The 54,957-nt window shown below is 69.1% G+C and carries 58 protein-coding genes and 3 tRNA genes (2 of these 61 running past the window's edge); 35 read left to right on the top strand and 26 right to left on the bottom strand.

Translation table 11 applies throughout. From position 1 onward, the window contains the following. The 10 genes from ACFY1H_RS10920 to ACFY1H_RS10875 form a co-directional block, all read left to right on the top strand. On the top strand, positions 1 to 827 hold the 3' portion of the coding sequence (locus ACFY1H_RS10920; protein ID WP_386946096.1) for a sigma-70 family RNA polymerase sigma factor. It extends 34 nt beyond the left edge of the window; 827 of the gene's 861 nt are visible here — the last part of the coding sequence; the start codon falls outside the window, past its left edge; the stop codon is at positions 825 to 827. A gap of 65 nt (positions 828 to 892) precedes the next feature. After that, positions 893 to 1,099, top strand: a complete 207-nt coding sequence (locus ACFY1H_RS10915) for a hypothetical protein (RefSeq protein ID WP_386946094.1) — start codon at positions 893 to 895, stop codon at positions 1,097 to 1,099. 194 nt (positions 1,100 to 1,293) lie between these two features. Next, complete coding sequence (locus ACFY1H_RS10910; protein ID WP_386946092.1) at positions 1,294 to 2,730, top strand: DUF3987 domain-containing protein; 1,437 nt, start codon at positions 1,294 to 1,296, stop codon at positions 2,728 to 2,730. 702 nt (positions 2,731 to 3,432) lie between these two features. Next, positions 3,433 to 3,651, top strand: a complete 219-nt coding sequence (locus ACFY1H_RS10905) for a hypothetical protein (RefSeq protein WP_386946090.1) — start codon at positions 3,433 to 3,435, stop codon at positions 3,649 to 3,651. Positions 3,652 to 3,890: 239 nt separating this feature from the next. Continuing rightward, positions 3,891 to 4,163 (top strand): hypothetical protein, encoded by a 273-nt coding sequence (locus tag ACFY1H_RS10900; RefSeq protein WP_386946088.1) that lies wholly within the window; start codon positions 3,891 to 3,893, stop codon positions 4,161 to 4,163. Between the two features lie 230 nt (positions 4,164 to 4,393). Beyond that, positions 4,394 to 4,669, top strand: a complete 276-nt coding sequence (locus tag ACFY1H_RS10895) for a hypothetical protein (protein WP_386946086.1) — start codon at positions 4,394 to 4,396, stop codon at positions 4,667 to 4,669. A gap of 4 nt (positions 4,670 to 4,673) precedes the next feature. Continuing rightward, on the top strand, positions 4,674 to 4,889 hold the full coding sequence (locus tag ACFY1H_RS10890) for an excisionase family DNA-binding protein (RefSeq protein WP_386946084.1): 216 nt from the start codon (positions 4,674 to 4,676) through the stop codon (positions 4,887 to 4,889). Positions 4,890 to 4,904: 15 nt separating this feature from the next. Further along, positions 4,905 to 6,272, top strand: coding sequence for a tyrosine-type recombinase/integrase (locus tag ACFY1H_RS10885; protein WP_386946082.1), 1,368 nt, complete (start codon positions 4,905 to 4,907; stop codon positions 6,270 to 6,272). Positions 6,273 to 6,596: 324 nt separating this feature from the next. Beyond that, positions 6,597 to 7,127 (top strand): hypothetical protein, encoded by a 531-nt coding sequence (locus ACFY1H_RS10880; protein ID WP_386946080.1) that lies wholly within the window; start codon positions 6,597 to 6,599, stop codon positions 7,125 to 7,127. Between the two features lie 40 nt (positions 7,128 to 7,167). Then, positions 7,168 to 7,722 carry an HD domain-containing protein gene (locus tag ACFY1H_RS10875; RefSeq protein WP_386946078.1) on the top strand — a complete coding sequence of 185 codons (555 nt, stop codon included), beginning with the start codon at positions 7,168 to 7,170 and terminating at the stop codon, positions 7,720 to 7,722. On the opposite strand, the gene ACFY1H_RS10870 is transcribed toward ACFY1H_RS10875, so the two are convergent. The 3 genes from ACFY1H_RS10870 to ACFY1H_RS10860 all read right to left on the bottom strand — a co-directional run bounded on the left by ACFY1H_RS10870 (position 7,710) and on the right by ACFY1H_RS10860 (position 9,409). Beyond that, positions 7,710 to 8,186: an NUDIX hydrolase gene (locus tag ACFY1H_RS10870; RefSeq protein ID WP_386946077.1), complete on the bottom strand. Its 477-nt coding sequence runs from the start codon at positions 8,184 to 8,186 to the stop codon at positions 7,710 to 7,712. The two genes, ACFY1H_RS10875 and ACFY1H_RS10870, sit on opposite strands and share 13 nt — an antisense overlap. Next, positions 8,183 to 8,932 (bottom strand): helix-turn-helix domain-containing protein, encoded by a 750-nt coding sequence (locus ACFY1H_RS10865; RefSeq protein WP_386946076.1) that lies wholly within the window; start codon positions 8,930 to 8,932, stop codon positions 8,183 to 8,185. Before ACFY1H_RS10865 ends, ACFY1H_RS10870 begins: the two co-directional genes overlap by 4 nt. Before the next feature lie 150 nt (positions 8,933 to 9,082). Then, positions 9,083 to 9,409, bottom strand: a complete 327-nt coding sequence (locus ACFY1H_RS10860; RefSeq protein ID WP_386946074.1) for a winged helix-turn-helix domain-containing protein — start codon at positions 9,407 to 9,409, stop codon at positions 9,083 to 9,085. A gap of 118 nt (positions 9,410 to 9,527) precedes the next feature. On the opposite strand from ACFY1H_RS10860, the gene ACFY1H_RS10855 reads away from it, so the two are divergent. The 13 genes from ACFY1H_RS10855 to ACFY1H_RS10795 all read left to right on the top strand — a co-directional run bounded on the left by ACFY1H_RS10855 (position 9,528) and on the right by ACFY1H_RS10795 (position 20,055). Beyond that, complete coding sequence (locus ACFY1H_RS10855; protein ID WP_386946072.1) at positions 9,528 to 9,818, top strand: hypothetical protein; 291 nt, start codon at positions 9,528 to 9,530, stop codon at positions 9,816 to 9,818. A gap of 94 nt (positions 9,819 to 9,912) precedes the next feature. Further along, positions 9,913 to 10,377 carry a Pycsar system effector family protein gene (locus tag ACFY1H_RS10850; RefSeq protein WP_386946070.1) on the top strand — a complete coding sequence of 155 codons (465 nt, stop codon included), beginning with the start codon at positions 9,913 to 9,915 and terminating at the stop codon, positions 10,375 to 10,377. A 131-nt stretch (positions 10,378 to 10,508) separates the two neighbouring features. Further along, the gene (locus ACFY1H_RS10845) at positions 10,509 to 10,760 is read left to right on the top strand and encodes a hypothetical protein (protein ID WP_386946068.1); all 252 of its coding nucleotides are present in this window, start codon (positions 10,509 to 10,511) and stop codon (positions 10,758 to 10,760) included. Beyond that, positions 10,757 to 11,191 (top strand): SsgA family sporulation/cell division regulator, encoded by a 435-nt coding sequence (locus tag ACFY1H_RS10840; protein WP_386946067.1) that lies wholly within the window; start codon positions 10,757 to 10,759, stop codon positions 11,189 to 11,191. The genes ACFY1H_RS10845 and ACFY1H_RS10840 overlap by 4 nt, the downstream gene beginning before the upstream one ends. Continuing rightward, the gene (locus tag ACFY1H_RS10835) at positions 11,191 to 11,745 is read left to right on the top strand and encodes an RRQRL motif-containing zinc-binding protein (protein WP_386946065.1); all 555 of its coding nucleotides are present in this window, start codon (positions 11,191 to 11,193) and stop codon (positions 11,743 to 11,745) included. The genes ACFY1H_RS10840 and ACFY1H_RS10835 overlap by 1 nt, the downstream gene beginning before the upstream one ends. A 1-nt stretch (position 11,746) precedes the next feature. Next, positions 11,747 to 12,061 (top strand): hypothetical protein, encoded by a 315-nt coding sequence (locus ACFY1H_RS10830; protein WP_386946063.1) that lies wholly within the window; start codon positions 11,747 to 11,749, stop codon positions 12,059 to 12,061. Next, complete coding sequence (locus tag ACFY1H_RS10825; protein WP_386946061.1) at positions 12,061 to 12,264, top strand: hypothetical protein; 204 nt, start codon at positions 12,061 to 12,063, stop codon at positions 12,262 to 12,264. Before ACFY1H_RS10830 ends, ACFY1H_RS10825 begins: the two co-directional genes overlap by 1 nt. Then, complete coding sequence (locus tag ACFY1H_RS10820) at positions 12,264 to 13,223, top strand: hypothetical protein (RefSeq protein ID WP_386946059.1); 960 nt, start codon at positions 12,264 to 12,266, stop codon at positions 13,221 to 13,223. The genes ACFY1H_RS10825 and ACFY1H_RS10820 overlap by 1 nt, the downstream gene beginning before the upstream one ends. After that, complete coding sequence (locus ACFY1H_RS10815; protein WP_386946057.1) at positions 13,223 to 15,607, top strand: FtsK/SpoIIIE domain-containing protein; 2,385 nt, start codon at positions 13,223 to 13,225, stop codon at positions 15,605 to 15,607. The genes ACFY1H_RS10820 and ACFY1H_RS10815 overlap by 1 nt, the downstream gene beginning before the upstream one ends. Positions 15,608 to 15,851: 244 nt before the next feature. After that, on the top strand, positions 15,852 to 16,784 hold the full coding sequence (locus ACFY1H_RS10810; protein WP_386946056.1) for a bifunctional DNA primase/polymerase: 933 nt from the start codon (positions 15,852 to 15,854) through the stop codon (positions 16,782 to 16,784). A gap of 120 nt (positions 16,785 to 16,904) precedes the next feature. Continuing rightward, a complete protein-coding gene (locus ACFY1H_RS10805; protein ID WP_386946054.1) occupies positions 16,905 to 18,230 on the top strand; it encodes a DUF3987 domain-containing protein in 1,326 nt (441 codons plus the stop codon). Positions 18,231 to 18,417: 187 nt separating this feature from the next. Next, the gene (locus ACFY1H_RS10800; RefSeq protein WP_386946053.1) at positions 18,418 to 18,720 is read left to right on the top strand and encodes a helix-turn-helix domain-containing protein; all 303 of its coding nucleotides are present in this window, start codon (positions 18,418 to 18,420) and stop codon (positions 18,718 to 18,720) included. Between the two features lie 12 nt (positions 18,721 to 18,732). Continuing rightward, a complete protein-coding gene (locus ACFY1H_RS10795) occupies positions 18,733 to 20,055 on the top strand; it encodes a tyrosine-type recombinase/integrase (protein ID WP_386946051.1) in 1,323 nt (440 codons plus the stop codon). Positions 20,056 to 20,144: 89 nt separating this feature from the next. Here the strand turns inward: ACFY1H_RS10795 and ACFY1H_RS10790 are convergent. The 4 genes from ACFY1H_RS10790 to ACFY1H_RS10775 form a co-directional block, all read right to left on the bottom strand. Further along, positions 20,145 to 20,218, bottom strand: a tRNA-Phe gene (locus ACFY1H_RS10790). Between the two features lie 31 nt (positions 20,219 to 20,249). Then, positions 20,250 to 20,323: transfer RNA gene (locus tag ACFY1H_RS10785), tRNA-Asp, on the bottom strand. Positions 20,324 to 20,345: 22 nt separating this feature from the next. Beyond that, a tRNA-Glu gene (locus ACFY1H_RS10780) sits at positions 20,346 to 20,418 on the bottom strand. A 293-nt stretch (positions 20,419 to 20,711) separates the two neighbouring features. Continuing rightward, positions 20,712 to 20,966 (bottom strand): hypothetical protein, encoded by a 255-nt coding sequence (locus tag ACFY1H_RS10775; RefSeq protein ID WP_386946049.1) that lies wholly within the window; start codon positions 20,964 to 20,966, stop codon positions 20,712 to 20,714. A 485-nt stretch (positions 20,967 to 21,451) separates the two neighbouring features. Between ACFY1H_RS10775 and ACFY1H_RS10770 the strand changes: the two genes are divergently transcribed. Then, positions 21,452 to 21,871 (top strand): hypothetical protein, encoded by a 420-nt coding sequence (locus ACFY1H_RS10770; RefSeq protein ID WP_364044635.1) that lies wholly within the window; start codon positions 21,452 to 21,454, stop codon positions 21,869 to 21,871. 198 nt (positions 21,872 to 22,069) lie between these two features. Here the strand turns inward: ACFY1H_RS10770 and ACFY1H_RS10765 are convergent, their stop codons facing one another. Continuing rightward, entirely contained in the window at positions 22,070 to 22,273 is a 204-nt protein-coding gene (locus ACFY1H_RS10765; protein WP_020669570.1) for a cold-shock protein, read from the bottom strand. A gap of 464 nt (positions 22,274 to 22,737) precedes the next feature. Here ACFY1H_RS10765 and ACFY1H_RS10760 point away from each other — a divergent pair, with 464 nt between their 5' ends. The 4 genes from ACFY1H_RS10760 to ACFY1H_RS10745 all read left to right on the top strand — a co-directional run bounded on the left by ACFY1H_RS10760 (position 22,738) and on the right by ACFY1H_RS10745 (position 26,219). After that, the gene (locus ACFY1H_RS10760) at positions 22,738 to 23,931 is read left to right on the top strand and encodes an Ig-like domain-containing protein (protein ID WP_386946859.1); all 1,194 of its coding nucleotides are present in this window, start codon (positions 22,738 to 22,740) and stop codon (positions 23,929 to 23,931) included. Positions 23,932 to 24,469: 538 nt separating this feature from the next. Continuing rightward, positions 24,470 to 24,784 carry a hypothetical protein gene (locus tag ACFY1H_RS10755; protein ID WP_386946047.1) on the top strand — a complete coding sequence of 105 codons (315 nt, stop codon included), beginning with the start codon at positions 24,470 to 24,472 and terminating at the stop codon, positions 24,782 to 24,784. 8 nt (positions 24,785 to 24,792) lie between these two features. Beyond that, on the top strand, positions 24,793 to 25,338 hold the full coding sequence (locus ACFY1H_RS10750) for a SigE family RNA polymerase sigma factor (RefSeq protein WP_386946045.1): 546 nt from the start codon (positions 24,793 to 24,795) through the stop codon (positions 25,336 to 25,338). A gap of 38 nt (positions 25,339 to 25,376) precedes the next feature. Further along, entirely contained in the window at positions 25,377 to 26,219 is an 843-nt protein-coding gene (locus tag ACFY1H_RS10745) for a hypothetical protein (protein WP_386946043.1), read from the top strand. 1,423 nt (positions 26,220 to 27,642) lie between these two features. Here ACFY1H_RS10745 and ACFY1H_RS10740 read toward each other — a convergent pair. Beyond that, on the bottom strand, positions 27,643 to 29,001 hold the full coding sequence (locus tag ACFY1H_RS10740) for an MFS transporter (protein WP_366577646.1): 1,359 nt from the start codon (positions 28,999 to 29,001) through the stop codon (positions 27,643 to 27,645). Positions 29,002 to 29,203: 202 nt separating this feature from the next. Between ACFY1H_RS10740 and ACFY1H_RS10735 the strand changes: the two genes are divergently transcribed. Next, positions 29,204 to 29,797, top strand: a complete 594-nt coding sequence (locus tag ACFY1H_RS10735; RefSeq protein WP_366577644.1) for a PaaI family thioesterase — start codon at positions 29,204 to 29,206, stop codon at positions 29,795 to 29,797. Here ACFY1H_RS10735 and ACFY1H_RS10730 read toward each other — a convergent pair. Then, entirely contained in the window at positions 29,787 to 30,506 is a 720-nt protein-coding gene (locus tag ACFY1H_RS10730) for a helix-turn-helix domain-containing protein (protein WP_386946041.1), read from the bottom strand. The two genes, ACFY1H_RS10735 and ACFY1H_RS10730, sit on opposite strands and share 11 nt — an antisense overlap. Before the next feature lie 217 nt (positions 30,507 to 30,723). Here ACFY1H_RS10730 and ACFY1H_RS10725 point away from each other — a divergent pair, with 217 nt between their 5' ends. Beyond that, complete coding sequence (locus ACFY1H_RS10725) at positions 30,724 to 31,386, top strand: DUF4097 family beta strand repeat-containing protein (RefSeq protein WP_386946040.1); 663 nt, start codon at positions 30,724 to 30,726, stop codon at positions 31,384 to 31,386. 526 nt (positions 31,387 to 31,912) lie between these two features. On the opposite strand, the gene ACFY1H_RS10720 is transcribed toward ACFY1H_RS10725, so the two are convergent. From ACFY1H_RS10720 to ACFY1H_RS10675, 10 genes are all read right to left on the bottom strand, one after another. After that, on the bottom strand, positions 31,913 to 34,234 hold the full coding sequence (locus tag ACFY1H_RS10720) for a tetratricopeptide repeat protein (protein ID WP_366577916.1): 2,322 nt from the start codon (positions 34,232 to 34,234) through the stop codon (positions 31,913 to 31,915). A 1,425-nt stretch (positions 34,235 to 35,659) separates the two neighbouring features. Further along, positions 35,660 to 36,628: a glutamate ABC transporter substrate-binding protein gene (locus ACFY1H_RS10715; RefSeq protein ID WP_366577638.1), complete on the bottom strand. Its 969-nt coding sequence runs from the start codon at positions 36,626 to 36,628 to the stop codon at positions 35,660 to 35,662. Positions 36,629 to 36,707: 79 nt separating this feature from the next. Then, on the bottom strand, positions 36,708 to 38,120 hold the full coding sequence (locus ACFY1H_RS10710) for a hypothetical protein (protein ID WP_366577636.1): 1,413 nt from the start codon (positions 38,118 to 38,120) through the stop codon (positions 36,708 to 36,710). Positions 38,121 to 38,215: 95 nt separating this feature from the next. After that, entirely contained in the window at positions 38,216 to 38,473 is a 258-nt protein-coding gene (locus ACFY1H_RS10705) for a DUF397 domain-containing protein (protein WP_386946038.1), read from the bottom strand. Continuing rightward, entirely contained in the window at positions 38,470 to 39,333 is an 864-nt protein-coding gene (locus ACFY1H_RS10700) for a helix-turn-helix domain-containing protein (protein WP_386946036.1), read from the bottom strand. Before ACFY1H_RS10700 ends, ACFY1H_RS10705 begins: the two co-directional genes overlap by 4 nt. A 108-nt stretch (positions 39,334 to 39,441) precedes the next feature. Next, on the bottom strand, positions 39,442 to 40,674 hold the full coding sequence (locus tag ACFY1H_RS10695; protein WP_366577630.1) for a GAF domain-containing protein: 1,233 nt from the start codon (positions 40,672 to 40,674) through the stop codon (positions 39,442 to 39,444). Positions 40,675 to 40,870: 196 nt separating this feature from the next. Next, positions 40,871 to 42,013 (bottom strand): acetoin dehydrogenase dihydrolipoyllysine-residue acetyltransferase subunit, encoded by a 1,143-nt coding sequence (locus ACFY1H_RS10690; protein ID WP_386946033.1) that lies wholly within the window; start codon positions 42,011 to 42,013, stop codon positions 40,871 to 40,873. Then, positions 42,013 to 43,026: an alpha-ketoacid dehydrogenase subunit beta gene (locus ACFY1H_RS10685; RefSeq protein ID WP_366577627.1), complete on the bottom strand. Its 1,014-nt coding sequence runs from the start codon at positions 43,024 to 43,026 to the stop codon at positions 42,013 to 42,015. Before ACFY1H_RS10685 ends, ACFY1H_RS10690 begins: the two co-directional genes overlap by 1 nt. A gap of 14 nt (positions 43,027 to 43,040) precedes the next feature. Continuing rightward, entirely contained in the window at positions 43,041 to 43,997 is a 957-nt protein-coding gene (locus tag ACFY1H_RS10680; protein WP_366577625.1) for a thiamine pyrophosphate-dependent dehydrogenase E1 component subunit alpha, read from the bottom strand. Further along, positions 43,994 to 45,031: an NAD(+)/NADH kinase gene (locus ACFY1H_RS10675; protein WP_366577623.1), complete on the bottom strand. Its 1,038-nt coding sequence runs from the start codon at positions 45,029 to 45,031 to the stop codon at positions 43,994 to 43,996. Before ACFY1H_RS10675 ends, ACFY1H_RS10680 begins: the two co-directional genes overlap by 4 nt. A gap of 254 nt (positions 45,032 to 45,285) precedes the next feature. On the opposite strand from ACFY1H_RS10675, the gene ACFY1H_RS10670 reads away from it, so the two are divergent. Then, positions 45,286 to 46,137, top strand: coding sequence for an LLM class flavin-dependent oxidoreductase (locus tag ACFY1H_RS10670; protein ID WP_386946030.1), 852 nt, complete (start codon positions 45,286 to 45,288; stop codon positions 46,135 to 46,137). An 18-nt stretch (positions 46,138 to 46,155) separates the two neighbouring features. On the opposite strand, the gene ACFY1H_RS10665 is transcribed toward ACFY1H_RS10670, so the two are convergent. The 4 genes from ACFY1H_RS10665 to ACFY1H_RS10650 form a co-directional block, all read right to left on the bottom strand. Further along, the gene (locus ACFY1H_RS10665; protein ID WP_366577617.1) at positions 46,156 to 46,377 is read right to left on the bottom strand and encodes a heavy-metal-associated domain-containing protein; all 222 of its coding nucleotides are present in this window, start codon (positions 46,375 to 46,377) and stop codon (positions 46,156 to 46,158) included. 238 nt (positions 46,378 to 46,615) lie between these two features. Next, positions 46,616 to 46,819, bottom strand: a complete 204-nt coding sequence (locus ACFY1H_RS10660; RefSeq protein WP_086855961.1) for a cold-shock protein — start codon at positions 46,817 to 46,819, stop codon at positions 46,616 to 46,618. A 225-nt stretch (positions 46,820 to 47,044) separates the two neighbouring features. Further along, positions 47,045 to 47,275: a hypothetical protein gene (locus ACFY1H_RS10655; protein WP_220247900.1), complete on the bottom strand. Its 231-nt coding sequence runs from the start codon at positions 47,273 to 47,275 to the stop codon at positions 47,045 to 47,047. A gap of 288 nt (positions 47,276 to 47,563) precedes the next feature. After that, positions 47,564 to 49,213 carry a thiamine pyrophosphate-binding protein gene (locus ACFY1H_RS10650; RefSeq protein WP_386946027.1) on the bottom strand — a complete coding sequence of 550 codons (1,650 nt, stop codon included), beginning with the start codon at positions 49,211 to 49,213 and terminating at the stop codon, positions 47,564 to 47,566. Between the two features lie 129 nt (positions 49,214 to 49,342). On the opposite strand from ACFY1H_RS10650, the gene ACFY1H_RS10645 reads away from it, so the two are divergent. From ACFY1H_RS10645 to ACFY1H_RS10630, 4 genes are all read left to right on the top strand, one after another. Next, positions 49,343 to 50,623: a hydroxyacid-oxoacid transhydrogenase gene (locus tag ACFY1H_RS10645; RefSeq protein WP_386946857.1), complete on the top strand. Its 1,281-nt coding sequence runs from the start codon at positions 49,343 to 49,345 to the stop codon at positions 50,621 to 50,623. Next, positions 50,617 to 51,030 (top strand): thioesterase family protein, encoded by a 414-nt coding sequence (locus ACFY1H_RS10640; RefSeq protein WP_366577613.1) that lies wholly within the window; start codon positions 50,617 to 50,619, stop codon positions 51,028 to 51,030. Before ACFY1H_RS10645 ends, ACFY1H_RS10640 begins: the two co-directional genes overlap by 7 nt. Before the next feature lie 100 nt (positions 51,031 to 51,130). Further along, on the top strand, positions 51,131 to 51,754 hold the full coding sequence (locus ACFY1H_RS10635; RefSeq protein WP_366577611.1) for an isochorismatase family cysteine hydrolase: 624 nt from the start codon (positions 51,131 to 51,133) through the stop codon (positions 51,752 to 51,754). A gap of 217 nt (positions 51,755 to 51,971) precedes the next feature. Continuing rightward, the gene (locus ACFY1H_RS10630; protein WP_366577609.1) at positions 51,972 to 53,186 is read left to right on the top strand and encodes a cytochrome P450; all 1,215 of its coding nucleotides are present in this window, start codon (positions 51,972 to 51,974) and stop codon (positions 53,184 to 53,186) included. Here the strand turns inward: ACFY1H_RS10630 and ACFY1H_RS10625 are convergent, their stop codons facing one another. Both ACFY1H_RS10625 and ACFY1H_RS10620 read right to left on the bottom strand, forming a co-directional pair. Further along, positions 53,187 to 54,437 carry a cytochrome P450 gene (locus ACFY1H_RS10625; RefSeq protein ID WP_366577607.1) on the bottom strand — a complete coding sequence of 417 codons (1,251 nt, stop codon included), beginning with the start codon at positions 54,435 to 54,437 and terminating at the stop codon, positions 53,187 to 53,189. Continuing rightward, positions 54,434 to 54,957, bottom strand: the 3' portion of a protein-coding gene (locus tag ACFY1H_RS10620; protein ID WP_366577912.1) for an ATP/GTP-binding protein. 7 nt of this gene lie beyond the right edge of the window; 524 of the gene's 531 nt are visible here — the last part of the coding sequence; its start codon lies off the right edge, out of view; its stop codon occupies positions 54,434 to 54,436. The genes ACFY1H_RS10625 and ACFY1H_RS10620 overlap by 4 nt, the downstream gene beginning before the upstream one ends.

Here is a 54,957-nt window from a genome sequence, read left to right as displayed (position 1 = left end):
GACAGGAAGACCTCGACGACACCGAAGTGCAGACCCTGGTGCTGTCGGCCCAGACCGGAGACTCGCAGGCGTTCGGCGAGCTGTACCGGCTCTACTACCGGCGCCTGCTCCTGTGGATGCGCTCGAACGCCCCGGACGCGAGCTACGCCGAGGACCTCGTTCAGGAGCTGTTCGCGTGGCTGCTGACCGAAATCGTGGAATACCAGCCCCGTGAGGGCGGCTGCTTCCGGGCGTGGCTCTACGGGCAGGCCAAGATCGTGATGCGTCGTCACCTGTGGGAGCAGGGCGGGCAGCAGCGAGCCGCTGAGGTCGAAGCTGACCGCATCCTGCGGGGCCAGGACGAACACGAGTGCGAGATCGAGCTGTCGCCGGAGGTGGCGGCCGCCCTCGACAGCCTTTCCCCGGTTCGGCGGCGCGACGTCGAGCTGCACCACCTGGAGGGGCTGCCCTACGAGACCGTGGGCGCGGTGACCGGACGCCGCGCGGATACGGCCAAGACCAGCTGCGTCCTGGGAGTGCGGCAGCTGCGTCCGCGGCTTGCAGAGCTGGCGCCCACCCGACGTCGCCAGCCGCCCGAGGGCGCCACCGTGTTCACCCTGAAAGAGGCTGCCGCCCGCTTCGGTGTGCCGTACCGGACCCTCTGGGGCGCGAGCCGTGAGCACCGTTTCCCGACGTACTGGATCGGCAGGCAGCTGTTCGTCACCGCCGACGATCTGGCCGCCTACCTGACCAGCGCGCAGCCCGGCCGGCGTGCAACCGCCAACGCGGCCGTGCCCGCGCCGCGCGACGGCTCGGCCACCCTGCCCGACCGCACATGTGCCGCGTGACCGCCCAAACCTGCTCGGTTCTTGCCGAACTCGCCACTCACTCGATCCCGAGGAGGGATACCGCGATGCCCCAGCGCGCCCCCAAGCCCACCGACGACCCGGCCGGCCGGGAGATGGAGATGGCCGTGGCCGTCCTGACCGACGGCGTCGGCCGCTACTACCTGCCCGTGTTCGTCGCCGGTCCGGACGGCGGCGCGGACTACGTCGGCCTGGCCGTCTACGACGAACTCGAAGCCGCGATGCGCGACAGCGGAGCCACCCCCGACGCCTGACCGGCGCCACGCCCGACCCCGAAGCGCCAGCCGGGGTCCAGACCCCACCGGACCGGGACCGGACCGGACTCGGACCCGGTCACCCCGGCCCACGACCCAGCCCGACCCGAGTACACGGCCCGGGACCAGCACGAGTACACCGTCCCGCCCTGGACTCACGAACGGTCCGGGCACACGACAGCGGAGGTTCACCAGTGACCCAGCCAGACGCCTTCGGGCGGCACCTGCGGGCCGTCACGAACACCCCCGGCGACGCCGTTCACGAACACCCCGCCTCGGCCGAGTCCGCACCCGAGTCCGCCGTCACCGAGTCCGATGTGGCGGAGGCGGAAGCGTTCACGGTCTCCGAGATCAACCGGTCCCGTGCCGCACTCCCGGCAATCGATCCTGCCGTGTTCGACTGCTACCTCGGGGGCCTGGTCGAGTCTGTGGCCGACTACACCGAGGGCGACCCGGTGAACGTCCTGGCGTCTCTGCTGTGCGTTGCCGGGGTCCACCTCGGGCAGGGTCCGCACGTCCGCGCTGGGGACGACCTGCACCCGTTGCTGGTGTGGCCGCTGGTGATCGGGCGGACCAACTCCGGCCGCAAGGGCGCCGGGTGGTCCAGCGCGAAACGCCTGGCCATCGCCGCCGCACCGGACTTCATGGTCACCAACCTGCGGTCCGGGCTCACCTCCGGCGAGGGCCTGGCCCAGATGTTCACCGACGACCCGACCGAGTCGAGCGAGGACGACGACCCGGCCGCGCGGGGTAAGCGCCGCGCGGGTGGCCGGCTGCCGCCCGGGGACCGGCGGTTGGTGGTGTTCGAGGCGGAGTGGGCGGGGGTGATGGAGCGGATGAAGCGTGACGGCAACAGCCTCTCCGCCACGCTGCGCGCGGCGTGGGAGGGCGGGGACCTCTCGACCCTCGCCGTGACCGCGCGGGTGGCTCCGGAGTCGCACGTCGGCATCCTCGGGCACATCACCCCGGACGAGTTCCGCGCCAAGGTCAGTGCGTCGGACCTGGCCGGGGGCACCTACAACCGGTTCCTGCCGGTCATGGTGTCCCGCACCCGGTTCTTGCCCGGTGGGCAGGGCGCGCCCGACACGCTGGTGAAGGGCATCGGCGCTCAGCTGGCCGAGCGGCTGGAGCAGGGCGGGAAGCTCGGGGCGATCGGGTTCACCACCGCGGGCAACGAGCTGTGGCGGCGGCTCTACGTCGAGTTCGGCACCGACACCGGCGACGCTCCGGCCGTGGAGCAGTTCATCTCCCGCGCCGCGCCGTACTGCCTGCGCATCGCGGCGATCCACACCGCGCTCGACGGGGCCACGGCGATCGACACCCGGCACCTGGTCTCCGCCGCCGCGCTCGTGCGCTACTCGATCGCGTCGGCACGCACCGCGCTGAGCAACGACCAGGCCGCCGCGAAGCTGCTGGCCTGGATCGCCGAAGCCGGGGCGACCGGGCGGACCCGGGACGACATCCGGGTCGGCTTCTGTCACAAGCACAAGGGCGCGACCGAGGAAGCGCGCCGGAACCTGGCCACCCTGATCGAGGCCGGGCGGGTGATCGTCGACAAGCGCCCATCCGCCAGCGGGAAGGGACGCGCTACCGAAGTCGTCACCGCCGTGCAAGTCCCGCGCGACGGCTGACCCCCGCGCGGTTAGCGCGGTAGCGCGGTAACTCGCTGACCAGCACAAACGTTGGCGCGGTTTCCGCATTACCGCGCACCGAGCGCGGTAATGCCAGGAAAGGCCACCGCAAAACCGCAGGTCAGGCAATTACCGCGCTACCGCGCTAACCGCGCACACCCCAATACCGCGCACCACCCACCCACCGACCGCGAGGGGAGCACCGACCACATGCCCAGACACCGCGAAAACCGCCCGAATCCGGGCTCCACGCGCCCGCATTCCCCCGCTCCCCTCACTCCCCTCCCCGCACAAACCCGCAGGCCATCGCAGGGGAACCGACGAGGGGAACCGAGGAAGCAGATCCTTCCCGACCGTCCCGCTTCCCCCACCGTTTCCCCCGCCCGCTCACCCACGCTGACCGAGGCCACCATGACCGCGCTCGCACCCGGTGTCCATCAGCGTGAGCACGCACGGCAACCGAGAAAGTTCGCGGTACCGCACGGCCGAATGAGTCGGCCCGGCCCTCGCTAACACCCGCGAAACCGGGGTCCGGACGCGGCCTCCCGGGGTCGACTCATCCGGCTCATTCGCTTCATCCCAGCTCATTCCCGCTGGTCAAGACCCGGATAAGGCAACTCATCCGCCGAATGAGACAGCTCATTCGCAATCGCAAAACTCATCCGCCGACTCATCCCCAACTCATTCGCCCCGGAGGCACCCATGTCCGCGTTCGACGTCCTCGACCAGTACGGCCCAGCCAAGCTGCTCGGCTTCCTGCTCGCCGTCACCGCGTTCCTGACGCTGCACCTCGCGCGGCTCCCCCTCGTCGCCCTCGCCTGGCTCCTGCACCAAGCCATGTGCGGCATCGACCACCTGCTGTCCACCCGCATCACCCCCGCCGGCCACTCCCGACCCCGCCCCGCCGGAGCCCCGACCTGACCGCAACGCGCAGTGGATCCGGCAGTGGAACGGCGCGACGCGAGTGGATCCCCACTCGACGACCCACTGACCCGACCCACTGCGCGCCACCAGCGCAGATGACCGCCCAGTGGATCAGTGGATCGACCCGACACGGCCCCGCACGCGGCCCCCAGAGCACGCCTCCCGGCTCGACCCCTCATCCACTCACTGCCCCCGACGACCCCGCCGGACCGCAACGACAGGAAGGAGCTCCGCCCATGTTCAGCGCGTCGGCCGCCGCCCGGATCACCTACTCGAGCGCGGCCCGGCTCCGGCAGCTGGCCGGCCACGCCATCGACCAGATCGACCGCTGCGCACTCACCCTCGCAGCCGTCGCCGACACCACCACCGACACCGCGAAGCACGAGGGACCCGGACAGGGAACCGCCGCGAGGCGAGGGAATTCTCCCTACCCGACTCCCTCAGCGGCCTCCCTACTGCTGAGCTGCGCAGACATGCCCAGGAAGTCGGCCAGGGAGCCTAGGGAATGAAGGGAATCCGGCCCGTTCGGACCCCGAATTCGCGGGTTGGCGACTCTCGCACCGACTCCCTCCCTCGCCCCGCTGTTCCAGCCGTCCTCAGCGGGAGCGCCAGGCGCTAGCCCTGGACCCCCTCCTGCCAGCTTCCGACCCAGCCACCTCGCCAACGGCTGGCAGGAGGGGGACGGCCTCACCGGGCAAGCCGTCCGCCCCGGCACAACTCGCACAGAAAGGCACCACCGATGACCGCTCGCCTGTACCGCTTCCCGAGCCTCGCCACCGCCGACACCGTGGCCGGCCACCCCGACGACGCGCCCTACAGCGGCCCCGTCCCGACGTTCGACCCGGATGCGACCGCCTACACCGTCGACCAAGCCGCGTACCTGATCAGCCTCTCCGTCGACCTCACCCGCGGCTATGTCGAAGACGGCACCATCCCCGCGATCCGCACCGCGAGCGGCTGGGAGGTCCCCCGCAACCGGTTCACCGACTGGATCAACAACCTGCCCGAAGCCTGAGCACTTGGAGACCACTGTGGACACCGCAACAACGAAGCCGCGCGAACTCCTGAGCGTCGAAGCCGCAGCGGAGCAGCTGTCTATTGGCCGAACCACCATGTTCGCACTGATCAAGGCTGGACAGGTCGCCACCGTTCGTGTCGGCCGACGTCGCCTCGTACCCAAGAGCGCACTGATCACGTACGTCGAACAGCTTTCCGCCGCCGCCAAAGCAGCCTGAGATTAGGAGAAGTCCATGCCACGCAAAAAGCGCCCAGAGGGAACGCGTGCGCCGAATGGTGCCAGCTCGATCTACCTCGGCAAAGACGGGAAATGGCACGGCCGCGTAACCATGGGAATCCGCGACGACGGCACGCCGGACCGACGACACGTCGAACGCAAAACCGAGGCTGAGGTTATCGAGGCCGTCCGCACGCTCGAAAAGCAACGCGATTCGGGCAAGGTCAAGAAGGCTGGTCGCTCGTGGACAGTTGAGAAGTGGCTTACCCACTGGCTCGACAACATCGCGCTTCCGTCGGTCCGCTACAAGGCCGGAAACGCGTACCGCACCGCCGTGAACAAGCACCTCATTCCGAATCTCGGTGCACACCGCGTCGACAAGATCGAGCCCGAGCACTTCGAAAAGCTGTACGCGAAGATGCTCAAGTCCGGGCTCAAATCGGCGACGGCGCACCAGGTGCACCGCACCGCACGGACCGCGTTCGGCGAGGCCCTTCGCCGCGGGCACATCACCGGCAATCCGGTGGAGCTGGCGAAGCCGCCGCGCGTTGAAGAACACGAGATCGAGCCGTTCGAGGCGAACGAGATCGGCCGGCTCCTGGTGACCGCGCTTACGCGGCGAAATGGAACCCGGTTCGTACTCGCACTCGCGCTTGGCACTCGGCAGGGTGAAACCATCGGGCTGAAATGGTCGCGGCTCGATCGGGAGTACCGGGCCCTGCGGATCGCGAAGCAATTGCAGCGCCAGACATGGCAGCACGGGTGCCACAACCCGCACAAGTGCGGCGCGAAATACCACAAGGTGAAGTCCTGCCCCGAGGACTGCAAACGGCACCACCGGAAGCCGTGCCCGCCGCCGTGCCCGCCAGACTGCGTGAGCCACGCCCGGTGGTGTCCGCAGCGGCACGGCGGCGGCCTGGTCGAGGTCGACGTCAAGTCGTCGGCCGGCCGCCGGGGCATCGTGCTGCCGGACCGGCTCTACGACCTCCTGATGGCACACGAGGAACGACAGGCCAAGGAGCGGGAGCACGCCGGATCCGAGTGGCACGGGGGCGAGTGGATGTTCACCCAGCCGAACGGGAAGCCGCTCGACCCGCGCCGGGACCTTGACGAGTGGAAGGCGCTGCTCGAAGAGGCGGGCGTACGGGAGGCCCGGCTGCACGACGCACGGCACACCGCGGCCACCGTGCTGCTCGTGCTCGGGGTGCCGGAGCGAGCCGTGATGGAGTTCATGGGCTGGTCGAACAGCACCATGGCGAAGCGGTACCAGCACATGACGGGCGGGCTCCGCCGGGACATTGCGGACCAGCTGAACGAGTTCCTGTGGAAGCCCGAACACAAGGCCAAGGGCAAGGGACGGAAGGGGCGCAAGAAGAGCGATTGAGACGGAGACTGAGACGGAGCGCGCGCAAAACAGCCCCCACCGAACTCGGTGGGGGCTGTTTTGGCTGATCAGAACGGTGGCCAGGGCCGGGGTCGAACCGGCGACCTTCCGCTTTTCAGGTCTCGGGTAGCTCGTTCACGGCGGTCCGTCAGGGCCATCCATGCAGTTCAGGGCGGTCCCGCGGACTACTGCGAACCAGCTCGGCCGAGGGTGAATGGAACCCCTCTTGGGCACCTGCGGGCACCTCAGCCGATCGTGCGACACGGAGGCGACGCGGCTCTGAGCTGGCGCACTGGGTGCCCTTGGAGGGGAAGGATGAAGCACATGACCGTAGCCGCCTTTGTAGTCTCGATCGTCGCTCTGCTTGTAGCCGGCCTTAGCGTCTTCTACACCAAGCAGCAGGCGGCGGCCGCCACGAAGACCGCCCAACTCGAAGCCGCGCGGCGCCACGACGAGGAACAGCCGGCACTCACCGATGGCGAGGTTCAGCCGAAGAACCAGGGAGGCTGGTACCGACTCCACTTCCGCATCCTGCACTCCCCAGCCCTGGCCAGGGTCGAGGCCGAAATCGTCGACACGCGCGGCGTGTCCTTTCGACAGGGAGTCGACGGCGTGCCTCCCCGCAGAGAAGGGCGCGCGCTAGACGCATTCTACGTGCCCGAATTTAACCGAGTCGCAAACAAAGAAAGCCTCGGTACAGGCGATGCCTTGTACTGGGTTCTAGAATTTGAAGAAGAACGAGATAAGATCATTCACATTCGGCTGACGTGCCACGCCATCGACGGCCGAAAATGGACAATTCATCGCCAAGTTGCATCACCAAGGAAGCCGCCCAGGATGACTTATGTAGAATAGCGAATCAACGTTGCCGCCCCCAGGAAGGTACAGTCAGAAAATGTCTACACTAGTCGAGGGCGCTGCGCAGCTAGCGGAGCAACTCGTTAGCCCACTCGGGCGTCGTTGGACTCACGTTCAGGCTGTAGCGACACGCGCACTCGAACTGACGGGCGCCGTCAGGCCAGAGCAGAGCGAGACGCTAGTGGCCGCCGCCTGGCTGCACGATATTGGCTATGCACCTGAAATCGGCCTGACTAAGTTCCACCCCTTAGACGGCGCACGTTACCTCAAGCGCCTTGACTGGCCAGACGAGATCGTGAATCTAGTTGCACACCATTCGGGCGCCCGCTTCGAAGCAGCCGAACGCGGAATGTCCGCGGAGTTGAGTGAATTCCCGTTTGACGATAGTCCGACCTTAGACGCCTTAGTTACCGCAGACCTGACGACCGGCCCTGATGGCCAGCGCCTTAGCTACGATGAGCGGATCGCTGAAATTCTTAGGCGGTACCCAGTTGACGACCCGGTGCACCGCACTTGGCTGAAAGCCGGACCAATCCTAAAAGATTCTGTGCGGCGAACCGAGAAACGACTTACCGAGCCTCAACCCAGGTAGGGAGCAGTCCGCGTACTGTCCAACGCATGAGAAATCCTCAGTCGCATGGACGGGTGGATGTTCAAGCTATCTAGTTCTGCGGGATTCACCCAACGCACCGCCTTAGTCTCGGTGCCATCCTCCCGCGGCCGGCCGCCAGTCCACCGCCCTTCAAAGCAGAGCGAGAACTGTTGCCGAACCTCGCCGTCGTCGTACGCCATGACGTGGTTCGGGTCGGTGTACGTCCCGATCAGGCGGACTACCTCGACGTCCAAGCCGGTCTCTTCCCGGACCTCGCGGACCGCGGTGTCCGTTATACGCTCCCCTGCGTCATGACCGCCGCCCGGCAACGCCCACAGGTCATTGTCGATCTTGTGGATGAGCAGAATCCGGCCCGCTCCGTCGCGAATCGCCACCGTCACCGACGGAACCACGCTGTTCGCGGCTGGGGCGTTCGGGTCGTTGAGGTAGTCGATTCGACTCACGCGCTCTCCTGAGGCTTCTCGGGGACGCCGGCGGACCAGGTCCGCTCGAACGACTTCATGTAGTGCTGCCACATCTGGCCGCTCGGCTGTCGCCGAAGGTGCATCACCGGGCTCTGACCAGCGAGGGCACCGAACGCATGTCCGTTGACCAGTAGGTCATCGTCGAAGCGGTAGAGCGAGTTGTACAGGATCTCACCGTGCGTCCTGACCTCGACTCCGTCAAGGTCAGCCACGTCCGCGAGGTACCGCCGCATGAGCTGAATGCGTCCCTCCAGGCCGCCCGGAGTCCCCTCTTCGATCGCGCGCTGCTTGACGGCCGACGTCGTCTCATCGCCGACCAGCAGACGGAACCGGACACCGGCCGCGGCTTTCGCGCGAACCAGCGGGACGAAGTTGTACTGCTCCACGAGGAAGGCGCCGGAGAAGACCAGGACGTCCATGCTTTCCCGGACACCGTTGAGCAGAGCTTCCCAACCCGCGCCCGTGATGGCAGACCGGGACGGATACAGGTGCACAAGCTCAGATTCCGTCGCTGCGGGACGGGTGTCCGACGCGAGCGACGGCCAGATGTCCTCTTCTCGCCCCCCAAGTACCGCGAGGATCTTGTGTCGGGTGCCGCGGTGGGGCACCCGTTCGTTGCTGATCCACCGGCCTGCCGTCTTCGGGTCGACCCCCACTCGTTCGGCAAGGTCATCCACGGTGAGGTTGGCGGCCAACATGGCGGTTCGGAGCCGGTCGTTAGCCATGCCGCCCCCTCCCTTGCGGGACGTTTCCGGACGTTTCGTGAGGACGTTTCAGGGCGCGGGGACGTCCACAAAGATCCTTGGAAGTGCGGTACTCGCGTCCCCTGACCTGCGGTTTCCTTAGGACATGACAGCGCACCGGAACACCAGCCCTCAACGCTCCCCCACCAACTTCTCCAAGGCGTCGACCCGCTTGCGCAGCTCGGCAAGCTCGCCGGCCATCGCCGTCAGAGGGTCGACCGCCTTACCTGGCACCTCGTTGACGAAGACGCCAACGGACGGCGTCGCCGTAAGCCACTTCTCGTCCTGCAGCAGCCGCAACGCCTTCTGCGCTGTACCTAGCGCAACGTCGTACTTGTCTGCCAGGACTCGGTTGCCGGGGAGCTTGTCCCCCGGCTTCAGGACACCCCGCCGGATGTCCGCCCGGATCTGTTCGGCCACTCGCTCGTAGGTAGCCATTGCTGCCGCGCTGCCGTCCATAGGGCGAGTCTAGCCAGACTGACTCAAACCGACATACATCACTCGAACGACGTAGTGCCAACTGACTCATACCGATCTAGATTGATCTGTGTCAGTTGAGCAACTCGGAAGGACCCCAATGAACTCCGCACGAATCACCAACCGCGTCATCCAGGCCGCCGTTGACGGCGTTCCCGCTGGTCAGGGCTTCTACCCGGACGGCTTGGACGAGTCTGCCATTGACGCGCTGCTCGCCGAGCTGGACCAGGAGCTGACCGCCGCGACGACCGTCGCCGAAGTCCGCACCCGGCACGCGTTCATCGACGCGCAGCACGCCCACCGCACCCGCCGGCGCACCGACCGCGCGGCGCTGCGAGTGCTGCCGGTCCGGCTGGACACCACCACCGCGACCCGAGGGGAGGCGGCGTGAGCGGGCAAAACGACTCCGGCGCCTGGCACCGCGAGCTGCAGCGCCAGCAGGAAGAGATCCAGCGCAAGCAGCGCGAAGCCCAGGGAGCGAACCGATGACCTACGCCGACGCGATGCCTCACGTCCACGTCGCTCACGAACAGGCCCGTTCGGAGCTGGGTAAGGCGGATACGAAGGTGACCACGCTGCTCGGGCTGGTCGGCCTGGCCTTCTCCGGCGTGGTAGCCCTGACCACCCGGCAGACGTCGCCGGCCGCGACGGTCGGGCTGTGGCTGGCCGCCGCGCCGATCTTCGCCGCGGTGCTGGTCCTGCTCTCCGCGGTCCGACCCCGGCTCACGCAGTTCCCCACGCCGGGTTCCTGGCTGGACGCCGCCTACAACGGCCCGGCCGCGCTGCTGGAAGCCGGGAGCGTCCCCGTCACCGCGACGCTGGCCGTCGACACCGCCCACCTCGGTGGGATCGCGGTCCGCAAGTACCGGCAGATCTCCACCGCGATGGCGCTACTGGTCGTCGGGCTGTCGCTGCTGGCCGTCGCGCTGCTGCTGGCGGCGCTGACATGACCGCCCCTCCCAGCATCCCCGCCGTATCCGCCGTTTCTGACCCCAGCCTGGGCGGCTCGAACCGCCAAGAACGCTCCGACCAGGCCGGGACTCCCCACCACCACGCAGGTAGCAACTCGGAGAGGTTTCCCATGGTAGGCACCACCACCGCGCTCAGCGCGGGACAGTACAAGGACATCACCACCCTGCTCGCGCAGCAGCCCATCCGCGGCGCGAACTACGGCACCGACGCGGAATACACCGCCGCCCGCGTGGCGTGGCTGTTCGCGATGGCCGACGCCCTGGACGACGCGTGCCTCACCGACGACGCGCAGGACGTCCGCGAATCCGCCCTCACGCTGGTCCGTGAGTCGGTCGAGCTGGTCTCCGGCGGTGCGGCATGACCGCCCGCACGACGCTGCGCCGGCGCCTGACGGCGGGAACGGTGATCTGCCCGGCCGGCGGCCCGGCCCTAGACGGCGGCCACCGCACGGTCACCGTCACCTACCGGGTGTCGGACCCGTTCGCGGTGGAGCTGGACGTGCCGGACGGCCCGATCTCGGTGGTGTGGCTGCTCTCCCGGGATCTGCTGGCCGATGGGCTGAACGCGCCGGCCGGGATCGGGGACATCGAGGTGACCCCGGCGACGAAGGACGACGCGGTCACCTGGGTGACGCTGCACGACCCCCAGAGCACGGGGAGCTGCAACCTCGCGTTCAAGCGCGCCGAGCTGGAACGGTTCCTGGACGAGTCGGACGCGATGGTGCCGGCCGGCACCGAAGCGACCCGGATCAACTGGGACCGCGAACTCGCGCTGTTGGCGGGTGATCGGTGATGGCCCGCAAGTTCCCCTGGGTCCTCGCGCCCGTGGCGTGGTCCCCGGATCTCGAGTTCACCCGCGGCCGGGTGGACGGGCTGCCGCTGCTGTCCTACGGCATCGCCCCGCGCGGCAAGCTCGCCACTCGTCGGCAGCTCCGGCGCATGGGGTTGCGGCCCGGCGGAGCGGACCCGGTGGCGGTGCTGTACTTCCGCTGCCACCGCGCCGGCAAGCTCGTCTACGCCAACCTCTACCTCATCGCGTCGGCCAAGCCGGTCCGCCCGATGACCCCGGCCCGCGCCGCCGCGCTGGACAAGGCGATGGCCGCCCGCCGGACCTGCCGCGAGTGCGGCGAACTCGGATGGACGGAACTCCCCAAGCCGCACCGCACGTGCGACGCCTGTCTCTACTCCGCCGGGCTCGCCCCGGACTCGCACCTGCACGAGTACGTGACCGGCGAACCCGTCGTGTCGCCGACCGACCTTCCCGTCCGCTCTGCCGGGCTGGCTCCGGTGATCCCGCTTCCCGCAGGGCGCTGTGCGCGTGTCGACTACCCGAAGGTGGTGACCTGAGATGGCTCCGCAGACCCTGTACGTCCTCGGTGGACTCGCGCTGATCGGCGCGTTCTCCGTGTGGCGCGCCGGCCGCAAGTCGGCGACCAAGTCCCTGCGCGGTGTCCGCGAGGTCACCCGCATGACCGCCAACCTGGTCCGGCTGGTGCTGTGCACCGCGGTCATCGCGTTCGTCCAGTGGCTGCTGATCGTCAAGGTGCAGAACACCACGGCCACGTGGATCACGCTCATCGTCCCGGCCCTGCTCGCCGCGAACACGATCGTGCGGCTGATGGCCATCACCGAGATCGTCACTCACCACGGGGGGCGTCGCTGATGTTCGGCAAGAAGAAGTCCGAAGAGGACGCCGCCGCGGCGGCCACCGTCCACGTGCTGCTGTCGGGCATGAAGCCCGAACACCGCCAGGGCGTGCTCTCCCAGCTCAACGACCAGGAGCGCCGGCAGGTCCTCAACGCGGAGCTGGAAGGCCGCAAGGACCAGTGGGAGCGCAAGCACGGCACCGAATGGGGGCAGAGCTGATGACCAGCACCGAACTCGCGCCGGCCGACGCCCGGCACCAGCCACTGACGGAAGCGGACAAGCTCGCCCAGGACGCCCAGAACGCCGCGCAGGTCCGGCGGCTGGCCAACCACCCGGACGTGGTGGCCCTGCGAGTGGAGAAGGTCCGCACGCAGATCGACGCGGTGATCTGGCTCGGGATCTTCCTCGGGCTGGCCTTCACCATGGTCAACGTCCAGTCCTTCGCCGCCGCCGGCGCACCCGCCTGGTCCGCCGGGTGGGTCGCCGGGTGGCTGCTGGACCCGATGGTCTCGCTGGTCCTGGTCGCGGTGCTGCGGGCGGAGCAGATCACCGCCCGCTACCGGGTGCTGGACGGGATGCAGTGGGCGCACCGCACCAAGTGGTTCGCGTTCCTGGCCACCTACGTCATGAACACCTGGAAGTCCTGGACCCACTTGGACGTCGCCGGGGTCGTCTTGCACTCGGTGCCGCCGGTGCTGGTGTTCCTCGCCGCGGAGACCGCGCCGGTGCTGCGGGACAAGCTCACCGAAGCGGTCATGGCCGCCGCCGGCACCGCGTTCACGGGACAGGCGGGTACGGCGGGGGACACCGCACGCACCCCCGTACCCGCCCCCATGTCGGCACCCGCGGCGACCGGCGATACCGAGACAGCCCCCGCCCTCACCTCACCCGCCCCGGCGACGACGAAGACGCCGGCCCGACGACGTCCGGCCACCCGCAAGGCCGCGGCGAAGCCGGCCCGCAAGCTCCGGGCGGACTACCTCGCCGAAGCTCGCGCGGCGTGGGCGCCGGGGATCGAGATCACCCCGGCATGGGTGCGCAGCGTGTGCCCGGACATCTCCCGCGGCACGAGCAAGAACGTCGCCGACGACCTGACCACCGAGACCACCACCCGCCCGGCCGTCGCGCCGGCGCCCGCCGACCAGCCCACCACCGCGCCCGAAAGGGAGGCCGCCTGATGTCCACCACCGCCGACCACGCACCCGACGCCGTGAACGCCACCAACCCCGAAGGGCTCCCTTCCGTGAACACCACCCCGAACCCGTCCACGAACACCACCACCGACCAGGCCGTGAACACCGACCCCGCCACCGCCGTGAACGCCCACGACACCGCGGCCACCGACACCGCCGTAACCCGCTCCGGCGCCGTCGTCCCGGTCCGCCCGGACACCGCCCGCACCACCGACCAGATCCCGGCCCAGGACCGCACCGATACCGCCCCCGACGTCGTCGACGGCATGGTGGTCGAGGGCGTCATCGTCGACGACGAGGACCCGGCCGCCCGGGTCAACCCGCTGCTGGTCGACCAGCCGGACCCGAAGGCCGCGCCGTCGTGGTGGGCCGGGGCGCGCGAGGCCAAGACCCGGGAGGTGATCCCCGGGTGGGCGCGCTCGCGCAACGAGTTGCTGTCGCGGGCGAAGTGGCTGGCCGGCTACGCCGGACACACCTGCGCCTACCACGCCGTCCGCACCCCGCGCTACGTCGGCGTGCTGGTCCTGCACTCCCCGCGCGGCCTGGCGCGGATCGTCGTGAACACCCACCGCTGGGTGTTCGACGCAGAGGCCAAGCCGCTGCGCACGAACGCCGTCGCGGCGGGCAACACCGAGGAGTACCGCAAGCTCGCGGAGCTGCGCACGGAACGGGTCCGCAAGCGCTCCACCGCCGTGTTCCTCGCCTTCCTGGTCCTGGTGGCCGGGCTCTACCTGTTCGTGGGCGCGGTGACCGGGTGGGGCTGGTACCTCGCTGCCGGCACGGCCACCGCGGCGCTGCTGGGCACCGCCGGCGGCCGGGCCGACAAGCCGATCGTGTCCCGCGCGGTCATCGCCGCGCGGGTGCCGAAGCTGACCTCCGACGTGGTCCTGAACGCGCTCGGGTCGCTCGGCATCGCCAAGATCGACCAGACCATCGCGGGGAAGGGCGAGAAGATCCACTTCCCCGCGCCGATCGTGCGCGACGGGGACGGGTGGCGCGCCGAGGTCGAACTCCCGTACGGCGTCACCGTGGACATGGTCATGGAACGCCGGGACAAGCTGGCCTCCGGCCTGCGCCGACCGCTCGGGTGCGTCTGGCCCGAACCGGTCTCCGACGAACACCCCGGGCGGCTGGTGATCTGGGTCGGGGACAAGCCGCTGAACAAGCAGAAGGCCCCGACGTGGCCGCTCGCCAAGCGCGGCCGGGTGAACCTGTTCGAGCCGATCCCGTTCGGCACCGACCAGCGCGGCCGCCCGGTGGTCCTGACCATGATGTTCGTCGCGATGCTGATCGGCGCGATGCCGCGCATGGGCAAGACGTTCGCGCTGCGCATCCTGGTCCTCGCCGCCGCGCTGGACCCGATGGCGGAGCTGCTGCTGTTCGAGCTCAAGGGCACCGGTGACCTGGGCATGTGCAAGCCGGTCGCGCACCGCTACGCCTCCGGCGCGGACAACGCCACGCTGGAAGAGGTGATGGACGGGCTGCGGTACCTGGTCAAGGAGATGGACCGCCGCGCCAAGGTGCTCTCCCGCATCGCCGAGTCCGACCCGAAGCTGTGCCCGGAGAACAAGGTCACCCCGCACCTGTCGAGCACCCGTGACCTGGGACTTCACCCCATCTTCGCGGTGATCGACGAGTGCCAGGAGCTGTTCTCCCACGAGGAATTCAAGGAGGAGGCCAACAAGCTCGCCGAGGCCATCACCAAGCGCGGCCCGGCGATGGGGCTGATGCTGGTCCTCGCCACGCAGCGCCCGGACGCGTCCAGCTTGCCGAAGGGTATCTCCGCCAACGCCGGCCTGCGGTTCTGCCTGCGAGTGATGGCACAGCCCGAAAACGACATGATCCTCGGGACCGGCGCGTACAAGCGCGGCATCAACGCGGCGCTGTTCTCGTTCAACGACAAGGGAATCGGCTACCTCGCCGGCGAGAGCGACGACCCGAAGATCACCCGCACCTACCTGATCGACGGCCCGGCCGCCGAAGGGATCGTGGAACGCGCTCGCGTTGCCCGCGAAGCCGCCGGCACCATCACCGGTTACGCCGCCGGACAGGTCGACCAGGCAGGCGAGGACACGAAGGCCGGGCACGTGCTGATCCTGGACGTGGCCGCGGTGCTCAAGCCCGGGGAGAAGAAGGTGTGGTCCGAGTCCATCGTGGACCGGCTCGCCGCGCTCCGCCCCGAGGTCTACGGCGCGTGGGGCACGCTGGACGGCCGCGGCAAGGCCAACCAGCTCGCCACCAGCCTCGCCCCGTGGGGTGTCGAGACGATCCAGGTCTACGGCAAGGACGAGACCGGCAAGGCCGCCAACCGGCGCGGCGTCAACCGCGTGGACGTGTTCGCCGCGGTCGACAAGCACAACCAGAACTAGCACGCACAGTAACCGGCGCGGGGGCTAGCGTCGATCACCGGCCTAGCGTCACCCGATGCTAGATCTAGCATCCCCGCTAGCACCCCGCGCCACCTCTGACCAGCACCCTAGCGACCTAGCGCCCACCTGCGGAAACACCCTCCAAGCCCCGAAACCCCGGGACCGCCACACCTCCGGACTTCTAGGGCTAGGTCCCGCGCACCCTAAGGCCGTCACCCAAAGTGACTGACGTCAGGACTTGCCCTTGAGCACGCACACCGCCACCACCGCCGTATCCGCCCGGCCCGTAACCGACCCGGAAGGACTGTCCACTGTGGAACGCAACGACTTGCTGGAATGGGCGCTCTACCTCGCCGGGATGGGGTGGCCGATCTTCCCGCTCGCCCCTGGCACGAAGAACCGCCCGATGGTCAAGGACTGGGAGAACCGCGCACACCGCGACACCGACCGCATCCGCCGCTGCTGGGAGTCCGGCCGGTTCAACATCGCCGTGGCGACCGGCCCGGCACGGCTGGTCGTCGTCGACACCGACGTCCCCGACGAGGGCAAGCCCGGCCCGGACGGCTGGAGCGCACTCACGGCGTTGGCCGCCGAACGGGGCGGCCCGCTGCCGGCGACCTACACCGTGACCACGCCGTCCGGTGGCCGCCACCTGTACTACCTCGCCCCGGCCGGCACCACGCTGCGCAACTCGCAGGGCAAGGTGGCGGCCAATGTGGACGTCCGGGCAGGCGGCGGATACGCAGCAGGACCGGGGTCGGTCACCGAGGAAGGCGCGTATGAACTCGCCGACGACACCGACCCGGTCGAGTTGCCGGGGTGGTTAGTCCAGGCCGCGGCCGAACGTCCGTCTACGGCCAACTCAGCGCCCGTCCAGATCCGCTCCACCGCCCCCACCCGCTACGGGTCCGCGGCACTCGCCGGGGAGTGCGAACGCGTCCGTGCGGCCGGGCCAGACACCCACAACGCCGTCCTGTCGGCTGCGGCCTACACCATCGGCCGCAAGGTCGGAGCCGAGCTGATCGACCACACCACCGCCCGCGCTGCGCTGATCGAGGCGGCCGGGCACATGGTCACCGCCGGATGCGACTGCACCGACCGCGAGATCACCCGCGTCGTCGACGCCGGCCTGACCGCCGGCATCCGCAACCCCGTCGCCCGTCGCCGAGCCGCGTGATGACCACGCCGACCACCGCGGCCTGACCCCGCCCGCCCATCGGAAGGAACCACGCCGATGACCAGCCCCGCCCGGCCCCTGCGGTCGGTCCCGCCCCACCCCGCCACCGCAGGAGGTGACATGCCCGCGACCGCCACCCTGACCGACACCGAGGAACGCGCCCGCGCGCAGGTCGCCCACGCCCGCAAGGCATTGCCCGGTCTGGACTCCGCCGTCTATGACACCTACCTCGGGTGGATCACCCACCAGATCGCCCCGACGACGGAGGCGGACCCGATCGGCATCCTCGCCTCCCTGCTCTGCGCGGCGGGTGTCCACTTGGGACGGTCTCCGCACGTGCGGGCCGGGGACGATTCGCACCCACTGTTGGTGTGGCCGCTGATCGTCGGCCGCACCGGGGGCGGCCGGAAGGGGGCCGGGTGGGGCTCGGCACGGCGGGTGCTCACCGCCGCGGACGCGGAGTTCATGACGGTCAACGTCCGCTCCGGACTCACCTCCGGGGAAGGGCTTGCCGCGATGTTCGCCGCCGACGAGGACGGCCCCGACGACGACGGCAAGCGCGCACCCGGCGCGCTCCCGCCGGGGGACAAGCGGCTGTTGGTGTTCGAGGCGGAGTGGGCCGGGGTCATGCAGCGCATGAAGCGCGAGGGCAACTCGCTGTCTGCCACCCTGCGCAACGCGTGGGACGGCGGGGACCTGTCCACCCTCGCCGTGTCCGCCCGCATCGCCAAGGACACCCACGTCGGCATCCTCGGGCACATCACCCCGAAGGAGTTCCGCGCCAAGGTGTCCGCCTCCGACCTCGCCGGCGGCACCTACAACCGGTTCCTGCCCATCGCCGTCGCGCAGTGCCAGTTCCTGCCCTTCTCCCAGGGCGCGGACCCGAACCTGATCGAACGGCTCGGCTCCGAGCTACGCGAGCGACTGATGACCGGCGCGACGTTCGGCACGCTCGGGTTCACCGACGACGCGGTGGAGCTGTGGCGGCGGCTCTACATCGAACTCGGGGGCGACCACGGCGACGCCGAAGGCGGACCGGTGGAAGAGTTCTCCTCCCGGGCGGCCCCGAACTGCCTGCGCATCGCCGGCATCCACGCGGCGCTCGACGGCACGTCGACGATCGGGGTGGCGCACCTGACCGCCGCGGCCGCGCTGGTCCGCTACTCCATCGCCTCTGCCCGCGCCGTCTTCACCGACACTTCCGCCCTGGCGAAGCTCGCCGCGTGGATCGGCGCGGCCGGGGCCGACGGGCGGACGAGGAAGGCGATTACGGCGGAGTACTTCCGCGGCAACACCCCGGCCGCCGAGGTCACCACGCTGCTGGACCAGCTCAGGGCGGCCGGGCAGATCACCGTCACCACGCGCCCATCGGCCAGTGGCCGGGGCCGTCCGAGCGAGGTCTACACCGCCCGCGCCCCCGACAACTCGACGAACCAAACGAACTAACGAACAAACTCGCTGACCAGCACAAACGCCGACTACCGGACTTCATTAGTTCGTACCGAACGAACTAAGTCTCCGAAGAAACCCCAGGTCAGGCACTTACTTCGTTCCTTCGTTTCCTACGTACCAAGGAGGACCCCGTGCGCATCGCCACCACCCACCGCACCGCAGCACGAAGGGCTCACCACCAATGGCTACCGCCAACGACATCGCCCAACTCGCCGCCGGCCTCGCCCAGCTCGCCGAACGCCTCGCCACGCAGCACGTCGCCGACGCGCGGCCGGCGCCCCGGCCGCTGCCGCCGCGGGTTCTGCTGACCGTTGAAGAGGCCGGGGAACGGCTCGGCATCGGCCGCACCACCGCCTACAGCCTGGTCCGCTCCGGCGAGCTGGAATCCGTCCGCATCGGCCGGCTCCGCCGCATCTCCGTATCCGCCATCGACGCGTTCGCCGCCCGCCTGGTCGCCGGCGACACCACGCAAAAAGCCGCCTAGGAGGAAATTCAAGTGGCACGCAGCAAGCGCCCCGAAGGTACGCGCAATCCGAACGGCGAAGGGAGCTTCTACTACAGCGAATATGACGGCTACTGGCATGCGAAGGTCACCGTTGGAGTTCTCGACAACGGCAAGCCGGATCGTCGTCACGTGAAGCGCCGCGACGAAACGGAAGCTCGCGAGGAATATCGAGCCTTGCTCAACGAGCGCGACAACGGCACTGTCCGAAAGAAGGGCAGGAAGTGGAAGGTAGACGCCTGGCTCATTCACTGGGTTGAGAACATCGCGCCGCTCACCGCGCGGTACAAGACGGTTGTGGGCTACAAGACGGCCGTTTACAAGCACCTCGTGCCCGGCGTCGGCGCGCACTGGCTTCGCCAGATCGAGCCCGACCACTTCGAGAAGCTGTACGCGAAGATGCTGGAAGCGAAGCTCAAGCCCGCCACCGTGCACCAGGTCCACCGGACGGCCAGGACCGCGTTCGGGGAAGCAGAACGGCGCGGCATTGTGTTCCGCAACGTCGTCCGGCTCGCACGTGCCCCGCGCGTCGAGGAAGAAGAAATTGAGCCTTTGGATTTAGAGGACGTCCAGAACGTCATCACGGCAGCGCTGAAAAGGCCGAACGGCGTTAGGTACGTCATCGCTTTGGCTCTCGGCGCGCGGCAGGGGGAATCGCTCGGGTTCAAGTGGACCGCTCTGGATAAGAAGCGGAAGACGCTGCGCGTTCGGAAGGCGATTCAGCGGCAGAAGTGGAAGCACGGATGCGACGACTTCAATGCGTGCGGAGCGAAGTACCACAAGACCAAACCGTGTAAGGAGCCCTGCGCGAAGCACACGCGCCCGTGCCCGCCACCGTGCCCGCCCGATTGCGTGGAACACGCGCGAATGTGTCCTCAGCGGCACGGTGGCGGACTCGTCGAGGTCGACGTGAAGTCGCGCGCCGGCCGCCGAACGTGGACGCTTCCTGACGAGCTGTTCGGCCTGATCGAGCGCCACGAAGAGCAGCAGCAGCGCGCCCGGGAGCACGCGGGCAGCGAGTGGCAGGAAGGCGGGTGGATGTTCACTCAGCCCACGGGCAACCCGATCGATCCGAGGGCCGACTACGGCACCTGGTGCGAGCTGCTCGCCGAAGCGAAGGTGCGGCCGGCGCGACTGCATGACGCACGCCACACCGCGGCCACAGTGCTGCTGCTGCTCGGTGTAGACCCTCGCGTCGTCATGCAGATGATGGGCTGGTCCACGGAGAGCATGAAGAAGCGCTACCAGCACGTGACGGAGGCTCTTCGCCAAGACGTCGCCGGGCAGCTCAACGAGTACTTCTGGAAGGCCGCGTGAGGCACCTACTGGGCACCTCTTTGGGCACCTGACGCACGAAACAGCCCCCGTCCGAGTGGGGCGGGGGCTGTTTTGGCTGATCAGAACGGTGGCCAGGGCCGGGGTCGAACCGGCGACCTTCCGCTTTTCAGGCGGACGCTCGTACCAACTGAGCTACCTGGCCGGGAACGCCGGCTAGCAGCCGAACGATCTTGCGACCCTGACGGGACTCGAACCCGCGACCTTCGCCGTGACAGGGCGACGCGCTAACCAACTGCGCCACAGGGCCTTGCTGGTACTACGGTACTGCGTACTCCCAACGGGATTCGAACCCGCGTTGCCGCCTTGAAAGGGCGGAGTCCTAGGCCACTGAACGATGGGAGCCCAGCCGGTTTCGGCGAACCGACCGACCGCGCTCTCAGGTTCCCCCGGGAGCGATTACAAGCATAGGGCACGCCCCCACCGCCTCACACCGGGGGGTGACTAACTCTCCGGCAAGCTCATGACCTGCGACAACAGTGATCCTCCGCGCCGGCGGGGCGAGCCGGCCGGCCGTCGCCCCCAACCGGGCATCGATCAACCCGGAGACACCCAAGACACCTCGAGATCCGTCAACAAGTCACACGACAGCCCACACCGAGCCACCGCACGACCCGAACCCCGGCCGACGGCAGACCTCAGCGCTGAACCGGCGCCTGTCCGCCCTCCTCGAGATCGAGGCCGAGCATCTCCAACAGCTGGGCGCAGTCCTCGACCCCCAGTGCGCCGTTGGCGACGGCAAGGCGGGCGCGCCGCACTTGGTCATCGGAGACGCGTTGGCCGTCGGTGGCCCCGCGTTGCGCCGGCACGCCGCCGCCGGTCAGCGACGTGCTTCCGCCATCGGCACCTTCGTACCGAAGGAGGAACTGTCGAACTTCCACAGACCCGCTCATGGCCCCTCCGCCCGGTTCTGAACAACTGGCCGCGAGGCTAACCAGAGGAAAGCGCCACAGGCAGCCCCCCGGAGAGTGAACCTGGGAACACTCTCCGCACAACCCTGCGCAATCGCCGGACACATTCACAAGATCGTGAATGTGAACCGGAGTGTGGATTTCTCACGGGTTCCACTCGCCCAAGCCCGGAACTCGTGCAACAATCGATGGTGCTGACACACCCCCGGTCAGCGCCTGTGGAGATCCCCTCCGACCCCCGCGTTCCTCCCCCTGGCGCGGGGGTCTCTCCATTTCTGCACTTTTACGTGTCGACCTGCTGAAACCCGCCTTGTGCAACGCGTGAACAGCACATCCACAGACGGTCATTGAACAGCGTTTACCGCTGGGCTGTTCAGGTGATCGAATAGGCTCAATGAGCGACCGAATTGCTTGTGTCGTGTCTCACAGTCGTTTGTTTGCCGAGACCCAACCGTTATCGTGTCCGGGTGCCTCTTCCCTCACTCGGCCGCCTCGGCAGCCGTACGAACCTCAAGGCCGTCTCGTCCGGACGGCACCGCAACGCCGCCAAGCCGGCGGGCGAAGAAGTCGTCGAGGACAAGGAGCTCACCAGCTACCTCGCGGCTCTCGCTCCGGACTCCGACCCCGAAAGCACCGGGACCGGCAAGCGCTTCGGCGAAGCGCAGGTCTACCAGCTGCGCATGAACCTCATCGCGAGCCAGCAGCTCAAGGAGATCGCCAACGAGCGCGACATCTCCCCGCAGGCGCTGGCGATGGAGTGGATCCTGGAGCGCCTCTCCTGGGAGGGCCAGGCTGCGTCGGCGCAGGATCGCCGGCACTCCGACGCCATGACCGACGAGTTCAGCTTCCCCCAGGGTTCCTTCGACGAACCGCTTCTCCCCCGCTGACCGAAGCGCGACGAACGCAGCCGAGAAAGCCCCCGGTGCACCAGCGCCGGGGGCTTTTCCGTGACCGGAAGTCACGCTGCGTCAGGGAAACCACGCTGTGTCAACAAAACGGTGTCACACAACAACAAAAAGAAACTCCCGGCGAGCGACTCGCCGGGAGTTCCTTACTCAGGCCTGAGAAAACGCGTTGGGCCTGTCTCAGATCGGGCGGACCTTCTGGGCCTGGGGGCCCTTCTGGCCCTGGCCGACCTCGAACTCCACTCGCTGGTTCTCCTCGAGGGTGCGGAAGCCGCGCCCGTCGATCTCCGAGTAGTGCACGAACACGTCACCCTCACCGCCATCCTGAGCGATGAAGCCGAAGCCCTTCTCCGCGTTGAACCACTTCACAGTGCCTTGCGCCACCGCTGTACTCCTCGTAACAGATCCGCTTCGAATGCCACCGAAGCGGCACCCCGGCCGTCCCGGGCGGTTCCAACGAGTCGAGCGAAGAGCTGTCGGGCCCCACGGCTCGCGTCAGAAGTTCCGCGAGTGTGAAGCCACGAACACGCAAAACGACGGCCTGCTCAGCAGCCTACCGGGATCTGGCCAAATCTGAAGCCCGTGATCTCGCGGATCGGTTCACAGACTCGCACGTCACCGGAACGTCGTATCGCCGCCTACGCAGCGCTGTCAGTGGTGCCGGTTACGCTGATCGAGCACGGCGCGCCGGACATCACCGTGCACGTCCCGGAGTCGTCTGGACCCCGTACGTGAGCATGATGAGAGTCGGTGTGACATTGGTCACTATTCGATCGATCAACGTTCGGGCTCTTCGGGACGTCTGGGTGGTTGGGGTTGTCCAGGGGAGATTGGGGATCGGTGTGACTATCCGAAACTTCGCGCGCCGGAGAGCGGGCATCGCGGTTCTGGGGGTCGTCGCCGCGCTCGCGCTCGGTGCGTGCAGCAGCGATCCGGCCACCGTGAGCGCCAGCGGCAACACGGGCGGGGGCCCGACGAAGGCCGCGCCGGTCGCCAAGCCTGCCAGCATCACGCTCGCGCCCGCGGCGAACGCCAAGGACGTGGCGCCGGGTGATCCGGTGAAGGTGAGCGTCGCGGACGGCACGATCGACTCCGTCACGCTGACGAACCCGGACGGCAAGCAGGTGCAGGGCCAGCCGTCGGCGGACAAGACGAGCTGGTCCACGACCGAGGACCTGGGCTACAGCAAGACGTACACCTGGTCCGGCCAGGCGACCGGCAGCGACGGCAAGCAGGTGCAGATCAGCGGCGCCTTCACCACCGTGAAGCCGCGCCGGCAGATGGCGGGCAGCCTGAACGTCGGCGACGGCCAGACGTACGGCATCGCGATGCCGATCGCGCTGACGTTCCCGAGCGCCGTGAAGGACAAGGCGTCGGTGGAGAAGGCGCTGTCGGTGGAGACCACGCCGAAGACCGAGGGCTCGTGGGCCTGGCTCAACGGCGACACCTCCGTGCACTGGCGGCCGAAGGAGTACTTCGCGCCGGGCACCGAGGTGAAGGTGAACGCGAACATCTACGGCGTGCCCATGGGCGGCGGCACGTACGGGCGCCAGGACCTCTCCGCGAGCTTCAAGATCGGGCGCTCGCAGATCGTCAAGGGCAACACCACGCAGCACCGCATGCAGGTCATCCGCGACGGCAAGCAGGTGATGGACTTCCCGGTCAGCTACGGCCTCGACTCCGACCCGGGCCGCGTCACCCACAGCGGCGTGCACGTGGTCATGTCGAAGCACGCGACCTACTCGATGAGCAACCCGCGCTACGGCTACACCGACGTCAACGTCCCGTGGGCCGTCCGCATCTCCAACAACGGCGAGTTCATCCACGGCCTCGCGGGCTCCATCTGGGCACAGGGCAAGAAGAACATCTCGCACGGCTGCCTCAACCTGTCGCCCGCCAACGCGAAGATCTACTACGACAGCGTCCTGCCGGGCGACCCGGTGGAGATCACCGGCAGCACCCAGACCCTGACATCGAAGGACGGCGACTACAGCGACTGGACGTACGACTGGGCTTCGTGGAGCAAGTTGTCGGCAGTGTGAGTTTTCGCGGTTTTCGGTGAACGGCCGGGGGTTGGTGCCTCCGGCCGTTTGTCGTTGGTGGGGTCGTTCTGGGGAGGCGCAAGCGTTTGCGATCAGGGCGCGGTTGAGTTGCGGACCTTGTGACCGGGTGAGGAACTGGGCCCGAGTTCTCGGGTGGTCGACTGCGGTGTCCGGCGGGCCGACGGTTGCCGGTGGCCAGCGGGGCCCAGTTTGGGTGCACGTCGACGCCTGGCCGCGGAAGATCATGGAGCCCGACGGGACGGCTGGTGCCGACGGGACCAGCCGTTCGGCTTGGCCGAGCGTGGTGTGGGGCATGGTCGATCACGGGCCAGCCGGTGCCGGTGGGCACGGCGGCCCGGCTTGGCCGCGCATCGGGTGAGGCGGGGTGTCGGCGCAGTCGTCGCGATCCGGGCGCGAACGCCGGCGCTGGGTGCGGGAAAAACTTGGCGAACTCGATGCAACCCGCCGTGGCGCCGGCGGCATGACTAGGGCAGAAGAGGCGCCGCCGACCGGGGTGCTCGTGAGTTGAGGAGCTGTTGTGCGTATTCGTTTCGCGTTGAGCGTCGGGGCATTGCTGCTGGCCGGGAGTGCCGTGACGGGTGGGGCGGTTGCGTTCGCCCAGCCGGCGCCGCCGACGGCGCAGCCGAGCTCGCCCGTCCAGGCGCCGCCGACGGAGGCGACGCGGCCGACGTTGCCGACGCAGCGTCCGACCGAGGTGGCGCCCCCGACCGCGGTGCCGTCGCGCGTGCCGCCGCAGGCTCCGGGCGTGACGGCGCCGGGCGGCGTGCGCGTGCCCACGGCGATCCCGGCGGGGCCGACCGGTGACCTGAACCTGCCGGACATCTGGGGCTGATCGCTCAGGTGATCTCCCGCTCCCGTCCGGTGCCCGGGCCGAGCTCGCCGTGGGACGGCGAGTTCGCCCGGTACTTCGGCGAGCGCGCGCACAGCCTGCGGGCCACGGCGTACCTCCTGTGCGGCGACTGGCACCGCGCCGAGGACCTCACGCAGGCGGCGCTGCTGAAGCTGTACCTCGCGTGGCCGCGCCTGTCCCGGCACGACAGCCTGGACGCGTACGCGCGCAAGATCGTCCTGCGCACGTTCCTCGCCGAGAACCGCCGCAGCCGCTGGAAACGGGAACGCCTGACCGACGCACCCCCCGACGTCCCCACCACGGACACCGAAACCGAACACGACATGCTGGTGCGCCAGGCCCTCGCGGTGCTGGCGCCCCGTCAACGCGCCGTGCTGGTGCTGCGCTACTTCGAGGACCTGTCCGTCGACGAGACGGCCGCCACCCTCGGCTGCAGCACCGGCACGGTGAAGAGCCAGGCCGCCCGCGGCCTGGCCACTCTGCGCAACCGGCTGGGACCGCACTTCGCGGCCATGGCTATTCCTGGAGGGAGGTGACTGTTCTGGTGAACCGCGATTTTGGTGGCGTTGACGACTTGGGTGCAGCTGACGGCTGGGGCTCCGGCGGGGTTGGCGGCTCGGGCTCAGGCGGCTCGGACGGCTTCGGCGGCGACTCGATGGGCTCAGGTGGCTTCGGTTCGGAAGGCCATGGCCGCGACTTCGACTCGACTGGCTCGGGCCCAGCTAGCTCGGGCTCCGGCTCGGCTGGCTCGGGCCCAGCTGGCTCCGGCTCGGCTGGCTCGGGCTCTGGCCGCAGCTCTGGCTCAGCTGGCTCTGGTTACACCTCTGGCTCCAGCCGCACCTCGGCTGGCGCTGGCTCCGGCCGCGACTTCGACTACGACTCGCATCCCGACTTCGGCTCGATCTCCAACCCCGGCTTCGACCTCGGCTCGGATGCCGACACCAGCTCCGACACCGACGTCCGCGCCCTGTTCTCCACCCTCCCGGACGGCCCACCCCTCACCCTCTCCGCCGCCGACGTCATCAGCGACGGCGCCCGCATCCGACGCCGCCGCAAGCGCCTGGCCGTGGCCGGCAGCTCCGTGGCCACCGCGGCGGTCCTCGTCGTGGCCGGCCTCGCCGTGAGCTTGGCCGTCGGCCGCCACGGCCCGACGGCGCCCGTCCAGCCCGCCGGCCCCGGCCTGTCGACCATCGCGCCGACGCCTCCCCCGTCGAGCTCCCTGCCGACCGCCCCACCCACCGCCGACACGACTGCCCGTCCGCCCGGTGCCCCGACGCCGAGCCGTTCCGCGGTCCAGGCGCCGGGCCAGCCGCCGGCGTCCCTTCCGTCGAGCCCGCGCACGCCCGTCCGCCTTCCGCCGTCGGCCACCACAATCCCCACGCACGCGGGCGCACCCCCGATCGCCACGACCCGCTGAGACACCGCCGCCCGCACGAGAGGACCGTTGAGTCCGACTGACCGGTGCGAGTGGACCGGCCGCGCCGTGTCACCCGCGCGAAAGGACCGATCGTGCCGCGCCACCAGCGCGAGCGGACCAGTCACACCACTCCTGGCGCACGAAGGGACCCATCGAGCCGCCTCGGCTGCGCGACTGGTCCAGTCGTGCAGCGCCACCAGCGCCAGTGGACCAGTCGTGCAGCGCCACCAGCACGAGCGGACCGATCGTGCCGCGCGACCGACACGAGCGGACCAGTCGCGCCGCTCCTGCCCCACGAATGGGCCCATCGAGCGACCTCGGCTGCGCGACTGGACTAGTCGTGCCGCGCCACCGCGGCGCGAGCGGACCGATCGTGCCGCGCCACCGGCGCGAGCGGACCGATCGTGCAGCGCCACCGGCGCGAGCGGACCGATCGTGCAGCGCCACCGGCGCCAGTGGACCAGTCGTGCAGCGTTCGCAGCAGCGCGAGCGGACCAGTCGCGCCGCTCCTGCCGCACGAAGGGGCCCATCGAGCGACCTCGGCTGTGCGAGTGGACCAGTCGTGCAGCGTTCGCAGCGCCAACGGACCTGTCGCGCGGTCCGGCACGAACGGACCGGTCGAGCCACGACCGCCACGCGACTGGACCTTTCGAGCCGCGTTCGCGTGGCCAGTGGACTGGTCGAACCACGTCGGTGCTGCGAGTGGACCTTTCGCGCTGTTCCGGCGGCACGAGCGGTCCCCTCGCGCTGCATCGGTGTGAGGGGACCAGCCGCGCCAGGTCGAATGTGCGAGATGACCGGTCGCGTCGTGGTGGCAGAGCGAGTGGGCCGGTCGTGCCCAGCTGTGTGGCCGGGGGCGGCGGGCGGCTAGTGACCCGGGGCCGAAGCCGGGGCCGGTGGCCCGAGGGCCGAGGCCGGGGCGGGGGCCGGGGGCGCGGGTCGGGGACAAAACAGAGCCCCCAGCGGCCCAGACCTCTCACTCAGTGAGGCCGACAATCCCCTGTTCAGACCACAGTTACCGCCCCACAACCAGGGTGGCCGACGTCACCCCGGCCAGGTGGGTTTTCGGCGAAATATCCGGGCGCCTCGTGGCGATGTTTCCTGTGGTGGTCGACCAAGACCGCCGATGGACTGTTGCTCAGCCGGTCGAACGTAGAGCGAGCCGGCCCGAGAACTCGAGGAGGAAGCAAAAATGGTGTTCGCCGCACTCATGATCGAAACCGTAGTAGCTGTTGTGGTCGCCGGTGGGCTGGCGACTTGGGCGCGCAAGCGTTTCGCTGCTCCTCGCCCGGTCGAGGTTGCCGAGGTTCGCTGAGCGGAGCAGCCCCAGAGCTGTCCACAGTAGACACAGCAGGCAGACACAGCAGGCAGAAGAGCGGCCCGTCCCCCACGCAAGGGGGACGGGCCGCGAACACAAAGAGCCTCAGCGAGTAGCACCCGCCAGCTTGCCACCCGTGTCCGCCGTGTCGATCTGCTCGATCGGCACCTGCGAGGTCTCCGGGATCTTGAAGATCGGCACCAGCGCGATCACGGCGGCGATCATCAGGTAGTACGCCGGCCAGTCGTTGTTGCCCGTGCCCTGGATCAGGGCCGTCACGACGACGCCGCACGTACCACCGAACAGCGACGTCGAGACGTTGTAGCCGATCGCGAACGAGCCGTAGCGCACGCGCGTCGGGAACATCGCCGGGAACGTCGAGCCGATCACAGCCAGCATCAGCACCAGCAGGAACGCGACGATGCCGAATCCGACGATCAGCCACAGGATGCTGCCCGACTGCATCAGCTTGATGCTCGGCCAGCTCAGCACCAGGAACCCGATCGCGGCGGTGATCAGCAACGGTTTTCGCCCGATGCGGTCGGACAAAGCGCCCAGCGGCAGGATGATCGCGGCCTGCACGAGCTCCACGCCGATGATGATCAACGTCGACGTGTTGTCGTTGATCTTCAACGTATCCGTGAAGTACGTCGGCATGGTCGTGAGCAGCATGTAGTCCGCGATGTTCAGCAGCAGCACGATGCCGATCAGGTTCAGGATCATCCGCCAGTTGCGGGTGAAGGTCTCCTTCAGCGGCGCCTTCTTCGGCTTGTTGCCGGAAGCCTCGAGCCGCTTGAACTCCGGCGTGTCCTCGAGCCGCGACCGCAGGTACAGACCGATGAGGCCCAGCGGCAGCGCGACGAAGAACGGGATCCGCCACGCCCACGCCTCGACCTGGTCGGCCGGCAGGGAAAGCGTGACCGCGAGCACGACGACGTTGCCCAGCACGTAGCCGCTCAGCGTCCCCAGTTCCAGGAACGACCCGAAGAAACCACGGCGTTTCGTCGGCGCGTACTCGGCGATGAACGTCGCCGCGCCGCCGTACTCACCGCCCGTGGAGAAGCCCTGGATCAAGCGCAGCAACAAGATCGCGATCGGCGCCGCGATGCCCATGCTGTACGGCCCCGCGTACGTCGGCAACACGCCGACCAGGAAAGTACAGCCCGACATCAGCAGAATGGTGATCGCGAGAACCTTCTGCCGCCCCAGTTTGTCGCCCAGCGGGCCGAAGAACGCCCCGCCGAACGGCCGCACGATGAACCCGACCGCGACCAGCGCCAGCGACTTCAGCACTGCGTTGCCTTCGCCGGGGAAGAAGACGGTGCCGATGCTCGTGGCGATGGCGCCCGAGGTGAAGACGCCGTAGTCGTACCACTCGGTGGCGTTACCCATCGCCGACGCGAGGACTGCCCGTTTGACGGTTCTCTGGTCGACGTCTGATTTCTTCGCCGTTGCCTCACTCATCCCCGCGACGACCTCCTCGTACGCGACCCAGTAGCTCCGATACAGCTCATTTCCCGAGTGTTGTCCGGCTGGGATTAATCGGCAGCGTGAGTCGAGAAAGTTCTACCGTACGGAATTTTCCGACTACTGTGCGCTGAGGAAAACGCACGCCGCAGGTCAGGCCGCGTACCGCGAACGGCTACTCGCGGGTTAACGTCAGCGCATGAGTCGTGTTTCTGGACCGTGGCCGCCGGTGTCCGTGGAGCCACCCGCCGTGCACCCGAAGGCCCCCGCCGCCGGCACCGAGCTCGGCGTGCACTTCGACGAGTGTTTCGGCTGCGGCGACGAGGTGGACGCGGGACTGCGCCTGCGTTCGGTCGTCGGCGAGGGGCACACGGTGCTGTCGAAGTTCACCGTGACGCCCGCCCACCAGGGCGCGCCCGGCCTCGCGCACGGCGGACTGCTGGCGTGCGCGTTCGACGAGGCCCTCGGCAGCGCGGTCGGCAACCTGCTGCGGCGCCCGGCCGTGACCGGCAAGCTCGAGACGGACTTCCGCCGGCCCGTTCCCGTCGGCTCGACCCTGCACATCGAGGCCCGCCTGGACGGCACGGCGGGGCGCAAGATCTACGTTTCCGCCGACGGTCACCTCGACGCCCCCGACGGTCCCATCGCCGTGACCGCGCGCGCCCTGTTCGTGGCGGTCGGGTTCGAGCACTTCACGACGCACGGTGACTCGGCGGCGTTGCAGAAGCTGGCCGACGCCCGCGAGAAGCAGCGGCGCGCGCAGGACGGTCAGGAGTGGGAGATCAATCCCTGAGCTCGGGTTTCGCGTACAGGATTTCGCGGGCCTGCTCCGCGGCGCGGGCGATGCTCTCGCCGACGAAATCGACAAACCGGGCAATGTTCTCCAGGCGCGCGGCGGCTGGGGTGTCGCGGCCGAGGATCGCAACGCCCTGGCGCGCGGTCTCGGCGAGCTGCGCGTTGGCGCGCGCACTGGCGAGGACGGACTGGTACCAGACGTCGTTGTCGGCGACGTAGCGCTCGCGGCGGCGCTCGTCGCGTTCCCTGCTGAGCAGGCCCAGGCCGTCGAGGAGTGAGACAGCTTTGGAGACGGACGCGGGGCTGACCTGCAGGTGGCGGACGAGTTCGGCGGCGGTGACGCTGCCGTCGTCGCTGATGTAGAGGCAGGTCAGGACGCGGGCGGCCATCCGGGGCAGGCCGGATTGCATGAGGAGGACGGTGAACGTCTCCTCGTACTCGCGGACGGCTTCGGCGTCGCGGCCGTGGGCTTGCGGGACTGCTTGCTGTGGCGGTGCGGCTTTCTTCCGACGGCGGGTGCGGTGCTCCGTGGCGTGGTGGGCCAGGTCGGCGCGGTACGAGGTGGGCCCGCCGTTGCGCATGACCTCGCGGGTGATCGTCGACGTAGGGCGATCGAGGCGCCGGGCGATCTCCGCGTAGGCGAGGCTGTCGGCGAGGCCCAGCGCGATCTGCTGACGCTCTTGCCGGGTGAGGCGGCCGCCGGGCATGTGGTTCTCCCTCGTCGTGGTTGCCTGGATCTTCAGCGTAGCGTTTTGTTTCAGTTCATTGCAACGGCTTTGTTGCGTTAGATTTTGCGCCATTGCAATGATTGTCGGTCTCTGAGCTGGTCTTATGCTGGTGTTGTGCAACGAGTTTGTTGCCTGATTCTTGAACGCAACGTAGCGTTTCTCATGTCAGAAACAACGAGCACAGGAGCTGATCCAGATGCAGAAGTTCACCACCACCGCCCCGATCTCCGCCTTCGTCACCATCCCCGCGGGGCGCGTTCAGGTCATCGCCGCGGACCGCGCGGACACCACCGTCGAGGTCCGGCCGGCGGACGCTTCGAAGGCCCGCGACGTGAAGGTCGCGGAGCAGACCACGGTCTGCTTCGCGGACGGCGTGCTGCGCATCGAGGCCACCGCGAAGAACCAGATGCTCGGCGCGTCGGGCTCGATCGAGGTGACGGTGCAACTGCCCGCCGACTCGCGCGTCTCGGCTTCCGCGGCCGCCGCCGACTTCCGCGGCGTGGGCCGCCTCGGCGAAGTCTCGTTCGAGGGCTCGCACGGCGCCGTCAAGCTCGACGAGACGGCCGGCCTGCAACTGTCCACTCAGGCCGGTGACGTCTCCGTCGGCCGCCTCAACGGCCCCGCTTCGATCACGACGGGCAAGGGAAACATCGACATCGCTTCAGCCGTCCGCGGCTCGGTCGTGCTGCGCACCTCGGCCGGCGACGTCTCGGTGGCCGCCGCCCCGGGCGTCTCGGCCACCCTGGACGCGGGCACGTCCTACGGCCGGGTGCGCAACTCGCTCCAGAACACCGGCGACGCCGCCCTGACCATCGAGGCGACGACGGAGTACGGGGACATCAACGCACACAGCCTGTGACGGCTGGTTGGTACTGGGGATTGCTGGGGGCTGGAGCGGAGCCGGATGGTCGGCTCTGCTCCTTTGCCCGTGGGCCCAGCCGGGAGGACAGGCCCCCGCCCTCCCGAGGGGCGTCCCCGAGTCCATTCTATCGGCCCCCACCGACAAAACGCTGGTGAGGGCCTACGGAGGGGCAGTTATCCACAACCCGGAAGAGTGATTGCGGCGGAGGCGGCAGAGTCAGCCGCGGAGCGGTTACAGCTGGACAGAAGGCCTCGTGAGCGCCCAGGATCGGGGCCCGCGACACGAGCCGCCGGACAGAGGCCTCCCCCGCCAAGGCCCGTGCCCACTACGGCGCCGGCCACGCAAACTCCGGGTGGGCCTACGCGAGCGGAACCGCGCAAGGGGGCTCAACTTCCGCCCCCGGCAGTTGCCCGCGCCCACGGCAGGAGCCCCGGACAGAGGCCGCTCCCGGCAGAGGCCTCCTGAGACAGGGTCCGCCTCGGACACAGCCCACCCAAGGCAGAGCCCACCCCAAAACGCAGGCCTACGTAAAAGTCCTCGGTCGGATCGAGTTTGCCCTGTCCACCAGCGCGACCCGGTCCTCCGTCGATCCCGCCAGTCGAGCCAACGTGCGGTAGCACCGTTCCAACCCGAAGCGCACATCGCGCTCCTCCAGGGCATACCCCAGGACCTTCGAGGTTTCCGCCGGGGAAGGGGCGGAGGGCGTGCGAAGCCAGTCGTACGCGGCTTCGAGGACTTCGGCGGACAGGCGGGTTCGGCGTTCGGCGTCGAGGTTGAGGCGTTCGAGGCGCAGGGAGGCGTCGAGGAGGTCCTGTTCGGAGATGCGGGACTGCTCGGAGGCGGCGCCGGACTGGGTTTTGATCTTGATGGCGGCGACCTGGGCGTCGATGTAGTGCGTGGAGGTGGCGGGGACCATCTCCAGGACCTCGACGGCGCCGGCGCGGGCGCCCTGGGCCAGGTAGACGCGGGCGAGGCCGAAGGCGGCGCTGACGTAAGTCCGGTCGGTGCGCCAGACCAGTTCGTAGTAGCGCGCGGCGCCGAAGTAGTCGCCGACGCCCTCGGCGCTCACCGCCAAGGCGAGCTTGGGGGCGATTTCGCCGGGGAGGTCGTCGTAGACGGCTTCGAAGGCGACGTGGGCGACGCGCGGGCGGGCGCCGGCCAGCTCGATGAGGCCGCGGTACCAGTCGATGCGCCAGTCGTGCGGGAAACCGTTGCGGATGGCCAGGTACTGGGCCGCCTGGAGCTGGCGCTGGGCTTCCACGAACTCGCCCAGCTCGATGCGCGCGCGGACGATGCGCAGGCGCACCTCGATGGACTCGCGCGGAGCGCCGGCGAGGGCTTCGATGGCTTCGCGCGGGTCGAGGGCGGTGGTGGTCGCCAGGACGCCGGCCGCGGGGTCGTCCGTGTCGACCTGCGGGATCGGCAGGCCGGCGACGACCTCGGCGGGCTCGGGCAGCGGCACGCTCGTGCCGGCTTCGGGGACGACGAGGTGCACGCCGAACGCGCGGCTCTCCGGCCCGAAGACCGTCGACGCGGCGGGCCGCGGTTTGCCCGTGCCGAGCGCCATGATCTCGCGCAGCACGCCCGTGAGCTGGTCGGCCATGTCCTCGGCGGCGAGGAAACGACGGTCGGGGTCGACGTGCGTCGCGCGCTTGAGAAAGCGGTAGTACGAACCGAAAAGCGCGAACAGCGGCACGGCGTCGGGACCGGGCAGCGACGACTTGAACTTCGTGGTGTAGCCCTGGAACTCGAAGCTCAGCACGGCGAGCGTCCGGCCGACGGTGTAGAGGTCGCTCGAAATCGACGCGCCCTGCGTCGCCAGCTCGGGCGCGCTGTAGCCGGTGGTGAAGAACAGCGGGCTCTCGTAGTCGTCGAGCCGCCGGACGGCGCCCAGGTCGATCAGCTTGAGCTGCTCGTGGGTCTGGATGACGTTGTCGGGCTTGAGGTCGCAGTAGAGCAGGCCCTGGCTGTGGAGGTAGCCCAGCGCGGGGAGGATCTCGAGGCCGTACGCGATGACCTGCCCGATCGGCAACGGCTCCGGCCGCTTGCTCTCCCGGTGGTGCTGCAGCGCGAGCTGCCGCAGCGACTGGCCGCCGACGTACTCCATCACGATGTAGCCGACGGAGTTGCCGGTCTGCGCGTCCGGGTGCTGCACGAAGTTGTGGATCTTGACGATGTTCGGGTGCTCGACCTCGGCGAGGAACCGCATCTCGTTGGCGGCGGCGGCCATCGCGGTCGCGTCGCCCGTGTCGATCAAGCCCTTGAGGACGACCCAGCGATCGGAGACGTTGTGGTCCTGCGCGAGGTAGATCCAGCCGAGGCCGCCGTACGCGAGAGCGCCGAGCACTTCGTACTGGCCGCCGACGAGCTCGTGGGGCTGAAGCTTCGGCAGGAACGAGAAGGACGTGCCGCAGTTGTCGCACTTGCCTTCGGGGGTGGCGGGTTTGCCGTCCTTGGCGCGGCCGACCTTCGCACCGCAGTTGCCGCAGAAGCGTTTTTCCTCGGAGACGACGGGGTTCGCGAGCACGGCCGTCGCGGGGTCGCGGTACGGCACGGGCGGAACGTCGATGAGCCCGGCGCCGAGACGGCCGCGGCGGGAGCGCCGGCTGGAGGTCCGGGAGCCGGTGCGGCGAGAGGTTCCGGGGAACGAGCCGGTGCCGCTGCCCTGAGACCCCTGGGAACCGCCTTCGCTGCGGGTTCCCGTGCCGTGGCCTTCGCTGCGGCTTGCGGCGACGACGCTGTCCGTGCCCGGATCCGGCAACGACTCCTGCGGCTGCAGACGCGGCGACGGCGGCATGATGCTCTGCGTACCGGGGCTCGGGTTGGCCAGGACGCTGGTGGGCATCGGCGCCGCCGGATCGACGGGTGCGACCGGCTGCTGCGACTGCGGGAGGATGACCGGAGCCAGGTCACCCGGGGGTCGGGTGGGATCTTCCGGCTTGGCTTCGGGGTTTTCGGCGTGCGCCGGGTCTTGCTGCGGACCTGATTCTTGCTGCTGGGCGGCGTCGGTCGCGTTCGGTTCGGCCACGCGGTTGGCCTGCTCGGACGGCTGGCGGCTGCTCTGGTTCGGGTCCGTGGCTTCGCTGCTGCGGTTTCCTGCGTCGGACGGCTGCTGCGCGGAGCTTTCGGGGGTACGGGTTCCTTGCCCTGGTTGGACTTGCTTCCAGGGGATCGCGGAGTCGGCGGGGCGGCCGGGCTGCGAAGACGTGCCTGGGTTCTGGGTGCCGGTGGCGCCCGGCTCAGCGGCGCGGTTCGGCTGAGCGGAATTGCCCTGGCCCGGGGTGCCGGTCACGCCTGGGTCCGCCGGGCGGCCGGGCTGCGAAGAGGGCTCGGCGACGCGGTTGGCCTGCTCGGGAGCCGGTCGGCCGGGAGCGTACTGCCCGCCGGGGTACGGCTGGCCCTGGGTTCCAGGGCGGGCGGGGTGGCGCTGCTGGCCCGTGTGGGACGGGGGCGGGTAGCCGGGTGTCTGGGGGTACGCGCGGGCTTGGGACTGCGGGGATTGCGGGTGCGGCGGGTAGGGCTGGTTCTGCGACGGGGGCTGCTGGCCGTAGGGAGGCTGGGGGTAGCCGGGTTGCCCCTGCTGGCCCGGGCCCTGCTGACCGGGAGCGCCCGGCATCTGCTGGCCTGAACCAGGCTGCCCCTGGCCACCCTGCGGCTGACCGGGCTGGCCCGGACCACCTTGGTACGGCTGCTGCACCCCCTGCGCGGGGGTCTGCGGGCGGTAGACCGGAGTGTTGATCACGGTCGGCGACTCGGGGTCCGGCCGAGCGGCCGGGTCGAGGCGGCCGGACACCGACGGCTCCGGCGTGTCCCAGCGAACCGGCGGCGGCGGAGTCCACGAGGGCGTCTCGGCACCCGCGTTCTCGTCCGGCGCGGCGTGCCGAGGACGGCGCGGCTCCTCCGACACAACTACCTCCCGAGATCCCCGCGGAAAAAGTCCCTCATTGATCCTAGTCGGGCACCGCGAAGCCGGGGCCCAGACGCCTCAGGTCCGCCCGAAGGGACCTGCCGCACCCCGGCGCTCGGCCGACGGAACCGCCTGCGGAGCTGGGAACCGGCGCGACTGGACCACTCGCGGACGGATTCGGGTCGGCCGGTCCGGTCGCGCGCGCCGCAGCCACCGGTCCAGTCGCGCGCCCGGACCGGTGCGGCCGGTCCACTCACTCGCAGCGGTGACCCGAACGGTCCCCTCGCACGGTTTGAGCGGCGCAAGCGGTCCATTCGCGCGGGCCTGCCAGGCGCGAGAGGCCCAGTCGCGCGGCGCATCGGACTACTTGTAGTTCGGCGAAGGCGGCGTGGCCGGGCCGAGGCGGGCGCCGACCCATTTCTGGTAGCTGGCGGCCCACGTGCCGTTGGTGCGGGTGGTTTCGAGGACCGAGTTGACGTAGCGGACGAGGTCCGGCTGGTCCTTGGGGATGCCGATGCCGTAGTTCTCCGTGGTCATGGGGGCGCCGGCGACCTTGACGGTGGGGTCTTGGGCGGCCATGCCCGCGAGGATGGTGTCGTCGGTGGAGACGGCGTCGACCTGGTGTTGCTGGAGCATGATGAGGCAGTCGGACCAGTTGTCGACCGAGACGGCGGTGGGGTGGGCCGGATCGGTGGCGATTTTGGCCAGCGAGGTCGACTGTTTGGTGGCGCAGACGCGCTTGCCCTTGAGGTCCGACAGGGATTCGGCGTTGGAGGCCTTGGGCACCAGGATCTTCTGGCCGGCGACGTAGTACACCGACGAGAAAGCCACGTCCTTCAACCGCGCGCACGTGATCGAGTACGTCCGGACGACGATGTCGACCTGGTGATCCTTCAGCACCTGCTCGCGTTGCGACGAAGCGATCGCCCGGAACTGCACGTGGCCCTCGGCGGAGCCGAAGATCGCGGCGGCGATCTGGTTGACCATGTCGATGTCGAAGCCCTCGAGGTTGCCCGTCTTGGGGTTCCGGAAGCCGAACAGGTACGTGGTCTGGTCGACGCCCGCGATCAGCTTGCCGCGGGCCTTGATCTTCGCCACCGAGGGCGACGATGCGGACGCACCGGCCGGCGACAGGCTGGCCGTCGGGTCGCAGCTGGTGTCGGACGAGCCGCCGGCGGAGGCGTCGGGGCCGCCGACGTCCGCGGGCATCGGCCAGGCCGCGTCACTCACCGGGGCCAGGTCGATCGGCTGAGCTGCCGAGCCGCACGCGGTGGCCAATACCGCGACCACTGCCAATGCGGCCGCCCGGAACAAGTGACGCGACCGAATCACCGGTACTCCCTCAATCTCCGCCGTCCGCAGGTCACGCTGCCGGCTGCCGTCGATCTCCGTCTCACGCGCGCACCCGACGTCACCGGTACTCCCGCAGACGTTCCCGGACGCCGACCGTCACGCCGCCCGCCGCGAGCACCGCGAGGGCGCCGACACCGGGGGCCAGGGCCGTCAACGCGTTGCCGCCGGCCTGGGTGTCGTCCAGGAACTCCTGGCGGCACACCTCGATGGCGTCCTGGAGGTTGGCGTCAAGGCGCGCGAACGCGGCCGCGGCACTGCCTTGACTGACGGACGTCGCGAAATCGACGGCCTGCTGGTACTGCCCGGAATCGTCCAGCTTGCGGACTTCCAGGTGCGCCAGCGACCACTCGCGCGCGGCTTGTTCGGCGGCCTCGATCTTCTGCTGGCCGGGCGTGCCGGCGGCGAGGTCACGGGCCTGGCCGAGCAGGCCGCCTTGGCCGTCGGCGCCGACGAGCTGCTCGGCGAGCTTGATGAACTGCTGTTCGTAGCTGGCGCCGTCGCCGCGGGCGACCAGGGTCAACGTCTCGTCGGCGCGGGCCTGCAGGGCGGCGATGCGCGCGCGGGCGAGCACGTCGACCTGCGAGCTGCCGTCGGTCTTGCCCGCGCCGACCAGGCTGCCCTGCACGACGAGCGCCACCGCGCCCCACAGCATCGACAGCACGATGCACGCCGTCGCCACCAGCAAGCCGATGTTGATGACGCGGTTGGTCTTGCGCGTGAGGTACACCTGCGTGACGACCAGCGCCGCCACCAGCGCCAGCAACAGCGCGACGGCCGCCCACGGGAACCCGGTGCTGTCGTCCTGCTCGGCGGCGAGCTTGTCGGTGTCCGCGCGGTACAGCGCTTCGGCCGCGGGCAGGATCGTCGTCCGCATCAGCTGCGAAGCCTCGCGAAGGTACGAAGCACCCGAAGGGAAGCCCTGACGGTTGTTCGCCCGCGCCGTCTCGACGATCCCGGTGTACACGGGGATCTTCTGGTTCAGGATGTCCACCTGGTGAGCGGCGTCACCCACATCAGTGGTGTCCGACGCGGCCTTCGCCAGCGCCGAACCGGCCTCCGCGATGTCCTGCTCGTACTTCTTGCGAAGCTCCGGCGGCTCGGTGCCCACCGACAGGAACGTGGTCGCCGCCGTCGCGTCCGCGTCGGACAGCGAGCGGAACACCTGCTGCGCCGCCGACGCGAGCGGTTCGCGGTAGCTGATCAGGCCGGAGATGGTGTCGTCCTTGTTCTGCGCCGACAGCGTGCCCACGAGCCCCGCCACCAGCGACAGCAACACCAACCCCACCGCGATCACCGAAAGCCGGCCCGGCGTGGTCGCCGCCGATCTCACGACCGCGCGCACCGCCTGGCCCGGCAGCTCCAGCAAGCCCGCGATGCCGCTGCGGCCCTCCGGTTCCTCAGGCGGGGGCGCGGAAGCACCCGTACCGCCAGTGCCCGCAGACGTCTCCGGCCGCGTCACCGTGCTGGTCATCCCCGATCCTCCCCGTACGCCACCCGCAGAAGGTAGCCGGTCGCGGAGAGCCGGGCGAACCTCACCCGGAAGGTGTCACCAGCACGTGATCTCGATCAGCGCCCGGCAGGGGAAGCAGCAGCCGCCAAGAACGCGGTCCAGGCTTCAGCCGAAACGGTGAGGTGACCCGCACCACGATCCTTCGTGTCCCGCACGCCGATCTCGATCGACGGGGTGGCGGTCACCTCAACACAGTTCGCCTGAGTGGTGCTGTAGGAGCTCTTGTTCCAGGCCCCAACCTCAACACAGTTGGCCTGCGTGGAGCTGTAGGAACTCTTCCGCCAAGAGGCCTGGCTGGGACCGGGGACGATCATGGTACGGGCTCCTCGGGTGGATTGAGATTGCCGATGGCTCTGGCAATCAGCCTAGCGGAGTCCTGTGGTGACAGAGCAACGGCAATTAGTCCCTTCCAGCCGCGTTTCACCCGGGCGATTGGCCCTTCATCCTCAAGAAAGCTACTGGCGCCAACTGTTTCGGCGTAGGCAAGACTGGGCTCATCGACGAACTCCAGAAGCAAGAACGGGCCCTCCAGCCCCGGATGCCCTCCTGCCGAAAACGGCACCACCTGGAGGACCACGTTCGACCGGTTGGACATCGTCTGCAGGTGCTGTAGCTGGCCGAGCATGATCTCGGAGCTTCCGACCACCCGGCGAAGCACTCCTTCGTCGATCAACAGGTGCACTCTCGGCCCGTTTAACCGCCCTAGCACCAGTTGTCGGTTGAGTCGCACAGCAATGAGCTTCTCGATCTCGCCGTCGGTCAAGCTTGGGTCGATGCTGTGCATGAGCGCTCGGGCGTACTCGGGAGTCTGCGCGAGGCCCGGAATCAGCAGCGGCTCGTAGTTCTTGATAGCCGAAGCCTGGTCCTCGAACCGAACCAGTTCCTTCCAGTTCGGTGGAAGTTTGCCGTGGATCTCATGCCAGTTCCGTTCCTCGCCTTCGCGCAGGAGAGTCAGCAACTCCTGGCGTTTGTCCTGCGGTGCGCGCAAGAAGCCGAGGATGGCGGAGACGTCGTCGGCATAGAGGCCGCGGTCGCCGGTCTCCATGCGGCTGATCTTGCTCTCCGAGAAGCCGAGGCCGTCGGAAACCTCTTTGCACGTCATGCCCGCCGCCATGCGCAGCGTCCGCAGCTCCGCGGAGACCCGGCGCTGCCGCACCGATGTTCGCTTGGTCATGGTGCACACCATCGCCGCTTGCCACGCGGGCAAGAAAGATCACTCACACCAATGGTGGTTGCGCGTACGCGGGGCAACCCGCGCGTGCCACTGCTTCGCAGGCCAAAACTAGCCCGCTACAGCAGATCCGTCAGGTCCGTGCACGACGACTTCGAGGTTGTCGGCGAACCGGTACGGCCGCCCCACGATGATCCCGCCGACGATCCGCCGCAGCCGCGAAACCTCGGCGCGGACGGTGACCGTGCGCGTCGCGTCGCCGAACAAGACGGACGACAATTGTGAGGCGCTGCAGCCGTTTCGGTGGGCGGCGAGGGCGTGCAGGAGCTGTGCGTGACGCGGGGAGACGCGGTGGGTCCATTCGCTCGTGGCGCCGTAGACCGTGAGCATCGGTTCGCCGGGGACGCGCAGGTCCAGGGAAACCCGGGTCGGTGGCGCGGCTTCGGAGTCGGCCAGGCGGATGAGCCAGCCGCCGGGCAGTGGTTCGACCACGCAGTGGCCGTGGGCCGGCAGCCACAGCGGACCCGGCCCCACGGACGCGGGCAGCGGCAGCCGGCCGGCGGGCGCCAAGCCGGTGGCGGCGGCGATCCAGCCGTGTGGATCGGTGACCAGCGCGCGGCCGGAAACCTTGGCCAGCAAGGGAACCGCGATGCCGCGCAGGCGTTCGAGGTCGGTCAGGTGCGAGGTGCGCAGCTGGGACTCGGCGAGGCGGCCGACGGCGTCGACGAGGGCGAGGGTGGTGGCGTGGACCGTCGAGGCGGGGCCGGAGAGGTCGACGACGCCGAGGAGCCGGCCGTCGCGGGGATCGTGCAGCGGGGCGGCGGCACAGGTCCAGTCGTGCTGGGCGCGGACGTAGTGCTCGGCGGAGTAGACCTGCACCGGCCGCCGGGCGACGAGCGCCGTGCCGATGGCGTTGGTGCCGACGGCTTCTTCCTGCCAGTCGACGCCCTCCACGAACCCGAGGCGGTCGGCGCGGCGGCGGACCGGGACGGAGCCGTCGCGCCAGAGGACGTGGCCGGCGGCGTCGACGATCACCATGATGTGCGCGGCCTGATCGGCCAAGCTCAGCAGGCCGCCGCGCAGGATCGGCAGCAGGGGCGCGAGTCCGCTTTCGCGGCGGCGTTCTTCGAGCTCGGCGACGTCGAGCACCGGCGACGACGCGCCACGGTCCGGATCGACGCCGAGCGCCTGCACCCGCGACCAGGACTCGCTGATCACCGACCGCGGCGCACTGGGCAGCTCTTCGCCGGCGATGGCTGCCTCGTGGACGCGGGCGAGAGCGCGCGCGTGCCGCCGGGGGTCGACCCCGACCGGCAACGCTGCCTCGAGGTGCTGCTGGCCCAACCACCGCTCCTCGTCCGACTCCCCACGCACCCAACGCCACATTGGGGCGCTCTTCACCCGGCTTCCGGCGCCAGTGTGCCGGTGAGCGGGCCGTGATCGGAAGAGGCGGTGACTTCACCGACAGAGTCGATCAAGGGCGTAACGGCGTCGATATCGGGCCGATCAAGGCGCGATCAGAGGGGCAGTCAAGGGCCGATCACGGCCGTGACGATCCCCCCGTCGCTCCCCCGGCAACCTCGACCACGGCTTCGACCACAGCCGACGGTTTCTCCAAGTGCACCAGGTGACCGGCGCCTTCGACGCGGTGGACGTCCGGGAGACCGGCGGCGTTTTCGGCTGGGAGCACGGCGTCTTCACTGCCCCAGACCACGGTGACCGGGCCGCCGTACTGCGCCAGGAGCGGGGCGACGTGCAGACCCGGGGTGTCGTCGTCTTCGAGCAGGGTGGTGAGGAGCTTCTCCAGGACGCGGTCGACGCCGTCGAGGCGTTTGTACTTGAGGAGGTCGTCGGCGAGACGGCGCGTGACCAGGTCCGGGTCGGCGAAGAGGGCACCCAGGTGCGGTTTCAGCTCTCGCCTCGACGTGGCGGTGGCGAACCCGCGCAGGTAACCCGCGTTGATGCGGTCGCCGAAGCCCGCCGGGGCCACCAGCGTCAGCGAAGAGACCTTCGCGGGTTGCGCCGCGGCGGCGGCCACGACGACGGCGCCGCCGAGCGAGTGGCCGACGAGGTGCGCTCGGGTGACATTGAGTGTTTCCAGGAAGCCGAGGACGGCGTTGGCGAGGGTGGTGAGCGAGCCGTCGCCGACGTCCTTGGTGGACTCACCGTGACCGGGGAGGTCGAGGGCGTGGACGGTGCGGCCGTCGGCGAGCGGCTCCTGGACGAAGAGCCAGGAGTTCTTGTCGCCGCCGTAGCCGTGGACGAGGACGACAACCTCGCCGTCCGCACCACCACCGTCACCGAGCGTGGCATAGCTGAGCTTGCGGCCGTCGACCTCGACGGTGCCGGTGACCGGTCCAGCCGCCTCCTCGACCACGCCTTCGGCCAGCTCCCGCAACGCGACCTCGGCGGCTTCGTCGACCTCGGCGTCGGCGACGGAGGCGGGCGCGACCAGGGCGATCGTGGCGCCGACGGGCACGTCCTCCCCCGCCGGCGCGATCACCCGGCGCAGCACGCCGGAGCCCGGGGACTCCAGCGTGCCGGTGATCTTGTCGGTGTCGATGTCGACGAGATCGTCACCCTCGGTGATATCGTCGCCTTCGGCGGCGAGCCAGTCGGTGATGCGGCCCGTCTTCATCGACAAGCCCCACTTGGGCATGGTGACACGCTGGATGTCGGCCATCAGCGGGTCCAGCCGACCACGGCTTTCGCCGCGTTGACCACCTGCTGGGGGCCCGGGATGTAGAGGTCTTCGAGCGCGTCGGAGAAGGGCACGGGCGTGTGCGGCGGCGTGACCATCTCGATCGGCGCCCGCAGCGACGCGAACCCTTCACGGGCCACGAGCGCGGAAATGTCCGTGGCGAGGTTGCAGCGCGGGGAAGCCTCGTCGACGATCACGAGCCGGCCGGTGTTCTCGACGCTTTCGAGGATCGTCTCGGTGTCGAGGGGACTGGTCGTGCGCGGGTCGATCACCTCGGCCTCGATGCCGCTTTCGAACAGCTCGTGCGCGGCTTCCTCGGCGACACCGACCATGCGGCCGATCGCGACGATGGTGATATCACCGCCGTCGCGCAGGACATTGGCTTCGCCGAACGGAATCGTGTAGCTGTCTTCGGGGACTTCGCCGGTGGTGTCGTAAAGAGCCTTGTGCTCGCAGAAGATCACCGGGTCGTCGTCGCGAATGGACTGGATGAGAAGCCCCTTGGCCTCGTACGGGCTGGAGGGCACCACGACCTTCAGGCCCGGGATGTGCGTGAAGATCGGGTACAGGCACTGGGAATGCTGGGCGGCCGCCCGCAGGCCCGCGCCGTACATCGTGCGGATCACCACGGGCGTGCGCGCGTTGCCGCCGAACATGTAGCGGAACTTGGCTGCCTGGTTGAAGATCTGGTCGAAGCAGACGCCCATGAAGTCGATGAACATCAGCTCGGCCACGGGCCGCTGGCCGGCCGTCGCGGCGCCGATGGCCGCGCCGATGAAGGCCGATTCGGAGATCGGCGTGTCGAGCACCCGGCCGGGGAACTGGTGGAAAAGCCCTTTGGTGACGCCGAGAACGCCGCCCCACGCGTCGTCCTCGCCGGGGCTGCCCGCGCCGCCGGCGTTGTCCTCGCCCATCACGATCACCGACTCGTCGCGCTGCATCTCCTGCGCGAGGGCCTCGTTGATCGCTTCGCGGTAGCTGATCGTGCGTGCCATGACTCGCGCTCCCTTCAGTACGAGACGTAGACGTCGGTCTCCAAGTCGGCTCGGGTGGGTTTCGGTGCGGCTTTGGCTTCCGCCACGGCTTCTTCGACGAGTTTCGCGACTTCGGTGTCGACCTCGTCGAGGCTTTCCGCGGACAGCTCGCCGCTTTCGACGACGCGCGTGCGGAAGCGCTTGAGGCAGTCGAGGTTTTCGCGGGCGTTTGCGACCTCGTCGGCGCGGTAGCTCTGCTGGTCGCCTTCGAAGTGGCCGAAGTAGCGCGTGAACTTCACTTCCAGGAGCGTGGGACCGCCGCCGTTGCGGGCGCGGTCGATGGCCTCGCCGGCGGCTTCGGTGACGGCGAAGAAGTCGTAGCCGTCGACGATCACGCCCGGCATGCCGAAGCCCGCGGCGCGGTCGGCGATGTTGTCCGAGGCCACCGACCAGGTGCTGGACGTGGCTTCGGCGTAGCCGTTGTTCTCGGCGACGAAGAGCGCAGGCAGGTTCCAGACGGACGCGAGGTTGAGGGCTTCGAGCGTGGTGCCCTGGTTGCTGGCGCCGTCGCCGAAGAAGGCGACGCCGACGCCACCGGTCCCCTGCTGCTTCGCGGCGAGCGCGGTGCCGCAGATGAGCGGTGGGCCGCCGCCGACGATGCCGTTGGCGCCGAGCATGCCCTTCGACAGGTCGGCGATGTGCATCGAGCCGCCCTTGCCGTGACAAGATCCCGTGGTGCGGCCGTAGATCTCGGCCATCATGGCCTTCACGTCCACGCCCTTGGCGATGCAGTGGCCGTGGCCGCGGTGGGTGCTGGCGATGGTGTCGCGGCGGTCGAGATGGCGGCAGACGCCGGCGGCCGAGGCCTCCTCGCCGGCGTAGAGGTGGACGAAGCCGGGGATGTCGCCGCTGGCGAACTCCTCGTGCACGCGTTCCTCGAACGCGCGGATCGTGCGCATGGTGCGATAAGCCTCCAGCAAGGTTTCCGTCATCGTCGACGCTCCTTATTCGGTTCGTTCGCGGACGTGGTGCGCAACAACCCCCGTCTGGCCGCTTCGGCCATCACCGCGCGGACGTCGACGCACCACGGCCCATCGGACCGGAGCTCGACGTACGCGCTCTCCCCTGGCTTGAGTTCGAGCTCGCGCTCTCCGTCGACGGCGATCACGCCACCGCCGGCGGCGAGGTCCACGCGCATGCCCTGCTGGAGCACGCCCCAGCCGCGCACGCCGACGGCTTTCACCAGGCCGGGGGCGATGGGCGCGTGGACCACGTGCGGGGTGACGCCGACGGGCCCGAGCTTGAGGGCGACGCCGTCGGCGCTGGACCGCGGGCTCGGGCAGAGCTGGCCCGCGATGCTGGACAGGCCGATGCCGTCGGGCTCGGCGAAGGTGCAGTAGAGCTCGGTGAGCGATGCGGGATCCCACAGCGCCTTCGCACCGACGTGCTTGCTCAGGGTCACGGCGACGTCCACCAGGGCGATCTCGCGCCGCGCCTTGGTGACGACTTCGAGCTTGCTCACGCGGTGGGTGACCAGGTCGGGGTCGATCTGACCGCTCGCGATGAAGCCGGCGGCGAGACCCGCGACGGTGGCTTCGCGCATCTGCGGGAAGGCGTTGTTGGTGCCGGTGGACAGCGCGAGTAGCGGTACCTCGCCGCACGCCTTCGCGGCGACCCGGGCCGTGCCGTCGCCGCCGAGGCACACGATCACGCCGGCGCCCGCGTCGACCATGCGGCGGACGGCGTTCATCGTGTCCTCCGCGGTGCCCGTGAGCGGGTCTTTGTCGCAGAACTCGACACCCGGCAGCGGATGGCGCCCGAGCTGCCGGAGAACGGCCGCGGAAATGCCACCGAGGTCCGTGGAAACGAGCGTTCTCCCCACGCCCGTGATGGCCAGCGAGGCCAGCACGCGCTGGACCATGTTGGCCTTCTCGGCCGTCGGGAACACGGACGCCTGCGCCACCAGCCGTCGGATGTCCCGCCCCGACGCCGGGTTGGCAACGATGCCCGCCACACCTGGGCCCACCACAGATCTCCTTGTCCTGCTTGTGCCGGTTCAGCAGACCGTGTGAAGCGGGATAGGGGAAGGGTTGCGGAGGGTTGCAGCTCGAATGCTCACCCGGACGGCCCAGTACTTCGGCCGGGGGAATCACCCAGCCGAGGCAGGGGTCGAAGGGCACCCCGCGCGGCAGGACGCGCGCCGATCAGGTGACGCGGCCCGGCAAACGGGTCGATCGTGTTAGACCGACCGGTAAATCTCTTACCCGGAAAGCGGTGAGCATGAAGATCGGTGTCGGAATCCCGAACCAGGTGCGCGACGTCCGCCCGCAGGTCATCCCCGAATGGGCGGCGCAGGCCGAGGAGGCGGGATTCTCGTCGCTGGCCACCGTCGGCCGGATCGCCTACCCCGGCGTGATGGACACGGTGGCACTGGCCGCGGCGGCGGGCGCGACCAAGTCGATCGGGCTCATGAGCGGTGACCTGCTGGCGACGGTGTGGCCGGCGCCGTTGCTGGCGAAGGAACTCGCCGCCATCGACGGCGTTTCCGGCGGCCGGCTGACCGTCGGCTTCGGGATCGGCATCCGCCCGGACGACTTCGTCGTGGACGGACTCGGCACCAAGGGCCTCGGGGCGCGCATCGACCGCGACCTCGAGACGTACCGTTCGATGTGGACAGGACAGCCGGTCGGTGGCGGTGACAACCCGGGCGTGCCGGCCGGGACCCGCGAGGTGCCGATGCTCTTCGGCGGCATGGCGCCGGCGTCGTTCGCGCGCATGGCCAAGTGGGGCCAGGGTTACGTCGGCGGCTCGGCTCCGGCGCAGTTCGTGGCCGGGCACTTCGAGCAGGCCCGCGCCGCGTGGAAGGACTCCGGCCGCACCGGTGAGCCCTACCTGGTGGCGCTGGCCTACTTCGCGCTCGGCGACCCCGACCAGGGCCGGGCGAACGTCGGCGACTACTACGCCGGCGCGGGCGAATTCACCGAGCTCGCTGTGTCCGGCCTGTGCGGGACGCCCGAAAAGCTGAAGGCGACCATGACGTCGTTCGCCGACCTCGGCGTGGACGAGCTGATCTTCAACCCGGGCACCGACGACGTGGCCGACGTCAAGCGGCTCGCGGACGCCGTGCTCTGATCGGCTGATTCCGATCGGCTAGACGAGTGCCGCGGTGCCTTCGTAGGTGTAACCCGCTTCTTCGACGGCACCGCGGACGGCGTCCTCGCTGAGCTCTTCGGCGCTGCGCACGACGACGCGGCCGGTTTCGACGTCGACCTCGACGCTTTCGACGCCCGGAAGTTCGGTGATTTCCTCGGTGACCGACTGTGCACAGTGGCCGCAGGACATCCCGGAGACGGTGTAGCCGTTCTCGATCATGGCGCGCAGCCTACGAGGTCCACGTCGGACACGATCGGGTGATAGCGGGGTGAGCCGGAGGCACGGAAGTCGTTGTCCGGCAAGGGAAACCAGATCGTGGGACAACCCCGGCGCAGCGCGCAACGGTATGGCGTAAGTCAGCGCCGACAAGACGGCGGCGCTGACTTACGACAGCGTTGACATACGAAAAGGGCCGCCACCCGTAGCGTGGGTGACGGCCCCTTCACGAAGGTCTAGGTCAGATGACGGTGACCGACGTGGCCTGCGGGCCCTTCTGGCCCTGGCCGATCTCGAACTCCACGCGAGCGTTCTCTTCGAGGCTCTTGAAGCCGCTACCCTGGATCTCGCTGTAGTGAACGAAGACGTCGCCGCCACCGTTGTCGGGGGTGATGAAGCCGAACCCCTTCTCGGAGTTGAACCACTTCACAGTGCCCTGAGTCATTAAATATCTCCATACATAACACCAAACGGGAAGCCACATCAGCATCCCGGGTCAAACCCGGGCGGTTTGCTTCCTCGAGTGAGGAGACACTACGCCCGCTGAAATCTGCGAGCGTGACTCACAAAAATCGAGACCATCTAAAGTAAAGCACAGCTCGTGGCACAGGGACAACCCGAGTCACCCGCGCTCACCCTCGTGACCAGGCCGGAGCCGGGCCGGGGTGAGCTATTCGCCACTCGCCGGACGCAGACCGCCTCCGAACGGCGAACGCCAGCCGGCGTCCTGGTCACCGACCACGACGGCCACGTCGTGGGCCTCCGCGACGGCGCTGAACAGCACCGGCACGACACCCGAGGTCTCGCGGACCTGCTCCGTCGCCGTGCGCGCCCCGGCGGCGCGCGCCGCGGCGGTGCGGGCTGACGAACCACGCGAAACCGTGGTCTTTTCGTCGGCCATGTTGAACTCCCCTCGTTCCCACCCGCCTCCCAGCGGGCGATGCCGTGATGATGTCATCCGGCACCGACAGAAACCGGCTGTTCCCGTCCGGACCAGACCACTGAATCGGTAACCCTCGCGCCACGGAAGCTGATCCGTGTGCGCGGCGCGTCCCGATATGACCGTGCATGTGACTCTGCCGGATCCCGGTTCTCCCGCGAACCCCTGGGAACACCGCCAGGCTACCGGAGCCACCCCCCTGCGGCCACTGAACTTTCCCGGCGTTTCCTGTTGCGCGCCGGAGGAAAATCACTGCCCGGGCGATTGCGGGCGAACCGCGCTCAGCAAAGTGCTCAGGCGGACGTCCGGCGTTACGACGTCCGGGTCCGTCCTCACATCGATCACACACGGACGCTGGCGCACCAACGCACTCGCGACGATCGCTTCGAGCTCTTCGCGATCGTCCACCGTGTACCCGGCAGCGCCGAGCCCGCGCGCCCACGACGCGAAGTCCGTGAGCGGAATCGTGACGCCCGAGAGCCGCCCGTGTGCACGGGCCTGGTGCATGGCCAATGCCCCGTGGACGCCGTTCTGAAACACGACCACCATCACCGGCGCGCGGTAGCGGACGGCGGTCTCGATCTCCTGGCCCGTCATGAGGGTGCCGGCGTCGCCGACCATCGCGACGACGGCGCGGCGCGGTTCGGCGAGCTTGGCCGCGATGGCGGCGGGCACGGCGTAGCCCATGGCCGCGTTGCTCGGGCCGAGCTGGCTGCGCGGTGCGGTGAAGCACCAGTAGCGGTGCATGAACTGCGCGAAGTTGCCCGCGTCACTCGTGACGATCGTGTCCTCGGGCGCGAGCTTGCGCAGGGCGCGGATCACGTCGACGGGGTGCACGCGCGTGTTGCCGCTCGTGTCGGGCGGGGTCATGAAGGTGTGCACGGCGGCGTTGGCCGCCGATGCCCGACGCGTGCGCGGCGTCGCGATCGTGCGCAGCTCACGCAGGAACGGCTCGACCTCGGAGTCGACGCGGAAGGTGAGGCCGCGGCGACGCTGCTCGTCGATACCGGTGCCGACCAGTACGAGCGTCTGCTGGGCCGTCGGGTAGCGGTAACCCTGGGTGGTCACCTCGTCGAGCTGGGTGCCGAGGGCGAGCACGAGGTCGGCGCGTTCGAGGGCGTCGAGTTGACGCGCGGGGATGCCGAGGCCGAGGTGGCCGGCGTAACGCGCGTGCGTCTCGGGGAAGGCGTCCTGGCGGCGGAAGGCGTTGTAGACGGGCAGGGCGAGCTCGTCGGCGACGGCGATCAGCTCGTCGCGCGCCGAACGCGCGCGGCCGCCGACGATGACCACCGGGTAGCGGGCCTCGTCGACGAGCCCGGCGACGGCTTCGGCCGAACGGCCCAGCGTGCCCGTGACCGGCGGGCGCACCTTGGCCACCGGCTTGGCCGAGTCGTACGGCACTCCCCACGCGTCGCTGGGCACGCCGAGCACGACCGGTCCCGGACGACCTTCGCGACAGCGCGTGAGCGCTTCGGCGAGCAAGCCCGGCACCGCGTCGGGGTCTTCGGCGCGCACGCACCACTTCGCGATGGACTCGAACATCGCCGTGAGGTCGGACGTCGGCAGCTCGCCGGTGATCGTGCGGTCGAGCGCCGGCGTCTCGAGGAGGACGACCATCGGCGTCTCGTCCTGGTACGCCGTCTGCACCCCGATGGCGAGGTTCGCGGCACCCGGGCCGCGGCTCGCGAGCAGCACGGCGGGCCGTTCGGTGAGCTTGCCCTCGGCTTCGGCCATGAACGCGGCGCCCGAATCGTGGCGCGCGGAGACGAGTGTCACTTCGCGTTCGCGCTGCAACGCGTCGAGCAGCTCCAGGAACGCTTCACCGACGACCGCGTACACCCGGCGGACCTGGGCCTCGGTCAGGATGCGCACGGCCGTCTGGGCGACGGTCGCTCCCAATTGGTATCTAATGAGGAGAGCTTAGGGCGGCACGGTTCACCGCAGTCAAGTGATCTTCGGGTAATGACTGCGAAAATGGGACGAATGTCCGCTTTGACCGCCCGCTGGCAGGAAGCGAGGACCACGGCCTTGACGTCCCCCGAGCATGAAACCGTTTTCACGTATGGCGCCCCCGCGTTGAAGTACGGCACGGGATCCAGCGACGAGATCGGTTACGACCTCACGCAGTACGGCGTTCGCCGGGTACTCGTGGTCACGGATCCGACCGTCGCCGAGACGGGGTGGCCGACGCGGATCGCCTCGGGGATCGAGTCGTACGGGATCGCGACGGAGATCTTCGACGGCGTCCACGTGGAGCCGACGGACGTGAGCATGCAGAAGGCCGTGGACTTCGCGCGCGGGAGCGGGCCGTACGACGCGTTCGTCGCCGTGGGTGGCGGGTCGAGCATCGACACGGCGAAGGCGGCGAACCTGCTGACGTCCAACGAGGGCTCGCTGATGGACTACGTCAACGCGCCGGTGGGCGGCGGGCGGGCGCCGTCGAACCCGTTGAAGCCGCTCGTGGCGGTGCCGACCACGACGGGGACCGGGTCGGAGAGCACGACGGTGTGTGTGCTCGATGTGTTGTCACTGCGGGTGAAGAGCGGCATCAGCCACCTGCGGCTGCGGCCGACGCTGGCGGTCGTGGACCCGCGGTTGACGGTGACGCAGCCGGCCGGGGTGACCGCCGCGTCCGGGATGGACATCCTCTGTCACGCGGCGGAGAGCTACACGGCGAAGCCGTACACGTCGTTCGACCGGAAGAAGCCCGAGCAGCGGGTGCCGTACTGCGGGTCGAACCCGTTGGCGGACATGTTCGCGGAGAAGTCGTTGTCGTTGCTGTCGTGGGCGTTGCCCCGGGCGGTGCGCGGCGGTTCGGACCTGGAGGCGCGTGAGGCGATGGCCCTGGCGGCCACCTTCGCGGGGCTGGGGTTCGGCAACGCCGGGGTGCACATCCCGCACGCCAACGCGTACCCGATCGCGGGGCAGGTGCGGGAGTTCCACCCGGACGGCTACCCGGGCGACGAGGCGATGGTGCCGCACGGGATGGCGGTGTCGCTGACGGCGCCGGAGGCGTTCCGGTTCACGTTCTCCGCCGCACCGGAGCGCCACCTGCGGGTGGCGCGGTTGCTGGCGCCGGACTTCGAGTGGGCCGGGGACTTCGAGGACCACCTGCCGGCGGTGCTGGTGAACCTCATGCGGGAGATCGGGATTCCCGCCGGCATCGGTGCGGTGGGGTATGCCGAGTCCGATGTGGACTCGCTGGTCTCCGGGACGCTGAAGCAGCAGCGGTTGCTGGCGACGGCGCCGCGGGAGGCTTCCGAGGCCGACCTGGCCGGGATTCTGCGATCCTCGGTGCAGCTGTGGTGAGTTACCCGTTCTGGCAGACGGTTCCCTTGCGGTGGAAGGACAACGACGTCTACGGCCACGTGAACAACGTGGTGCACTACTCGTTGATGGACACGGTGATCAACACGTGGCTGATCGACCGCGGCGGGCTGGACATCGAAGCCGGCGAGGTGATCGGGCTGTGCGTGGAGTCGCGGTGCCAGTACCACGCTTCGGTGTCGTTCCCGGGGTCGTTGCGGGTCGGGCTGCGGGTGGCGCACCTCGGGCGGTCGAGCGTGCGGTACGAGATCGGGATGTACACCGCCGCCGAGGTGCTGGTGGCGGAGGGGCAGTTCGTGCACGTCTTCGTGGACCGGGAGTCGCGGCGGCCGGTCGAGGTGACGGGGAAGCTGCGGGAAGCGCTGGCGGAGCTGGCCCCGGCCGGTTGATTTTCAGCCAGTGGAAACCCTCCTGGTGGGGGTGTGGTCCGGCCGGTAGGTTCCCGACTCCCGAAGCGGCTCCCGAAGTGGCTCGACCGAGGTGGCGACTGTGCGATTCGACGAGGAAAAGCTGAACCCCGCCAAGGCGGCCGTCGTGGTGGTGGACGTGCAGAACGACTACTGCCACCCCGACGGCGCGTGTGCCCGGCGTGGTGAGGACGTGAGCGCGGCCAAGGAGATGGTCCCCCGGCTGCAGGCGCTGCTGGCCGGGGCGCGGGCGCACGGGGTGCCGGTCGTGTTCGTGCAGACGGCGCACGAGAAGGCGACCGACTCGGCGGCGTTGACCGCGCGGTCCGGCGGCCGTTCGGGGGTGGTCTGCCGGGCGGGGACGTGGGGCGCGGAGCCGTTCGAGGTGGCGCCGCTGCCAGGGGAAACCGTGGTGCTGAAGCACCGGTACAGCGGATTCGTGAACACGCGGCTGGATTCGGTGCTGCGCACGCTGCGGGCCGAGACGCTGGTGATGGCCGGCGTGAGCACGAACGTCTGCGTGGAATCGACCGCGCGGCACGGTTACATGCTCGATTACCACATCGCGTTCATGGGCGACTGCTGCGCGGCTTTCACCCAAGCCGAGCACGACGCCGCGCTGATGAACATCGACAAGTACTTCGGCGCGGTGATGGACGCCGATCAGCTGCTGAGCACGTGGGATTCGATCGCACCGAGGGGCTGAAGGCGTCCGGTCCGGTAATTCCCGGTTCGGTAATCCCGATGACCGGAAAAACTCTAGTGAGTGACGCGCGGTCCCCGATCACTACGCGCCGACACCGGACAGTGTTCGGCCGGTAATCCACCTGGAGCAGTGGTCTGCTCCAATGGCCTGAATTTTCCCCGCACACGCAACGTCCGTCGATAACGTGGATGTTCCACCGCCAGAGCGAGGGAGCTCCATGACCACGGCACGTCACGCGCCGGACATCCTTTCCGCCGAATTCGCAGCCGACCCGTATTCCGCGTACGACATCATGTTGGAAGACGAGCCCATCGTCTGGCATGAAGGTATGCAGAGCTACATCGTTTCCCGCTACGACGACGTCGCCAGGGCGTTTCGGGAGCCGGTGTTCACCACGGACAACTACAGCTGGCAGCTGGAGCCCGCGCACGGGCGCACGATCCTGCAGATGAGCGGGCGCGAGCACTCGATCCGGCGGGCGCTGGTGGTGCCGGCGTTCCGCGGCAACGAGCTGGAGCAGAAGTTCCGACCGGTGATCGAGCGGAACTCCCGTCAGCTCATCGACAGCTTCCGCGGCCGCGGCGAAGCCGACCTGGTGCAGGACTACGCGCGCCACTTCCCGATCAACGTGATCGTGGACATGCTTGGTCTGGACCAGAGCGACCACGAGCGGTTCCAGCACTGGTACACCGCGATCATCGGCTTCCTCGGCAACCTCAGCCAGGACCCCGACGTCGCCGCGGCCGGCGTGCGCACGCGCGAGGAGCTGGCCGAGTACCTGATCCCGATCATCCGGGCCCGCCGCGAAAACCTCGGCGACGACCTGCTTTCCACGCTCTGCTCGGCCGAGGTCGACGGCACGCGGATGAGCGACGAGGACATCAAGGCGTTCTGCAGCCTGCTGCTCGCCGCCGGCGGGGAGACCACCGACAAGGCGATCGCCAGCGTGTTCAAGAACCTGCTGGAAAATCCGGAGCAGCTCGCGGCCGTGCAAGCCGACCACGGACTGATCCCGAAGGCGTTCGCGGAAACGCTGCGCTACACGCCGCCGGTGCACATGATCATGCGCCAGCCCGCCGAGGACATCGAGATCTCGGGCGAGCGCGTACCGGCAGGCAGCACCGTGACCTGCCTGATCGGCGCGGCCAACCGCGACCCGCGACGGTTCGGGAACCCGAACGAGTTCGACATCTTCCGCACGGACCTTCCGACGGAGACCGCGTTCTCCGCGGCCGCGAACCACCTGTCGTTCGCGCTGGGCCGGCACTTCTGCGTCGGCGCGCTGCTGGCGAAGACGGAGATCGAGGTCGGCGTGGCGCAGCTGCTCGACGCGATGCCGAACGTGCGGCTCGCCGACAACGCGGACACCCACGAAGCGGGGGTGTTCACACGCGGGCCGTCAGCGTTGCCGGTGCGGTTCACGCCCAACTGATCAGCCCCAGCTGGCGACGTGGCTCGCGACGTACGTTGGCGTGAACGTGACGGGCAGCGACTCCAGCCCGCGCATCCACATCGACCGCTGCCACTTCAGCGACTCGTCCGGAACCGACAGCGACAGGTCGGGCAGCCGGTCGAGCAGCACCTCGACGGTCGTGCGGGCGATGACCTCCGCGACCTCGGGTGCGGGGTGCGGGCAGCCGTGTTCGCCGTGGCCGAACGACATGTGCGCGTGGTTCCCGACGGCGCCGCCGGCGAGGTCGGGGCGCACGTGCGGGTCGGCGTTCGCGGCGGCGAGGCCGAGCACGAGCAGGTCGCCGGTACGGATGCGGCGGCCGCCGAGCTGCGTGTCGCGCGTGGCGAAGCGGCCGATGAAGTTCTGGGTGGGCGTGTCGTGCCAGAGGACCTCGTTGAGGGCCTCGCCGACACTGCCGCGCCCGCCCGAGAGCGTCATCGCGAAGCGGTCGTCGGTGAGCATCAGCCGGATGGTGTTGCCGATCCAGTTGGCCGTCGGCTGCTGCGCGGCGGCCGTGACCACCAGCAGGTCCTGCACGATCTCGGCGTCGGTGAGCCCCGCGGGGTTCTGGGCCATGTGCGAAGGAACGTCGTGGCCGGGCTGCCGGTGCTTGAGCGCCAGCAGCCGGCCCATCGCCTCCTGCACGCGGCCGTACGCCGGGATCGCGTCGGGGCCGACGTCGAGGGAGATCGCGACGTCGCGCACCAGCGCCGGGGTCTCGGCCTCGGGCATGCCGTACATCTTCGCGATGGCCAGCAAGGGGATCTGCATCGCGAACTGCCTGATGAGATCGGCCTCGCCGGCGCCGGCGAACGTGTCGATCAGCCGGTCGGCGATCTGCTCGCAGTGCGCGCGCAGGTCGAACTGGTCCACTGCGGACAGTGCGTCGCCGATCGCGCCGGCGCGGCGGCGGTGCTCCAGCGCCTCGGTGAACATCACCGACGGGTTGTGCGCCACGTAGGGCAGCAGCGGCCAGTCGGCCGGCACGTTCTCCCACTGGTTCCAGCGGCGCGTGTCGCGGGCGAACAGCTGGGAGTCGCTGGTGACCTGGTGCACCTCGCGGTAGCCGCAGACCAGCCACGCGGGGACGTCGCCGTCGAGCAGCACCGGGGCGACACCGCCGTACTCCTGGCGGATCCGCCCGTACAGGGTGGCCGGATCTTCCTGGAACTGCGCGCCGTAGAGCTTGATGAAGTCCTCTGTGGACACTTCAGGCCGGTGTTCGGTCACGGCTGGTTCTCCCGGGCGGTGGACAACGAGTAGAGGTGGTCGACGAGCGAGATCAGCACCTGCTTGGACGAGTCGCGGCGGCGCGCGTCGCAGTCGATCAGGGGCACGTCGGGTGAGAGGTCCAGCGCGTCGCGGACCTGGTCGAGATCGTGGGCCGGCGGCTCGAAGTTGTTGCGCGCCACGATGAACGGCGTGCCGTGGTGCTCCAGCCGGTCGATCGCGTACCACGAGTCGGCCAGGCGGCGGGTGTCCACGAGGACCACCGCGCCGAGCGTGCCGGAGAACAGCCGGTCCCACAGGAACCAGAAGCGCTCCTGGCCGGGCGCGCCGAACAAGTACAGCACCATGCGCTCGTCGAGGCTGATGCGGCCGAAGTCGAACGCGACCGTGGTCGTGGTCTTGCCCTGCAGGCCCTGGTCGATGCCGACACCGGCCTGCGTCATCGTCTCCTCGGTGCTCAGCGGCCGGATCTCGCTGACCGACCGGACCATCGTGGTCTTGCCGACGCCGAAGCCCCCGA

It is taken from the genome of Amycolatopsis sp. NPDC001319, assembly GCF_042896185.1.
Lineage (GTDB): Bacteria > Actinomycetota > Actinomycetes > Mycobacteriales > Pseudonocardiaceae > Amycolatopsis.
The sequence above is the reverse complement of the archived record's forward strand: the minus strand, read 5'-3'. Positions and strand labels throughout refer to the sequence as shown.

Excerpts from the sequence above, each read along its gene's own strand:
- ACFY1H_RS10915 (WP_386946094.1), top strand. The coding sequence starts at position 893 with ATGCCCCAGCGCGCCCCCAAGCCCACCGACGACCCGGCCGGCCGGGAG.
- ACFY1H_RS10905 (WP_386946090.1), top strand. The coding sequence starts at position 3,433 with ATGTCCGCGTTCGACGTCCTCGACCAGTACGGCCCAGCCAAGCTGCTC.
- ACFY1H_RS10900 (WP_386946088.1), top strand. The coding sequence starts at position 3,891 with ATGTTCAGCGCGTCGGCCGCCGCCCGGATCACCTACTCGAGCGCGGCC.
- ACFY1H_RS10895 (WP_386946086.1), top strand. The coding sequence starts at position 4,394 with ATGACCGCTCGCCTGTACCGCTTCCCGAGCCTCGCCACCGCCGACACC.
- ACFY1H_RS10885 (WP_386946082.1), top strand. The coding sequence starts at position 4,905 with ATGCCACGCAAAAAGCGCCCAGAGGGAACGCGTGCGCCGAATGGTGCC.
- ACFY1H_RS10880 (WP_386946080.1), top strand. The coding sequence starts at position 6,597 with ATGACCGTAGCCGCCTTTGTAGTCTCGATCGTCGCTCTGCTTGTAGCC.
- ACFY1H_RS10875 (WP_386946078.1), top strand. The coding sequence starts at position 7,168 with ATGTCTACACTAGTCGAGGGCGCTGCGCAGCTAGCGGAGCAACTCGTT.
- ACFY1H_RS10865 (WP_386946076.1), bottom strand. The coding sequence starts at position 8,932 with ATGGCTAACGACCGGCTCCGAACCGCCATGTTGGCCGCCAACCTCACC.
- ACFY1H_RS10860 (WP_386946074.1), bottom strand. The coding sequence starts at position 9,409 with ATGGACGGCAGCGCGGCAGCAATGGCTACCTACGAGCGAGTGGCCGAA.
- ACFY1H_RS10855 (WP_386946072.1), top strand. The coding sequence starts at position 9,528 with ATGAACTCCGCACGAATCACCAACCGCGTCATCCAGGCCGCCGTTGAC.
- ACFY1H_RS10850 (WP_386946070.1), top strand. The coding sequence starts at position 9,913 with ATGACCTACGCCGACGCGATGCCTCACGTCCACGTCGCTCACGAACAG.
- ACFY1H_RS10845 (WP_386946068.1), top strand. The coding sequence starts at position 10,509 with ATGGTAGGCACCACCACCGCGCTCAGCGCGGGACAGTACAAGGACATC.
- ACFY1H_RS10840 (WP_386946067.1), top strand. The coding sequence starts at position 10,757 with ATGACCGCCCGCACGACGCTGCGCCGGCGCCTGACGGCGGGAACGGTG.
- ACFY1H_RS10835 (WP_386946065.1), top strand. The coding sequence starts at position 11,191 with ATGGCCCGCAAGTTCCCCTGGGTCCTCGCGCCCGTGGCGTGGTCCCCG.
- ACFY1H_RS10830 (WP_386946063.1), top strand. The coding sequence starts at position 11,747 with ATGGCTCCGCAGACCCTGTACGTCCTCGGTGGACTCGCGCTGATCGGC.
- ACFY1H_RS10825 (WP_386946061.1), top strand. The coding sequence starts at position 12,061 with ATGTTCGGCAAGAAGAAGTCCGAAGAGGACGCCGCCGCGGCGGCCACC.
- ACFY1H_RS10820 (WP_386946059.1), top strand. The coding sequence starts at position 12,264 with ATGACCAGCACCGAACTCGCGCCGGCCGACGCCCGGCACCAGCCACTG.
- ACFY1H_RS10815 (WP_386946057.1), top strand. The coding sequence starts at position 13,223 with ATGTCCACCACCGCCGACCACGCACCCGACGCCGTGAACGCCACCAAC.
- ACFY1H_RS10805 (WP_386946054.1), top strand. The coding sequence starts at position 16,905 with ATGCCCGCGACCGCCACCCTGACCGACACCGAGGAACGCGCCCGCGCG.
- ACFY1H_RS10800 (WP_386946053.1), top strand. The coding sequence starts at position 18,418 with ATGGCTACCGCCAACGACATCGCCCAACTCGCCGCCGGCCTCGCCCAG.
- ACFY1H_RS10775 (WP_386946049.1), bottom strand. The coding sequence starts at position 20,966 with ATGAGCGGGTCTGTGGAAGTTCGACAGTTCCTCCTTCGGTACGAAGGT.
- ACFY1H_RS10740 (WP_366577646.1), bottom strand. The coding sequence starts at position 29,001 with ATGAGTGAGGCAACGGCGAAGAAATCAGACGTCGACCAGAGAACCGTC.
- ACFY1H_RS10735 (WP_366577644.1), top strand. The coding sequence starts at position 29,204 with ATGAGTCGTGTTTCTGGACCGTGGCCGCCGGTGTCCGTGGAGCCACCC.
- ACFY1H_RS10730 (WP_386946041.1), bottom strand. The coding sequence starts at position 30,506 with ATGCCCGGCGGCCGCCTCACCCGGCAAGAGCGTCAGCAGATCGCGCTG.
- ACFY1H_RS10725 (WP_386946040.1), top strand. The coding sequence starts at position 30,724 with ATGCAGAAGTTCACCACCACCGCCCCGATCTCCGCCTTCGTCACCATC.
- ACFY1H_RS10720 (WP_366577916.1), bottom strand. The coding sequence starts at position 34,234 with ATGCCCACCAGCGTCCTGGCCAACCCGAGCCCCGGTACGCAGAGCATC.
- ACFY1H_RS10710 (WP_366577636.1), bottom strand. The coding sequence starts at position 38,120 with ATGACCAGCACGGTGACGCGGCCGGAGACGTCTGCGGGCACTGGCGGT.
- ACFY1H_RS10705 (WP_386946038.1), bottom strand. The coding sequence starts at position 38,473 with ATGATCGTCCCCGGTCCCAGCCAGGCCTCTTGGCGGAAGAGTTCCTAC.
- ACFY1H_RS10700 (WP_386946036.1), bottom strand. The coding sequence starts at position 39,333 with ATGACCAAGCGAACATCGGTGCGGCAGCGCCGGGTCTCCGCGGAGCTG.
- ACFY1H_RS10690 (WP_386946033.1), bottom strand. The coding sequence starts at position 42,013 with ATGGCCGACATCCAGCGTGTCACCATGCCCAAGTGGGGCTTGTCGATG.
- ACFY1H_RS10685 (WP_366577627.1), bottom strand. The coding sequence starts at position 43,026 with ATGGCACGCACGATCAGCTACCGCGAAGCGATCAACGAGGCCCTCGCG.
- ACFY1H_RS10680 (WP_366577625.1), bottom strand. The coding sequence starts at position 43,997 with ATGACGGAAACCTTGCTGGAGGCTTATCGCACCATGCGCACGATCCGC.
- ACFY1H_RS10670 (WP_386946030.1), top strand. The coding sequence starts at position 45,286 with ATGAAGATCGGTGTCGGAATCCCGAACCAGGTGCGCGACGTCCGCCCG.
- ACFY1H_RS10665 (WP_366577617.1), bottom strand. The coding sequence starts at position 46,377 with ATGATCGAGAACGGCTACACCGTCTCCGGGATGTCCTGCGGCCACTGT.
- ACFY1H_RS10660 (WP_086855961.1), bottom strand. The coding sequence starts at position 46,819 with ATGACTCAGGGCACTGTGAAGTGGTTCAACTCCGAGAAGGGGTTCGGC.
- ACFY1H_RS10655 (WP_220247900.1), bottom strand. The coding sequence starts at position 47,275 with ATGGCCGACGAAAAGACCACGGTTTCGCGTGGTTCGTCAGCCCGCACC.
- ACFY1H_RS10630 (WP_366577609.1), top strand. The coding sequence starts at position 51,972 with ATGACCACGGCACGTCACGCGCCGGACATCCTTTCCGCCGAATTCGCA.